Genomic DNA, 42,390 nt, shown 5'->3' on the forward strand with positions numbered 1-42,390 from the left:
CTTTGGGGCCGGGCACCGGCGTCTTCGACTGCAGTGTGTCCGGCAGCTGGGTGGTCGTTCTCAGGGGCACGCTGGATTCCGGCGTCCGCGAGAACACCGAGGCGTTGTCGGCCGGCGTGGTGATCGCGGGCGGGCGAATGGTGATGGCGCGGCTGGCGGCCATGGGCGGCGTGGGTGGCGGGCTGACCGGCTGCACGTACTGCGTAACGACATAGCGCACGGCCTGCTGCAGCGGCGAATACTGCAGCAGCAACCACAGCAAAGCCACGTGCACGGCGGTGGCCGTGACGAGCGCGCCGGGCGACATGGGTTGCCGTGGCAACGCAGTGGAGGTGGGCCGGTAGAGCATGAGGTCAAACCTTCGCTGAGATAATCGCACAAATGAATCACAAGCCCCGCGTCGTCGTCGGCCTGAGCGGGGGCGTGGACTCCGCGGTCAGCGCGTACCTGTTGAAACAGCAGGGCTACGACGTCGTCGGCATCTTCATGAAAAATTGGGAAGACGACGACGACAGCGAATACTGCTCGTCCAACGAAGACTTCGTCGATGCCGCCAGCGTGGCCGACGTGATCGGCATCGAGATCGAGCATGTCAATTTCGCATCGGAATACAAGGACCGCGTCTTCGCCGAGTTCCTGCGCGAATACCAGGCCGGCCGCACACCCAACCCCGACGTGCTGTGCAACGCCGAAATCAAGTTCAAGGCCTTCCTCGATCACGCGATGCGCCTGGGGGCGGAAAAAATCGCAACAGGGCATTACGCTCGTGTACGTCAACGCGAAGGGCGATTCCAGTTGCTCAAGGGCCTCGACGACACCAAGGACCAGAGCTACTTCCTGCATCGCCTGAATCAGGCGCAGTTGTCGAAGACGCTGTTCCCGGTCGGCGAGCTGCGCAAGACCGAAGTGCGGCGCGTGGCCGAAGAGATCCGGCTGCCCAACGCAAAGAAGAAGGACTCCACCGGCATCTGCTTCATTGGCGAGCGGCCGTTCCGCGATTTCCTCAATCGCTACATCAGCAAGGAGCCGGGGCCGATCAAGGACGAGCGTGGCCGCGTGATCGGCCAGCACCAGGGCCTGAGCTTCTACACGCTGGGCCAGCGCCAGGGCCTGGGCATCGGTGGCGTGAAAGAGCGCGGTGCACAGCGGGGCGGCGGCGAGCACGCGCCGTGGTTCGTCGCGCGCAAGGACATGGAGAAAAACACGTTGTGGGTGGTGCAAGGCCACGACCATCCGTGGCTGAAATCGCTTGCGCTGGATGCGAATGATGCGAGCTGGGTCGCGGGCCAGCCGCCACAGGAGGGCGAGTACGGGTCGAAGGCGCGCTATCGCCAGTCCGATTCGCCCTGCGTGCTGGCGCCCGCCGCCAACGGCGCCTTTCACCTCGCCTTCAGCGAGCCGCAGTGGGCCGTCACGCCCGGCCAGTCGGCTGTGCTCTACGACGGCGAAGTGTGTTTGGGCGGTGGTGTGATTAACGCCAAGGCGTAGCCATGCCAAAGTCGCACGACACCGTGGCCGCTGCCCTGAGGAAGTTCGGCCTCGCCTTTCCCGGGGCGCATTCCAAAAGTCCCTGGCCCGAGCACGACGACCTGGCCGTCAAGGACAAGACCTTCGCCTTCATGAGCGTGCCGGGGGTGCGGCTCAGCGTCACGGTCAAGCTGACGGTGAGCCATGCCGAAGCCCTGCAGCATCCGTGCGCCAAGCCCACGGGCTACGGCCTGGGCAAGAGCGGATGGGTGACGTTGAACTTTCCGGCAGAAGAGAAGCCGCCGGTGGACCTGCTCAAGCGGTGGATCCTGGAGAGCTATCGCGCCGTGGCGCCCAAACGCCTGCTGGCCGAACTCGAGGCGCAGCAGCCCTGGACGCGCATGGGCGTGGTCAAGTAACGCTCAAGCCGCGGCGCACTTCGTAACGGTCTCCCACGTCCGCGTGGTCACTTCCTTGCCAAAGGTTTTCTCGATCAGCGTCATGAACGCGGGGTTGTTCGCCTGCGGCACATAGGCCGAGAAGATCTCGCGGCCTTTCAGGGCAAGGATGCGCGCCCCTTCGAACTCGACCGGCAGCTTCAACGTGACGGTGGGTTGTTCGCGCAGGAAGGTGATCACACGCTTGTCGTTGGCGGCGAGCTTGAACTTCGCGTATGGGTCGGCATCGAGCATCTTCTGCAGTTCGTCCACCCGCCGGGCAATCGTGTAGAACGTGCGGGCCAGGTGCTCCTGCATCGCCGCTTCAGCCTTGCGCTCTACGGCGCTGTCGGATGTGGCGCGGGTGTCGAACACCACGTTGCCGCTCGAGAGCAGCGTCTTGACGTTGGTGAACCCCGCCGCCTCGAATGCCGCTTTCAACTGCGGCATCTTGGCGTTCATCGGGCTCACGCCGCGCAGGAAGGCTACGTAACGGGGCATGTCAGTCTTTTGCTCCGCGCGACGAACGCGAACGCTGACTCACGTCGGCAAGGTCGGCGGTAAACCCGATCGGCCGTTTGGCCGTTGGCGGCCGCGCCATCAATGCGCGGATTGCCTCAATGATTTCCGCGAGCGAATTGTCATGGCGTGACACTCGGCGCTCGAGCTGATCCAGCTTTTGGGCCAAAGCCTTATGGCTGGAAAGCAGATCCCGAAGCTGGACGAACGCGCGCACGACGTAAACGCTCATCTCGATCGCACGGTCCGAATTCAGAATCGCAGCAGCCATGATCGCGCCATGTTCGGTGAAGACGAGGGGCGGATAACGTCTGCCGCCCCAACTTGAGGTCGCAAACTGCGACCTCAAGTTGGCGAACTCCTCAGTCGTCAACCGAAACATGAAATCAGCGGGGAACCTCTTGGTGTTCCGCTTGACTTGCTCGTTGAAGCGCTTTGTCTCGACCTCGTACAGCTCGGCCAAGTCCGATCCAGCATCACCCGCTGTCCGCGGATGACCAATATTCGCCCCGCCAACGCCTGGGGCGTCAACGCGGCCTTCACGGTGGCCACGTGTCAGCCAATCAGAACGGAATATCGTCGTCCATATCGTCGAAGCCCGTCGAAGGCTTCGAAGCCGGGCGGCTGGCCGCCGGTGCCGGTGCGGGACGCGCGGCGGGTGCCGGCCGGCGCTGCTGGCCGCCGCCTTCATCGTCGCCACCGCCGGACGGGCCGCCCATGCCTTCACGGCCGCCGAGCAACTGCATTTCGGTCGCGACGATGTCGGTCGCGCTCTTCTCGATGCCGTCTTTGTCGGTGTACTTCCGGTAGACCAGGCGGCCTTCGACGTAGATCGGCCGGCCCTTCTTGACATATTCGCCGACGATCTCGGCCAACCGGTCGAAGAAGGTGACGCGATGCCACTGGGTTTCCTCGATCGACTCGCCGCTGGTCTTGTCTTTGCGCTTGCTGGTCGTGGCGATACTCACGTTGGCCACGGCCGAGCCGGACGGCAGGTAGCGCACTTCGGGGTCACGGCCGCAGTTGCCGATCAGGATGACTTTGTTGACGGATGCCATGGGGAAGGTTCCTCCAGTAATTGGGTAATTATCTCTGCTCTGTTATGTCGCCTGCGCCTCGTCGGCCAGAACCTGCTCGGCCGAACTCCGCGCCCCGGGCGCCCTCATGGGCCAAGCCACCACCAGCCACAGCAACATCAGCCCGGCGCAGGCGGCAAACAACCCTTGGCTTCCAACGTTCTTGGCCAGCCAGCCGCCGACCGCGCCGCCGGCAAAAAATCCCAAGGATTGGAGTGTGTTGTACACACCCAGGGCCGCGCCGCGGGCGTGCGGTGGGGCGATCCGCGATGCCATGCTGGGCTGGCTGGCCTCCAGCACGTTGAAGCCGCAAAAGAAGATGAACAGCAATGCGGCCAGCGCCAGCACGCCGGGCTGGCCCGCCACCAGGACCAGGCCCACCTGCACCAGGGCGATGAGCCCCACCGAAGCCAGGAACACGGCGCGCAGGTAGCCGCGCCGCTCCAGCGGAAACAGCGTGAAGCCCATCACCAGAAATGACCCCAGCACCGCCGGCAGGTAGACGTACCAATGGTCGGCCTTGTCCAGGCCCGCCTGCACCAGCAGAGCCGGAATCGCGACCCACATCGCCAGCTGCACCGCATGCAGCACGAATACGCCGACGTCCAGCCGCAGCAGGCCCGGATGGCTCAGCACTTCCGACAACTTGCCGCGCGGTGCGTTCTTGTGCAGCACCGGCTCGGGCGGCGTCCACCACACCACCACCGCGATGCACGCCAGCGCCAACCCGCCCGTCACAGCAAACAAGCCGGCCAGGCCGATCCGCGCTGCCAACAAGGGCGCTGCCACCAGCGACAGCGCAAACATCAGCCCGATGCTCGCGCCGACCATGGCCATGGCCTTGGTGCGTACCTCGTCGCGGGTCTGGTCCGCGAGCAGCGCCGTCACCGCCGCCGACACCGCGCCCGCGCCCTGCAGCGAGCGACCCACGATCAGCCACAGCAGGCTTCCCGCGGCCGCCGCGACCAGGCTGCCCGCCGCGAACACCAGCAGGCCGATGATGATCACGCGCTTGCGCCCGAACCGGTCCGACGCCAGGCCGAACGGGATCTGCAGCAGACCCTGTGTCAGCCCATAGATGCCCATCGCCAGGCCGACCAGGGCCGGGTCGTCGCCACCCGGATAGCGGGCGGCTTCCAGCGCGAACACCGGCAGCACCAGGAACAGGCCCAGCATGCGGCCGGCAAAGATCGTTGCAAGCGAGCCGCTGGCGCGGCGTTCGACGGCCGTCATGCGGCCGGGGTCGAGGGATGTGGAAGGCGGGTTCACGGACAGGAGGAAAGGCAAGAACCGGGCCCCGAGGGAAGGCGCGCGGCAAACCTCGCATTGTCCGGTATTCGAGCCCGGCCGCCCCGGGGGCGCATCCGCCGGCCGCCAACCGCCCACAATCGCGGCGGCACAGCTACGCGATCTGTTCTTCCGGATCGTGCCGCCGCGCCACGGGACCGGCTGCTTTCGGCAGTCTTGAGAAAGCCGCTTCGATCAGCACCGTGTCGCCGAACTCGTGGGTGAGATAGCCCGCTCGTTCCATCTCCTGGGCCGCGTGGCGCAGCACGCCATCGCCGGCGAACGCGCGCAGCAATTCGTAGTGGCTGGTGCCGGGCTCATGCGTTCCGCTGATGATCGCGTCGACCACGTTCAGCTGGGTGCCGGGGCCCAGGCGCTGGTCGGCCACGCCGGAGCCCGCGCGCAGCGGACCGTTGGAGCCGGCGTGCTCCAGCGCTCTCGTCACCGTGGTGCCCAGCGCGACCACGCGGCCGCCCCGCTCGCTCGCGCTCTCGATGGCCCGGACCGTGGCTTGAGGCACGTCATAGGGTTCGTCCAGCGGCAACCGCGCATCCAGCTCGTCGTCGCCAGTCGAGGAGATCCCGGCGGCGTGCGTCAGCGTTTCGAACACCACGCCCCGCGCTTTCAGCGCCGAGAGCAGCGACCAGTCCAGCACGAAGCCTGCGGAGGGCGGCTCGAACGCCACGGGCAAGGCGGCGACGCGCGTCCACACGTCCCACAGCGCGAGCGGCGGCTGCACGTGCGCATATTGGATCGGCCTGCCATGCCGCGCGATGCCGGCCCAGATGGCGTCGACATCGCCTTCGAAGCGCAGCGACACGAGGCGCGGGTGGCCCTGCAGGCGCAGCACGATGGCGCGCAATGGGCCTAGCACCAGCACATCGCCGGCTTGCAATGCCGGTGGCGACGGCCGGTCTTCGGTGCGCGTGCGGTAGTCGCCCGCCCCGAAGACCACGGCGGTGAAGTCGCGCACGTCGTCCACGGCCAGCGAGCGCCGCCCGGCCAGCCGCACTTCGATGGCGCGGCCGGTGCGCGAATGCACGCCGGACAGGCTGGCCGGCAAGGTGGCCGCGTCGTTGGCCACCAGCACGTCGCCCGGGTTCAGGAAGTCGGCGAGGCGCGAGCGCGACGTGTGGCGCAACCCGCCGGCCGAGTCCACGACGAGGAGCCTGGCGCCCGGCGCGCGCTGCGAAGGAAGATGGGCGGCTTTCATGCGGCGGCCTCCTCTCGCACCAGCATCGTCGCGATGCGATCCAGCAACTCGGCCGCCGAGGTGGACGGCGCCTTGAGCTCGGCCGGGTCGGCGTCGGGCAGCGCCTGGGCATGCATCGGCGTGTCCATGTCGCCGGGGTCGTGGCCGATCACGCGCACGCCATGCTCCTTCAGCTCCTCGTCCCAGGTGCGGCTCATGTGCGCCAACGCGGCCTTGCTGGCGCCGTACGCGCCCCAGGTGGGATAGGCGTTGACACCGGCGTCGCTCGTGATGTTCACGACCAACGCGGGGCGGCCCTGGCGCGCGGACGAAGCGAGGGCGCCGAGCAGCGCCTTGGTCAGGCGGAACGGGCCCATCAGGTTCGCGGCCAGCGCCGCTTCGAAGTCCTCGCATTCGGTATCGGCCAGCGGCACCAGCGCTGCCGGCCCCAGGGTAGAAGCGTTGTTGACCAGCACGTCGAGGCCGCCCAGGGCCGAGGTGATCTGCAGTGCCAGGGGATGCGTGGCCTCCTTGGACGCGACGTCGGCCACGATGCCGTGCGCGCCGGGAAACTTGGCCGCGACAGCGGCTACGCGCGCGGCGTCTCTCGCGACGAACGCGACCTTGGCGCCCCGGCGGTGCAATTGCGCCACCAGCGCCAGGCCCAGGCCGGACGTGCCGCCGGTGACCGCGACCCGCAGGCCGGCGAGTGAGTTGTTCGATGCATTCATGGTGCGCTCCGTGGGTTCTTGTGAAAGTGCCTCCACGATAGGAGCGGCGGGCGGGTGCGGCCAGCGCGATGTCCACCAGATTGGCGGATGGTTGGCGGGCTGGGCGTGGCAATGCCCGCGCCAGCGTAAGTTCACCTCGTTTGTCGTCAGAATCACGCCATGACCGACCCGATCGATCCCGCCGGCGCCACTACCGCGTCGCACCTTGCCCGCAACCTGGTGAGCCTGCGCCACACACGGGCCCTCACGCAGGACGGCCTGGCCAAGGGCGCGGGCGTGCCGCGCTCGACCATCGCCAATCTCGAGTCGGGCGAGGGCAACCCGTCGCTGTCGGTGCTGGTCAAAGTGGCCGGTGCGTTGGGCGTGCCGATCGACGAACTGCTGTCGTCGCCGCGCGCGCGGGTGCGCCGCTGGAACGCCGACGAGGTCGCGCAAAAGACCAAGGGCCGCGGCGTCACCATCCGCCCGCTGGTGCCCGAGCCGGTTCCGGATTCCATGATGGAAGTGATGGACTTCGCGCCCGGTGCCGTCATGGGCGGCACGCCGCACCTGCCCGGCACGCGGGAATTTTTCACCTGCCTGGAGGGCGGCGTGCGCCTCCTCGTGGCCGGCGAGGTGTACGCGCTGGGCGCGGGCGACGTGCTGGCTTTCCCCGGCAATTTGCCGCATTCGTATCAAAACGCAGACGGCGTGGCGCCGGCGCGCGGGGTGTCGGTGGTGATTCTGGCGAAGGCAGGGACGTAGCGGGCCGTCATGGATTGCGGCGGATCCGGAGGATCCCCTCCGGGCTCGGCCTGCAATGACAGAAACATCCCCAGCGGGCTATCATGTCGGGTTCCCCTTCGCGCACCCACCTTGAACGATTCCACCGACGGCAAATACCTGGGCCAACTGGCCGCCGCCCAGCGGATCAGCATCCGCGGGGCACGCACGCACAACCTCAAGAACATCGACCTGGACATCCCGCGCAACCAGCTGGTGGTGATCACCGGGCTGTCGGGGTCGGGCAAGTCGTCGCTCGCGTTCGACACGCTGTATGCGGAGGGGCAGCGGCGCTACGTCGAAAGCTTGTCCGCTTACGCCCGCCAGTTCCTGCAGCTGATGGACAAGCCCGACGTGGACGTGATCGAGGGCCTGTCGCCCGCGATCTCCATCGAGCAGAAGGCCACTTCGCACAACCCGCGCTCTACCGTCGGCACGGTGACCGAGATCCACGACTACCTGCGCCTGCTGTTTGCGCGTGCCGGCACGCCGTACTGCCCCACGCACAACATCCCGCTGCAATCGCAGACCGTGTCGCAGATGGTCGACGCGGTGCTCGCCCTGCCGGAAGAGACGCGGTTGATGATCCTGGCGCCGGTGGCACGTGACCGCAAGGGCGAGTTTGAGAACGTGTTCGCCGAGATGCAGGCGCAAGGCTATGTGCGCTTTCGTGTCGGCGGAACGATGTACGAATTCGACGACCTGCCCAAGCTCAAGAAGACGGAGAAGCACGACATCGACGTGGTGATCGACCGGTTGAAGGTGCGCCCCGACATCAAGCAGCGGTTGGCCGAGAGCTTCGAGGCCGCGCTGCGCCTGGCCGACGGCCGCGCGATCGCCGTGGAAATGGAGACTGACACCGAGCATCTCTACAACGCCAAGTTCGCCTGCCCCGTCTGCAACTACTCCATCAGCGAGCTGGAGCCGCGCCTCTTCTCGTTCAATTCGCCGGTCGGCGCCTGCCCGTCTTGCGACGGCCTGGGCCACAGGGAATTTTTCGATCCGACGCGCGTGGTCGCCTTCCCCACGCTGTCGCTGGCCAGCGGCGCGATCAAGGGCTGGGACCGGCGCAACGGCTATTACTTCGCGCTGCTGGAAAGCCTGGGCAAACACTACAAGTTCAGCCTTGATGTGCCTTTCGAGGAACTGGCGCTGCCGATCCAGTCGGCCGTCCTCAACGGCTCGGGCGAAGAAGAAATCCGCTTCAGCTACACGCTGGATTCCGGCGCATCGGCCGGGCGCAAGATCACCAAGAAGCATCCGTTCGAAGGCATCATCCCGAACATGGAGCGGCGCTACCGCGAGACCGATTCGGTCGCGGTGCGCGAAGAGCTCGCGCGCTACCGCAGCATGCAGCCCTGCCCCGAGTGCAGCGGCACGCGCCTGCGCAGTGAGGCGCGGCACGTCAAGGTCGGCGAAGGTGACCAGGCCCGCGCGATCTTCGAGATTGGCCATGCCACGCTGCGAGAGAGCTTCGAATACTTCGACACGCTGAAGCTGCACGGCGCCAAAGCAGAGATCGCCGACAAGGTCGTGCGCGAGATCGGCCTGCGCCTGAAGTTTCTGAACGATGTGGGCCTGAACTACCTCAGCCTCGACCGCAGCGCCGAGACGCTGTCGGGCGGAGAGGCGCAGCGCATCCGGCTCGCGTCGCAGATCGGATCGGGCCTTACGGGCGTGATGTACGTGCTCGACGAGCCCAGCATCGGCTTGCATCAGCGCGACAACGATCGGCTGATCGGCACGCTGCGCCACCTGCGCGACATCGGCAACAGCGTGATCGTCGTGGAGCACGACGAGGACATGATCCGCGCCGCCGACCACGTGATCGACATGGGGCCCGGCGCCGGCATCCACGGCGGCCGCATCATGGCGCAGGGCACTTTCGAGGACGTGAAGAACACTGAAGGCTCGCTGACGGGCCAGTACCTGTCGGGCCAGAAGGCCATCCCCGTTCCGGCCAGGCGCACGCCCTGGCTGCCCGTGCTGGACCTGGTGCCCGCCGAACGAAAAGTCTCGCGATTCCCGCCCAGCGACGCGGCAAAACGCCGCGCCGCGCGCGAAGCCGAACACCTCGCCACGCGTGGCGCCGTGCAAGAGATCCGCGTGCTGGGCGCCACGGGCAACAACCTCAAGGATGTGAGCGTCGCGTTTCCCGTGGGCCTGCTCACCTGCGTGACCGGCGTTTCGGGCTCGGGCAAGTCCACGCTGGTCAACGACACGCTCTACGCCGCCGTGGCGCGCACGCTGTACCGCGCGCATGAAGAGCCGGCCGCGCACGAGGCGGTGGAAGGCATCGAGCATTTCGACAAGGTGATCAACGTCGACCAGTCGCCGATCGGCCGCACGCCGCGCAGCAACCCGGCCACTTACACGGGCCTGTTCACGCCGATCCGCGAGCTGATGGCCGAAGTGCCGATGGCCAAGGAGCGCGGCTACGGCCCGGGCCGCTTCTCGTTCAACGTCGCGGGTGGCCGCTGCGAGGCATGCCAGGGCGACGGCGTGGTGAAGGTGGAGATGCACTTCCTGCCCGATGTGTACGTGGCTTGCGACGTGTGCAAGGGCCAGCGCTACAACCGCGAGACACTCGAAGTGCAGTGGAAGGGCCGCAACATCGCGCAGATCCTGGACATGACGGTAGAGGATGCCCTGCTGTTCCTGAAAGCGGTGCCCACCATTTCGCGCAAGCTGCAGACGTTGCTCGACGTGGGCCTGTCGTACATCAAGCTGGGCCAGGCCGCGACGACGCTGTCCGGCGGTGAGGCACAGCGCGTGAAGCTGGCGCTGGAACTGTCGAAGCGCGACACCGGCCGCACGCTCTACATCCTGGACGAGCCGACCACCGGCCTGCACTTCGCGGACATCGACCTCCTGCTGCGCGTCCTGCACCAGTTGCGCGACGCCGGCAACACCATCGTCGTGATCGAGCACAACCTCGACGTCATCAAGACCGCGGATTGGCTGATCGACATGGGCCCCGAAGGTGGCGCTGGCGGCGGCCAGGTGGTGGGCGTGGGCACGCCGGAAGACATCGCGGCGAACCCGGCCAGTCACACCGGGCGTTACCTCCAGCGCCTGCTCTAGAACCCGTCATGCCGGACTTGATCCGACATCCACGTCTCGGTATGCCAGGGCGGGATCGGGGCGGCGGGGCACTCTGCGCTGCGAATGTCCCCCGTCGCGGCAAGCCGCTCCCTCCTCCTTTATTTCGCTGCGCAGAGCGCCCCACCACCCCGATCCGGGAAGCGTTGTTGGTGTTCGACCGTTGCGCGCCAACTGGGTCCCCCATGGAAGCCGAAGACGGCCTGAGCAAAGGCCGACACCCCGAAGGATAATGGGGGCATGTCCTCCATCGTCCTTCGTTTCCTCGCCGAGCCCAGCACCGTCAACTTCGGCGGCAAAGTCCACGGCGGCACCGTCATGAAATGGATCGACGAGGCCGGCTACGCCTGCGCCACCAGTTGGGCCAAACGGTATTGCGTCACGGTGTTCGTCGGCGGCATCCGCTTTCATCACCCGGTGAAGATCGGCGAGCTGGTGGAAGTGGAGGCGCGGCTGGCCTACACCGGCACCACCAGCATGAACATCTCGGTGGAAGTGCGCAGCGGCGACATCAAGAGCGGCCACCTGAAGACGACGACCGAATGCCTGATCGTCTTCGTTTCGGTCGACGACGACGGCCGACCCATGCCCATCGACGAGTGGCAGCCGGAAACCCCGGGAGAGATGGCGCTGGCGCAGCGAGCCCGTGCCCAGCTCGACGCCGCCCGCGCAGCCAGCCGGTGACGGCTGCCTCTTCGCCGGGCCGCCTGTCGGGGCGCGATCTTGCGGCGGCGCTTGCCGTCGTCTTCATCTGGGGCATGAACTTCGTGGCGATGAAGTACGCGCTGCGCGATTTCACGCCCTTCCAGCTGGGCGCCGCGCGCTACGTGCTGGCGGTTCTGCCGCTGCTGTTCTTCATCAAGCGCCCGCAACTGCACTGGAAGTGGGTGGTGCTGTACGGCCTGTTCCAGGGCGTGGGGCAGTTCGGCTTCCTCTTCAGCGCCATCAAGGTGGGCATGACCGCGTCGCTGGCTTCGGTGCTGATGCAGACGCAGGTGTTCTTCACCGCCATCTTCGGCTATGCGCTGCTGCACGAGCGCGCCAGCCGGCCGCTGCAAGTCGGCCTGCTGCTGGCCGCGCTGGGCCTTAGCTGCTTCGCGATGAACTACGCCACGCCGCAGGCGGGCAACGCCACCACCGCCTGGGGATTCGTGCTCAATCTCTGCGCCGCGGCCATGTGGGCCGCCTCGAACATCGTCGTGCGCAAGGCGCAGCAGGCGAGCGCGGGTTACGACCCGCTGGCGTTCGTCGTCTGGTCCAGCCTGGTGCCCATCGTCCCGTTCGTGTTGATGACATGGGCTTTTGACGATCCCTCCACGCGTTGGGCCTGGACGGGCGCCGCGGTGAGCAGCTGGGCCGGCGTCGTCTACCTCGGATGGCTGGCCACCATCGCCGCTTACGCGATGTGGACGGGGCTGCTCAAGCGGCACCCCGCGAACCGCGTCGCGCCCTTCAGCCTCGGCGTGCCGGTGGTGGGGCTGGCGGCCGGGATGTTGCTGCTGGGCGAGTACATCACGGGCTGGCAGTGGACAGGTATTGCGCTGGTGGTGGCGGCACTCGGCTGCGTGATGTTCGGCGGCCGTTGGCTATCGAAGAGCGCGCGGAAATAGCGTTGACAGGCCTTAAGCAAACGCCCTAGGGTGGATGGGTTGAATGCCTAGGGTTCCGGCCCTCGCGCCGCCCACACTGGAACCCATGGAAGCTCGAATCGCTTCCGCCCTTCCAGGAGCAACGATCATGTTCGAATCCACTTCCAGTGACTTCCAGCTGTGCTTCCGCTCCCTGTTCCAAAGCGGCCGCGGCTTCTCCTTCCCCTGCGACCCGCAGGGCCACGTCGACCTCGACCAGCTGAGCGACAAGGTGCGCAACAACTATCTTTTCGCCCGCGCCATGGTCGGCCGCGACCTGGCCGTCCCCGCTGTCGAGCAAGCCGTCCTGCACTGACCCTTCGGCCGGTCGCCGGCAAGGCGATACTGTGGACTTAGCCCATTCCGGAGTCCACATGCTTCCCGATACGCCCCTGCTCCTCGCTTTCGTCGGTGCCAGCCTGGTGCTGGCCCTCACCCCCGGCCCCGCCGTCGTCTACATCGTGGCCCGCACCCTGTCGCAGGGCCGCGGCTGCGGCCTGGCTTCGGTGATGGGCGTAGCGCTGGGCAACTTCGGCAACGCCGTGGGTGCCGCGCTCGGTTTGGCCGCCTTGTTCGCGGTTTCATCGGCCGCGTTCACCGTCGTGAAGTGGGCGGGCGCGGCTTACCTGGTTTATTTGGGCGTGCGCATGTGGCTGGCCCGCCCCCCGAGCATGGATGCCGCGCCGCAAGCCTCGGCACAGCCTTTGCGCCGGGTCTTTCGCGACGGTTTCATCGTCGCCCTGCTCAACCCCAAGACCACGTTGTTCTTTGCGGCCTTCCTGCCGCAGTTCATGGACGCGCACGGCAGCCCCTTGATGCAAACGCTGGCGCTCGGCGGCGTCTTCATCGCCATCGCGGGCTGCACCGATCTCATCTATGTGTTGACGGCCAGCCTGGTCGCCCCGCGGCTGGGCAAGGCAGCACGGCACGCGGTCTGGGGCAATCGTCTTGCGGGAACCTCGTTCATCGGCCTGGGCGTGCTCACCGCGATGGGTTCGCGGCCGACCCGCTGAGCGCAAGGCTCTTTCGATGGACCCGATCGACCTGCACCAGATCGCCCTCGAGGCGATGCGCTCGCGCGGACTGCTGCCAGCCTTCATGCCGCAAGCTCTGCAGGAGGCCGAGGCCGCCCGCCGCACAGGACCCGAGCGGCGCGGCGACATCCGCGACCTGCGCCGGCTCACCTGGTTTTCCATCGACAACGACGACACGCGCGACCTCGACCAGCTGAGCGTGGCGCAGGCCCTGCCCGGCGGTGCGGCGCGCCTGCTCGTGGCGGTGGCCGACGTCGATTGCATGGTACGGCCGGGCGGCGCTGTGGATGAGCATGCGGCGGCGAACACCACGTCGGTGTACACCGCGGCCGGCGTGTTCCCCATGCTGCCGGAAGTGCTGTCGACCGATCTCACTTCGCTGCACGAGGGCCAGGAGCGTTTGGCGGTGGTGGTGGACATGCACGTGGAGGCGGACGGTACGGTGTCGTCATCTGAGCTCTACCGCGCGGTCGTGCTCAACCAGGCCAAGCTCACGTATGACGGCGTGTCGGCATGGCTGGATGGCGCAGGGAAGCTGCCGCAGCTGCGCAGCGTCAACGGCCTGGAGGAGCAGCTTCGCCTGCACGATGCGCTGGCCGGACGGCTGCGGGAATGGCGCCAGTCGCGTGGCGCGCTCAACGTGAAGACCACGGCGGCGCGGCCCGTGTTCGAGAACGGACAGCTGGTCGACTTGCGACCCGACGAGAAGAACCGCGCCAAGGACCTGATCGCCGACCTGATGATCGCCACCAACGGAGCGGCGGCAAGATTCCTCGCGGACCAGGGCTTCCCCTCGCTGCGCCGCCTGCTGGAGGTGCCCCGGCGCTGGGATCGCATCGTGGCGCTCGCAGCCGACGCGGGCGTGCAACTGCCCGCCACGGCCGACCCGGTGGCACTCGACCACTTTTTGCAGTCGCGCCGCCGCGCGGACCCTGAAGGCTTTGCCGACCTGTCGCTCAAGATCGTGAAGATGCTGGGTTCCGGCGAGTACGCGGCCGCGCCGCCGGGCTCGCGCGGACTGGGCCACTTCGGGCTGGCGGTGATCGACTACGCACACTCGACGGCGCCGAACCGGCGCTTCCCCGACCTGGTGACGCAGCGACTGATCAAGGCCGCCCTGGCTGGCGACGCGCCGCCCTATTCGGCCGACGCGCTGGCGGAGATCGCGAAGCACTGCACACTGCAGGAAGACAATGCCAGCAAGGTCGAGCGCACCGTGCTCAAGGCGGCGGGCGCGTGGCTGATGCAGGACCGCATCGGCGAGACGTTCGACGCCATCGTCACAGGCGCCGCGCCCAAGGGAACGTTCGTTCGCATCGGCCGCCCGCAACTGGAGGGCCGCGTGGTGCGCGGCTTCGAGGGCCTGGATGTGGGCGACAACCTGCGCGTGCGCCTGGTGTCGGTCGATGCCGCGCGGAGCTTCATCGACTTCGAAGCGGTGAGTCGGTAGTCAAGCTCAGCAGGCCATGACCACGACGAATCGCTTCATCGAAGACATCCTCACCAACCCGCACAACCGCGCCATCTTCGCGCGCTGGGATGCGCTGGCACTGCCCGATGGCTGGCTGGTGGCCGGTTGCCTGTTCCAGACCGTGTGGAACCTGCGCAGCGGCGCGGCGCCCGAAGCACAGATCAAGGACTACGACTTGTTCTACTTCGATGCGCAGGACCTCACGGAAGAGGCCGAGCAGCACGTGCAGGCGCGGGTTGAAGCGGCGCTGGGCGACCTCGGCGTCGTCGTCGTCGTCGAAGCAAAGAACCAGGGGACTTGTTCAAGGCCAAGGCCCGGTCGTACCAAGCGCGTTGGCCGGCCTGCACTGTCATTGCGGACTAGATCTTGCATCTGTGCCTCACCGGTCGGGATCGTGGCGGCGGGGCACTCTGCGCTGCGAATGTCCCCCGTCGCGGCAAGCCGCTCCCTCCTCCTTTATTTCGCTGCGCAGAGCGCCCCACCACCCCGATCCGGGAAGGTTGTTGGTATTCGGCCGTCGCGCGCCAACTCGGTCTCCCATGGATGCCGGGTGGCCGATGCGGCGAAATCAAGGAGGAGGGAGGCCGTAGGCCGACGGGGGACATTCGCTGCATCGGCCACCCGGCGTCCATGGCTCCGCACACAGCGCTGTGCAACGCTTCGATAAAACCAGATTTCGGGCAGCAGTGGGTCGAGCCCACACGACACGGGTCAGCGCTTTGCTGCTTCCAGCAAATCTCTCGTCTTGCGCGCCTCGCGTCGTGCCGCTTGCGCAAACCCGAGACCGTCCGACGCATACAGGATGGACCGCGACGAGCTCACGACGATGGGCGCATCGGCGCGCCAGCCGGCCTTGACCGTTGCCACCGCATCGCCCCCCTGCGCGCCGATGCCGGGGATCAGCAGCGGCACGTGCGGCGCGACCTTGCGCACCGCTTCGATCTCCGCTGGATATGTGGCGCCGACGACCAGGCCCAGCTGGCCGTTGACGTTCCACGGGCCTTGCGCCATGCGCGCGATGTGCTCGTACATGCGCGGCTGCCCTTCCACCGAGGCCAGCCGCTGGTTCTGCAGGTCGTCGCCGCCGGGGTTGGACGTGCGGCACAACAGGAACGCGCCCTTGCCTTCGAACTGAAGGTAGGGCTGAATGGAATCGAAGCCCATGAAGGGCGACAGCGTCACCGCGTCGGCGCCGTAGCGCTCGAACGCTTCCTTGGCATATTGCTCGGCCGTGGAGCCGATGTCGCCGCGCTTGGCGTCCAGGATGACGGGCACGTTGGGCGCGTTGGCGCGGATGTGCGCCATCAGTTTTTCGAGCTGGCCTTCGGCGCGGTGCGCGGCGAAGTAAGCGATCTGCGGCTTGAACGCGATCGCCAGGTCGGCGGTGGCGTCGACGATGGCGGCGCAGAAGTCGAAGATCTTCTCCGGGTCGCCCTTCATGCCCTCGGGAAAGCGCGCGGGCTCCGGGTCCAGGCCCACGCACAGCATGGAGTCGTTGCGCCGCTGGGCGTCCTGCAGCATCTCGATGAAGGTCATCTCAGCCTCCGCAGAGCCGCCTCAAGGCGGGCTGAAGCCCCCTCGGGGGGCAGCGACAGAACGAAGTGACGAGCGTGGGGGTCCATACCTCGATTGTAATGAGCAGGGTTTCACGAGCGCGGTTTCGGTGAAGCGGCCACAATCGGCGGCGATGCAGCGTCTCACCCGCCACCAACTGGTCACCCTCGTCGTCCTCACATTGGTCTGGGGCGTCAACTGGCCGGTGATGAAGCTGGGCGTCACCGACTTTCCGCCCCTCACGTTCCGCGCGCTTTCGATCCTGCTGGGTGTGCCGGTGCTGGCGATCGCGCTCGTCGTGCTCAAGGTGCCCTTCCGTTTGCCGCAGCGGCATTGGCCCGAGCTGGCCAAGCTCACGGTCACCAACATGTTGATCTGGCACGTCTGCATCATCCTGGCCGTTCGTGCGCTTTCGAGCGGACGTGCGGCGATCCTCGGCTACACCATGCCGATCTTTTCGGCGGTGATCGGCGCGATGCTGTTCTCCGCGGTGCTGACGCGGCGCGCGTGGCTGGGCGTCGGCGCGGCGGCGATCGGCGTGGGGCTGCTGCTCTGGCACGAGTTCACCGGGCTCGCAGGCCGTCCGCTCGGCGTGGCGCTGGCCCTGTTCGCAGCCGCCGTGTGGGCGCTGGGCACACAACTGCTGCGGCGTAGCAAGATCGACGTCCCCACGCTCACGCTCTCTTTCTGGATGACGGCGATCACCGGCATCGTGATGGCCGTGTTGGCGACCATCTTCGAACGCGGCCAGTGGTATGTGCCGCCGGCTGCCGTGATGTGGACCATCGCGTACAACGCCGTGCTGATCTTCGGCTATGCGCATGCAGCGTGGTTCTACCTTGCTCGCACCTTGCCGCCGATCGCATCGACGCTCAGCGTGATGTTCATTCCAGTCCTGGGCGTGCTCACCGGCGCGCTCTGGCTGGGCGAAGTCCTGCACTGGCAGGACTGGGCCGCCGTCGTGCTGATGATGGTGGCCATCGGATCGGTACTTCTCCCAGCGAGAACACCCCGCGTTTCAGAGGCGTCGTAGCGCCTTCCGGCGGGCCTGCAACGGGCCCGCGTACATGAAACTCCGCGCCCCGGCGTACATGAATCTACCCATGCGCCGGCGCGGCGCGTAGTGGCTATTCCCCCTGCCATCTAGGCAAGCCCCCTAACCCCCAGCGCAAACGGCTTAGGGGCGATGCGACATATCACCTAAGGCCGCGCGGCCCCCAAAGCTTCTCATCAACCCATGCCTCAACGCATGGTGTTTTGAGGCGCAAGTGGAGCCGAAAATGCAGCTGTTTACCCACCTCGATTCGCACGTCGCAACGGTCAATGCCGTCGATACAGCGCAAGGCTCGGCTCCGGTTTTCGCGTGCAACTGCCTGGCCTGCGGTGCCGGCGGCAACACGGTTCTCGATGCCGGCCAAGGCGGCTTCACTCCGGGTGCAACGGCTTACCCGGTCAGCAGCACGGGCAACGCCGCGGGTGCCGATGCGGCAGCTCTTTTGTCGGGCATGCAGTGGACGGGCCGCGATGCAAGCGGCAAGACCGTCATCACCTACTCTTTCTCCACCGCCGCATCGAGCTTCGATGGTGACTCCGCTCAGTTCTCGTCTTCGCTGCTCGCGTTCTCCGCCGCGGACCAGGCCACCACGCGCGCCATGCTCGGCACCATCTCCGCCGTGTGCAACGTGACCTTCGTCGAAGTCGCCGACAACGGCGCGCAGGCCGGCCAGATCCGCTATGCCTACTCGCAGGGCCCGAACGACATGGGCTTTGCCGGCTACGCGTTCTTCCCGTCCACCGACGCCATCGGCGGCGACGTGTGGATCGGCAAGAACCAGGCGTCGTCGCAGTGGGACTACTACCGCGCCGACCTGATCCTGCACGAGACCCTGCACGCGATCGGCCTGAAGCACCCCTTCGACGGCGGCGTCACCCTCGGCGCCCAGAACGACATCATCGCCAACACCGTCATGAGCTATTCACCGGTGGCCGGCACCAAGAGCGGTTCGCTCTCCGCGTACCCGACCGAGCCGATGGCCCTGGACGTGCAGGCTCTGCAAAACCTGTATGGCGCCGCATCGAACAATGCCGGCGACACGGCCTACAACCTCGCCGACGCGAGCTTCCGCAGCAGCTTCCGCGCGCTGTGGGACTCGGCCGGCATCGATACGCTGGACGCGAGCCGTGTGGGCAGCTCGGTGCTGCTGGACCTGCACGCCGGAGCGCGCAGCGACATCGGCGCCCAGGTCAAGTCCTATGCCTACGCCGGCAACAACACGTGGGACACCAGCGTCTACACCTCGACCCTGGCGCTCACCAACGGCACGCAGATCGAGAACGCCGTGGGCACCGCCTACGCCGACACGCTGCTGGGCAATTCGCTGGACAACATGCTGATCGGCGCCGGTGGCGACGACTGGCTCGACGGCGGCGCGGGCACCGACACCGCCGGCTACAACGGCAGCATCGCCAACTTCAAGATCGAGAAGGTCGGCAACAACATCCAGGTGACGGACCGCCAGAGCGGCCAGGGCACCGACGTGCTGAGCAATGTCGAAAAGGTGCGCTTCCAGGACTTGAGCGTGGACCTGACGGTGCAGGACGCCGCTGCAGCGGTGAGCGGCGCACGCCTGAAGGCGGTCGTCGAGCTGTATGTGGGTTTCTTCAACCGCGTGCCGGACGCCGAAGGCCTGAACTACTGGCTGGGCCAGATGAACCAGGGCATGACCACCGCCAAGGTGGCAGATGCCTTCTACCAGGCCGCGCTGCAGTTTTCCAACCTCACGGGCTATTCGTCCAACATGACGAACGAGGACTTCGTGAAGGTGATCTACAAGAACGTGCTCGGCCGCACCGACCCGGACGCCGAGGGCCTGGCCTACTGGAGCAAATCGCTGGCCGATGGTTCGGAGTCGCGCGGCTCGCTGCTCGAGTCCATCCTCAATTCGGCCCACAGCTTCGAAGGCAACGCCACCTACGGCTGGGTCGCCGACCTGTTGGATAACAAGTACGAAGTGGGCAAGGTGTTCGCCGTGGACATGGGCCTGACCTATAACACCTCGGAACAGTCGATCACCAAAGGCATGCAGATCGCCGCCGCCGTGACGGCCACCGACACCCACGCCGCGCTCGAACTGATCGGCGTCGCCACGCACGACCTGTCGATCGGCTTCTAAAACATCGAAACGCTGCACAGCGACCGTGGGCGGAGCCATGGACGCCGGGTGGCCGATGCTGCGAATGTCCCCCGTCGGCCTCCGGCCTCCCTCCTCCTTGATTTCGCCGCATCGGCTACCCGGCATCCATGGCAGGACCAAGTGCGCGTGCGACCGTTGAACACCAACTACGGCTCCCGGATCGGGGTGGTGGGGCGCTCTGCGCAGCGAAATAAAGGAGGAGGGAGCGGCTTGCCGCGACGGGGGACATTCGCAGCGCAGAGTGCCCCGCCGCCCCGATCCCGCACCGCCATGTCGGTATGGATCTCCCGACGACTCCCGGATTTGCCCGCAGGTTCAGCGTTTGGCCAGCGTCCGCTCGTACAGCGGCATCACCCGCGGCAGGTTCCGCTCGATCTCGGCGATGCGGCTCGTCCCTGACGGGTGCGTCGACAGCCACTCCGGTGGCGCGCCCTTCGCGGCCTGCGCCATCTTCTTCCACAAGGTGACGGCCGCGCGCGGATCGTAGCCGGCGCGCGCCGCGATTTCCATGCCGATGAGATCGGCTTCCGACTCGTCGTTGCGGCCGAATTTCAGCGTCAAGAGGTTGGCGCCGCCGCGCGCCAGCAGATCGGTGACGTTGGGATCGACGCCGAAGATGCTGGCCAGCACCGCGCCGCCGATGCGCGCGCCGACCTGCGTCGCGGTGTTCTTGGCCATGCGCTCGCGGGCGTGCTCCCGCAGTGCATGCGCCATCTCGTGGCCCACGACCATCGCCACCTCGTCGTCGGTCAACTGCAGCTTGTCGAGGATGCCGGTGAACACCGCGATCTTGCCGCCCGGCATGCAGAACGCATTGATCGCGCTCGCGCCGATCACGTTCACTTCCCACTTCCAGTTTTTCGCGCGCGGGTTCCACACGACCGCCGAGGGGATCAGGCGCTGGCTGATGGCGCGCACGCGCTTGAGCTGCGGATGGTCCGGCCCGGCCAGCATCCTCTTGGCGGCGGCCTGCTGCAGAAGCTGGCGGTACTGCTGCTGGGCCGCGCCCTCCACTTTCTCGGCCGGCACCAACCCCGCCATGCGCGATTGCTCGCCCACATCGACGCCTTCGCGCGCCGGCTCTTCCTTCTTGCTCCACTGCGCGCCCGCCATCGGCGCGATGCCGACGGCGACGCCGATCACCAAAACGCGCGCGGCCCTGCGCAGCACTTGTGCACCAGGCAGCGAGTCAATGCATCTGGGAAAGAACACGGTGCGCGAATCCATCGGTGAAACCTCGTGGGTGGGCGTGGGCCAGCGCTTATTATTCCCGCATGAGCCAAAAGCCTTCTGTCAGCCAGGAACTCCTGCCGCCGTGGGGGGCCACCTTGAGGGTCTACCTCGAGCCCGCCACGCTGCGCATGCTGTTCCTGGGCTTCTCCGCCGGCCTGCCGCTGCCGCTCGTGCCCTTGGCCGTTCCCAGGGCCGGATTCACGCGGAGGCATCATGTCTGACGCGGTGGATGAAGGCCAAAGGGGCGGGCTGCGCGATTTCCTGCAGCGGCGCGTGCTGATCATGCTCGCGCTGGGCTTCTCCGCCGGGCTGCCGAACCTCCTCATCTTCGACACGCTCTCGGCCTGGCTGCGCGACGGCGGCGTCTCGCTCGCGGTCATCGGTTTTTTCAGCCTTGCCACGCTGGCCTACTCGGCGAAGTTTCTCTGGGCGCCGCTGGTCGACCGCACGCGCATTCCGGTCTTGACGAGTTGGCTCGGCCACCGCCGCTCCTGGATGCTCGTGGCGCAGCTCGTGGTCATGCTCGGCCTGTGGCTCATTTCGGGCCAGGACCCCGCGAAGAGTCTCGGCACCATGGCGGCCGTTGCCGTGTTCGTCGGCTTTGCCGGCGCGACCCAGGACATCGTCATCGACGCCTGGCGCATCGAGGCCGCCGAAGCGCGCCAGCAGGGGATCATGGCGGCCGCGTATCAATGGGGCTACCGCATCGCGATGATTGTCGCCGGCGCGGTGCCGCTAGCACTGGCCGAGATCTACAACTGGAGCCTTTCCTACGCCGTCATGGCAACGCTGATGGCGGTTGGCATCGCCGCCGCGCTGTTCGCGCCGCGCGAAAGCGCGCACACCGTCCGGCCGATCCATGCGGAAGGCGTCCCGGCACGCCCGGCGGTCGAAGCGGTGGAGTGGACCGTGCGCGCCGCGCTGCTGGTTTTTGGCGGCCTGGTCGCGGGCGCGGGGCTGGCGGGCGATCCGTCACCGCTCGCGCTGGTGTTCGGTCGCGACGTGCTCGGCCTCGCGCCGTTCTGGAAGGGCACACCCTGGAGCATCTTCCTGCAGGTCGGTGCGGTCGCGCTCGGCTTGTCGGTCATCGCGCTGGCGTGCTCGCCGGTCCCCGGTTTACGCACGCGGCCGGGGCTCTACCTGGGCGCCAGCTTCGGCGCGCCGCTGAAGGACTTCTTCCAGCGTTATGCCGGCACCGCCGCCCTCATCCTCGCATTGATCTGCATGTACCGGGTTTCGGACTTCGTGCTGAACATCATGAATCCGTTCTACCTGGATCTGGGCTTCACGAAGGTGGAGATTGCCGAGGTGCGCAAGGTGTTCGGGGTCGCTGCATCGATGCTGGGAGTCTTCCTGGGCGGCTGGGCGGTCGTGAAACTCGGCCTGATGCGCGCGCTGGTCATCGGCGCCTTCGCGGGTGCGATCTCCAATCTCATCTACATCGCGCTCGCGATGGTCGGCCACTCCATGCCGGCATTGTTCATGGCCATCGGCATCGACAACGTCGCGGGCGGCTTCGCCGGCACCTGCCTCATCGCCTACATGTCGAGCCTCACCTCGAGCGGCTTCACTGCGACCCAGTACGCGCTGTTTTCCTCGCTCTACGCGTTGCCCGGAAAACTGATCGCATCGCAGTCCGGCCGCATCATCGAGGGCGCGGCGAGGTCGGCAAGCGACGGTGGCGCCTTTGCCGCGCTCAACATCCTGATCGGCAGCGTCACGCCGGAGTCCTACGTCACTGGCGCGAAGACGGCGCAGGTGGCGCCTGCCGCGCTCGGCGCGGGCTATGTCGTCTTCTTCATCTATTCGGCTCTGATCGGCGTCGCGGCGATCGTGCTGACCTTCATCGTCGCGGCGCGAACGCCCACGCCTCCTCGTACCTGAGCGGATTTTCTAGCGGAACCGATCCTCCAGCGCTCCGCGCTGGATCTTCCCCAGCGCCGTCTTCGGCAGAAGGTCCATGAAGAACCAGCGGCGCGGCAGCTTGAACCGCGCGAGGCGTCCCGCGAGGTGGGCCTTCAACTCCCGTTCGGTGGCGGCGAGCCCCGGTTGGCACACCACGGCCACAGCTACCACCTCCCCCCATTCCGCATCGGGCAGCCCGAACGCGGCGCATTCGGCCACGGTGGGATGCTCGGCCAAAATCGCCTCGATCTCGGCTGGATGGATGTTCTCGCCGCCCGAGATGATCAGGTCCTTGGCGCGGCCGACCACGGTATAGCTGCCATCGGCGGCTTGTGTGGCCAGGTCGCCGGTGTGGAACCAGCCTTGCGCGTCGCAGGCCGGCTGGTCGGGCCAGTAGCGCGCAACCACATTGGGCCCGCGGATCAGGAGCTCGCCGGTGCCGTCCTTCACTTCATGCAGCCGCACTTCCACGCCGGGCGCGGGCCAGCCGCTGGAGCCCACATGATCCATCGCGTGCGCCAGCGGCAACGCGATGGAAAACGGACCGGTCTCGGTCGCGCCATACACATTGCACACGGGCAGGCCACGCGCGTGAAAAGCCTGGACGAGCGGCTGCGGGATCAGGCTCGACCCGGCCCACACGGCACGCAGGCTGGCAAGATCGGCCTGCGCCCAGCGTGGGTGCTCGAGCAAAGCCTTCATCGTGGCGGGCACCTGCAGCGTGAGCGTAGCCCGCTCCTGCTCGAAGCAATCGAATGCCGCATCAGCGTTGAAACGCGGATGCAGGATGACCTGCGCGCCCGCGTACAGCGCCGGCAGCGTCTGGATGCACAGCCCGCCGACGTGAAACAGCGGCAGCATGGTCGCCACGAGATCTTGCGGCGTGATCAGCTGCACGCCGCAAGCGATCTGCATGTTGGCCAGCAAGTTGGCCTGGGTGTGCACCGCTGCTTTGGGCCGGCTGGTGGTTCCCGAGGTGTAGACGAGCAGCACGGGCGACGACGCATCGCCGCCGGCGGGCGCCTGCGCGAAATCGCCCTCTTGCCCCAGCGTGTCCACCGCATGGACAGCCACGCCCGCGCGTGCACCGAGCTGCCGCGCCGCGTCGCCCCAGCCCTCGTCGTGCACCAGGTGCGCGGGCCCGCATTCGGCCAACTGCACGTCCCATTCGGCCGGCGCGAGCCGGAAGTTGAGCGGCAGCAGCAGCGCACCGATGCGCGCCAGTGCAAAAAGCAGCTCGATCTGCCCCGGATGATTGGCCCCCAGCCAGGCGACGCGGTCGCCGGCGCGCACACCCCAGCCGTGCCACAGCTGCGCCGCAAGGCGCTCGCTGCGAGCCGTGATTTCGCCGTAAGTCACGGCTGTACCTTCGTAGGACAGGGCCACAGCCCCGGGCCGCGAGAGCGCGTGCGCGTCGAGCGCAGCCGCCAGTGGGGAAGGCAATGAAGGCACAGCCATTTACCTAACTTTACCGCCCCTTCAACCGCGCGCGTTGGCCGGCGCCCAAGATCGCATGCTCTCTGGAGAACAGCATGACGAATCCTGCCGACCAACCTGACAATCGCCCCGCCGAAGATTCCGCCCCGCTGGCCAAGAGCAGCCGCCGCCGCTGGTTCGCGGGCCTGGCCGCCGTGGGCGGTGCCGGCGCGCTCGGCTTGCTCGGTGCCAACGCGCAGGCGCATGGCTGGGGACGCGACGGCCGCGGGGACCCGGAGGCGATGAAGCGTCGCATGGAGCGGCGCATCTCGCGCCTGGTGGAATACGTGGGCGGCACGGCGCAGCAAAAGGAGCGCATCGTGGCGATTGCCACTGCCGCGCTGGCCGAGCTGCAACCGCTGCGCGAGCAGACCCGTGCGGCCCGGCGGCGTGGAATGGAACTGCTGGCCGCGCCTGTCATCGACCGCCGGGCTCTGGAACAGGTGCGCGTGGCGCAGATGCAGGCGGCGGACGCCCGAAGCCGACGATTGGTCCAGGCCATGGCCGACGCTGCCGAGGTGCTCACGCCCGAGCAGCGTGCCAAGGCCGCCGAACGCCTGAAGCAGCGCATGGAACGCGGGCGCCGTGGCTGACGCCGGAACACCCCACCGACAGCACTGAAAGTCTTACCATCTGCCCATGCAACAACTGTTGATGATCGAGGACGATGCCCGGCTGGCGCAGATGGTCGGCGAATACCTGGAGCGTTCGGGCTTTGGCGTAACGCACGCCATCGACGCCAAAGCCGGCCTTGCGCTGCTGCAGGACCCGCCCGCCGGCGCCGCGCCCGAGCTGGTGATCCTGGACCTGATGCTGCCCGACATGGATGGCCTGGAAGTGTGCCGGCGCGTGCGGGCATTGCCCGGCGAGGCGGGCCACGTGCCGGTGCTGATGCTCACCGCCAAAGGCGACCCGATGGACCGCATCGTCGGGCTGGAGCTGGGCGCCGACGACTACCTGCCCAAGCCTTTCGAGCCGCGCGAGCTGCTGGCGCGCATCCGCGCCATCTTGCGGCGGCGCAGCGAAGGCGGTGCGCAGCCGGCCGCCAAGCTGCTTCGCTTCGGCACGCTGGAAATCGACCGCGACGCCCGCACCGTGAATGTCGGCGGCAAGCCCGCCGAGCTCACCTCTTACCAGTTCGACCTGCTGATCACGCTGGCCGAACGCGCTGGCCGCGTGCTCACGCGCGACCAGATCATGGAAGCCGTGCGCGGCCGCGAGCTGGAGGCCTTCGACCGTTCGATCGACGTGCACATGGGCCGCATCCGCGCCACGATCGAGGCCGACCCGAAGAACCCCAAACGCATTCTCACCGTGCGCGGCGTGGGTTACGTCTTCGCCAAACAGCAAGACTGAACTTCCTCACTGACATCCGCAGATGACACCCTGGCGGGCGGGCTTCCGTTTTCCTCTTTACTTGCGCATCTGGCTCGCAGTGGTCGTCGCCGTGGCCGTGCTGACTTTTGCCTTCGGCTGGCTCTGGCGCGTGTCGAACGAGCAGGTGCCCGAGCGCGAGGTGATCATTCGCAACGAAGCCGGCGATGTGCTGGGTCAGGACAAGACACGCCCCGTGCGCGACCCGACGCGCGGCCTGGAGTTCCAGGTGGAAATGAAGGACGGCAGCACGCTGGTCGTGCAACTGCCTCCGCGCCGACGGTCGCCGGGCGAACCGCCTTCGGGCCGCAGCTGGACGCGCGGGCCTGGCGGGCTGCTCTGGATGCTGGCCATCGTCGCGCTGGCCGTGGCCATCGGCAGCTACCCGATCATCCGGCGGCTCACGCAGCGGCTGGACGATCTGCGCGTGGGCGTGGAGCGCTGGGGCGAGGGCGACCTGTCCGTTCGCATCAAGGAGTCGGGCTCGGACGAGCTCGCTTTCCTGGCGCAGCGCTTCAACCATTCGGCCGAGCGCGTCGAGACTTTGCTCAAGTCGCACAAGTCGCTGCTGGCCAACGCCTCGCACGAATTGCGTTCGCCACTCGCGCGCATCCGCATGGGCGTCGAGCTGATGGAGCCGCAGACGTCGCCGGCGTTCCAGAACGAGATCCGGCGCAACATCGCCGAGCTGGATCAACTGATCGACGAGATCCTGCTGGCCAGCCGCCTGGATGCGAAGGAATCCGACATCGGCACGATGGAGTCGGTCGACCTCACCGGTCTGGCAGCCGAAGAATGCGCGCGGGCCGGCGCCGAGCTGGTGCCCAGCACCGACGAGCGCCCGCTCGTCGTGCCGGGGGTGGTGAAACTGCTGAGGCGCGCGATGCGCAACCTGTTGGAAAACGCACGGCGCTACAGCGACGGGCCGGTGACGGTGGAACTGACACGCGAAGGCCGCAATGCCGTCGTGCGCGTGCGCGACCGTGGCCCCGGCGTGCCGCCTTCAGAACGCGAGCGGATCTTCGAGCCGTTCTACCGGCTCGCCGGCGCCAGCGAACGGTTCGGCGGCGTGGGCCTGGGGCTCGCCCTGGTGCGCTCGATCACGCAGCGCCATCACGGGTCGGTGCATTGCGAAGACCAGGCCGGTGGCGGGGCGTGCTTCGTGCTGCGCGTTCCATGTGACTAGATGTTATGCGAGGTAACAGAGTCCGCGAATGGCCTCTGACTGTGAGAAATGTCACTGTGTTTGGCCCTTGAAGGGGCCGTTTTCACGGTCTTCTCCCCTAATTGGGGGATGTCATTTAGCGCGGCTGCACTTAAAGTCGTGTCAACGCTGTCACGCAACTCCACGAAGAACCCACGGAACAGTTATCAGTCTCCCAACGACGTCCTTTCAAGGACTTTATACGGCCACCGCAAGGTGGCCGTTTTTTTGCCTGTGCACGACAGCGCGTCAGAGCGGAAAGGCTTGCAGGGGCGCGCCTTGCGCAGTGGCTTGCGCCGGCGTATGGGCCACGTTCATCAGCCACGACACCATGACGAAGTAGCCCACCAGCGTCGCCAGCTCGACCACGCCCTGTTCGCCGAAGGCGCCGAGCGCCGCGTTGTAGGTCGGCTCGCTGGTGCCGTGCGTGTGGAGCAGCTCGGTCGCGAAGTCCAGCGCGGCTTCCTCATCGGCCGCCAGACCCTTCGGCCGCGCGCCGGCCCGCAACGCCTCGATGGCCGATTCCGGCACGCCGGCCTTCACGGCCAGCGGCGCGTGCATCAGCCATTCGAACTGGTTGGTCACATGGCGCGCGGCGACGCAGGTGGCGAATTCACGGATGCGCGCATCGAGCACGCTTTCGAAGCGAAGGTACTCGCCGACTTTCGCGACCCGGTCCAGCAACTGCGGGCTGCGGAGCAGCGGAAGGAAAGGACCATAGACGCCTTTGCGCGGCCCGGCGATCAAAGCGTCGGCGGCTTCTCGCTGCGCCGGGTTCATGTCGCTCGGCGCGGGCATCGGAAGGCGCTCGCGCCATGGTTCGGTAGAGCCTTGGCGGGCGCCTTGGAGAGTGTCATGGGGCATGGGGAACCTCCTGGAGTCGTTGGGATGTATGGGCTTCGCGCCACAGCCAGGCGGCGCTCACGAGCAATGATGCGCCGCCGGCTTGCAGCGCCAGGTTGAGGCCGTTTGCGCTGCCGTCGGGCAGATGGAGAAGCAGTGACGAGGCGACGGGCCCGGCGATCTGGCCGAGTGCGAACGCCGCCGTCATGCGGCCGACGAGCGCCGTCGGGTCGCCCACGGCCCGCGCCCGGATCTCCTGCACGCCCGCCATGGTGATGACCATGAAAGTGCCGCCCACCAGCAGCGCGGACAGCGCGATGGTCCACCCATTGGGCCAAAGGCTGGGCAGCAGCACGCCCGCACCCATGAGCACATGCGCGATGGCCCATACCTGCAGCCGCGACGCATGGCGCATGCACCACGCGGCCATGAAGGTGGAGAGTGCGGCCATCAGGCCGAACACCGGCCACGCGAGGCCGAAGAGGCGCGGGTCCTCCACCACCGAACGGGCCAGCACCGGCAGGAAGGTGGCCGGCAGGATGTAGCCGAAGCCCAGCACGCCGTAGCAGATGACCAGGCCGGTGGTGCGGGGTGGCACGGCGGCCGCGCGGACCACGCTGGCAGCAGCGGGCTGCGACAGGTTGTTCAACTTGCCAAGCACCCACAAGACGGGCGCCATGAGGACCAGTGCCAGCAGCCCCAACTGCAGCCACAGCGACATCGGGGATGCGTTCGCGCTGCCGCCGGCCAGGCAGTACAACCCGGCGATGGCGATCCCCGCGCCGACGCCGGCGTAGACTCCGCCGCTCCACGAGGGCCGCTGCGCCCGGGCCAGCGCGCCAAGGCACCACACGCTGGTGGCGACAAACGCCCACGCGCTGCAGATGCCCGCCGCCAGCCGCAGCGCGGCCCACAGCCACGGCGAAACCGGCAGCGCCATGGCGGCGGTGAGCGCGGCCGTGAGCACCAACGCCGCAGCGCCGAGCCGGCCGGGGCTGAGTGGAACACGCGAGGCCGTCAGCGCGCCCAGCAGGTAGCCCGCGTAGTTGGCCGATGCGAGCCAGCCGCCCGATGCGACGTCGAGCTGACCCGCACCGATCATCAGCGGCAGCATGGGCGTGAAGGCGAAACGGCCGATGCCCATCGCCACCGCCAGCGAGAGCGCGCCTGCGAGCGCCACCACCAAGGGTGCCACGCCTGTACGAGTTTCCGCATTTGCCATGGCTTTGGATTAGACCGAGAATCGTCACAGCCCACAAATGAATTATTCTGAGCAATCATTCTGTTTATGAGAATCATCGACCTGGACTCGCTGGAGATCTTCCGCACCGTGGTGCAGGAAGGCGGCATCATCCGCGCCGCCAATAAGCTCAACCGCGTGCAGTCCAACGTCACCACGCGCATCAAGCAGTTGGAGGAGCGCCTCGGCCTCTCGCTGTTCCGCCGGCAGGGGCGTTCGCTGGTGCTGTCGCCCGAAGGCGAGCTGCTGCTCTCATACGCGCAGCGGCTGTTCCGCCTGGCCGACGAAGCCGAGAACGAGCTGCGCAGCGGCAAGCCGATGGGCGTCTTTCGCATCGGCTCGCTGGAGAGCACGGCCGGCAGCCGGCTTGCGCCCATCCTCTCGCGCTTCCACAAGCTTTACCCGGGCGTGGTGGTGGAACTGGTCACCGGCACCACCGGCGCGCTGATCCAGCGGGTTACCCATTTCGAGATCGAAGCCGCGTTCGTGTCAGAGCCTTTCACTGCGCCGGGGCTCGAGAAACTGAAGGTGTTCGAGGAAGAGCTGGTGCTCATCACGTCCAAGGAATGGGACGCCGTGACGAAGCCCTCGCAGCTCTCGGGCGCCACGCTGATCGCGTTCTTCAACGGCTGCTCATACAGGAAGCGCGCCGAAGAGTGGCTGGGCGGTTCGGGCGTGATGCCGGCGCGCACGCTGGAGTTCGCTTCCTACCAGGCCATGATTGCCTGCGTGGCGGCAGGCACGGGCTTCGCGCTGGTGCCGCGCTCGCTGCTGGTGGCGCTGAAGGCAGCGAGCGACGTGAAGCAGCACGAAATGCCCGCGAAGATCCGGCGCAACCACACGCACCTGATCTGGAACGGCACGCCTTCGACGGCGCTGGCGCGCTTGACGGCCCTGGTGGCCGGCTAGGCGTCTGGGCCGCCCAGATTCCTAGTTCAGCCGCCGGTTCGGGCCCAGCGTCCTGCCCTCGAACGTCAGCAGCACGGTCTTGATGGACGTCAGGTCCAGCCACTCGTTGCCCTTCAGGTCGAAGTCGATGCGCCACTGGGTGAAGGGGCTGAGGCCGATGTAGCCCTGGTCGCCTTCGCCGAGGTTGCCGCCGGCGGTGTTCTCGCGGTCCTTGTAGTCGATCTTGTAGAGGCGGATACGCGGCCGGTGGCTGAAGACGTGAAGGGCGCCGGGCTTGTCACGGTCGATGTCGCTGTTCAACACCGCCTGGCCGCTGTGGATCAGGTTGAGGAACAGCACGTTCTTGCCGCCAGCGATCTCGGGGAACTCCAGCTTGAACGAGCGCGCGATGATGTAGCGCATGTTCTCGAAGCCGGGCTCGGTGCGGATGTCCAGCGAGAACGCGAGCGAGCCCGACTGCAGCATCGCCGCGAATTCGTTGGGGTAGCGCGCGGCGGTGATCTCCAGCTTCTGGCGGAAGGGCGAGAACGCCTCGTTGTTCTCGCGGAAGTTGTCGATGTCGGCGACCAGGCGCTCGTGCTTCGCGGCCTGCGTGGCGATGTTCAGGTCGTTCGCCTCCAGTTGCCTGTCCTGGAGCGCCCAGTACTGGAAGGCGCGGTTCTCCTGGTAGATGTTGCGCAGCAGGCTGCGCTGCACGTCTTCGTAGGCGTCCTTCAGGTACGCGGTGTAGACCGGCAGCACGTTGTCCTGGTGCACGGCGATCTCGGCGTTGATGTGCTGGATGCTGTGGTACAGCTGGTCGTGCTGCATCTGCACGCTGAGCATCTGCGCCACCAGCGTGGTGTAGTTGTACGCGGCCATGTTGCGCGCCTGCGAAAGCTCGAGGTAGTAATCCATCGCCTTACGCAGCTCGCCGGCGGCATCGAACTTGCCCAGGTACTTCTTGATCAGGTCGTTGAACTCATCGGAGTCGACCAGGATCTTGGCGGCGTTCGGGTTGCCGTCGGTGATGAAGTCCTTGACCGTGGAATAGGCCTTGCCGATGCTGTCGAGCGTGGCCTTGGCCTTCTTGAAGATCTCGACGACGCCCTTGACCTGTTTGCTGAATTCCTCGGCCTTCTTGACGGCGTCGATCGCGGTCTTGATGCCGCCGGCACCGCCCACCACGCCGCCGACGCAGCCGATCACGGTGCCCAGCATGTCGAGGAATTCCTTGAAGCCGATGTCGGCTTCTTCGCGCAGGTGCTTGATCAGCTCGTCCTTGAACTTCAGCTGCCCCTCCAGCAGCACCGTGAGCTGGCGCCGCAGGTCCTCCGAATAGTCTTCGACTTCGGTGCGGAAGTTCTCGATCTGCGGCTTGAGCTTCTCGATCTCGGAGAGGAAGTCGCCGAGCTTGCGGTCGATCTCCTGCTTGGCCTGGCGGAAGGCCACCATGCGTTGCTTGTCGGTGGCGCCCTTGTCGAGGTAGCGGTTGTACTGGTCCTCCACCACCTTGCCGAGGCTGATGATTTCGCCCGTCCGGGCGACCAGGCTGTTCAGCGTGAGGATCGGCGTCCAGTTGTAGCTGTGGCCGTAGTAGTCCAGCCCCTGCTGCAGCCGCATCAGCGACACGATCGCGCTGTTGTGGATGCCGCCGCGCACCTTCTGCTCGAGCGGCGACACACGCGCGGCGTCGATCTCCGTCTTGGAATCGGTGAACGGCCGGTTGATGTCGATCAGCCATTCATAGCCCAACGCCACCGCGTTCAGGTCGGCCTCGTTCTTCGCATTGAGGAAGTCCAGGTCGGTGGCGTTCTGCGTGATCAACAGCTGGCTGAGGCTCAGGGCCTGGGCCAGCGCGGTGAACGAGAACGCGGGCGCGTTGCCGGCGGCGAAGGGCTTGCCGTTGAACTGCAGCGCCGGGCCGGCCGCGCCAGTTTCGCCCTTGCTGCCCTTGCCCGTGGCGACGGGACCCGCGGGCCCGTCGGGGCCATTGGGCGCGCGCATGTCGTCCAGCGGCCGGCCGTTGCTCGCGTCGTACATGTTGCACACGGCGCCCGCACCGCCTTGGCCGCCCGGCCCGCGCTCGCCGGGGCTGGCCTGCGCGCCGCCGTCACCGCCGCCGGTGCCGTACACCACCGAGAGCGACAGCGGCTCCATGATGTTCAGCACCACCTGCCCACCCTTGCCGCCGTTGGCGGACAGGCCCGGCGATCCGGCGCGCCCGCCTTCGAAGCCGCTGGAGCCGTAGGCGTCTTCAGGAAACCCGTAGGCGCCGTTGATCAGGGCGCCCGACTTCGACGACTTGGCGCCGTCCGCGCCCGATTTGCCGCGATTGCCCGGATGCCCGTCCTGCCCGCGCCCGCCGCGCCCGCCACCGGCGACCAGCGTCAAGGTGGCTGCGCGAAGCTTGGTGCCGAACGCCGCCAGCAAGGGTTCAATGGCGCTGGCGCGAAGATGCCCGGCGATCTGCTCGCCCAGCATCTTCAGCACGTCGGCGCCCAGGGTTCCGTCGGAGATGGCGATGGGCAGCTTGAGCGGTGCGTCGGTGACCAATGACAGGTCCGTCTGCAGCGCGCTGATCTTGCCCGCGCCGTCCACCGTCGCGACCGCATCGATCTTGCAGCCGAAGGGCTTGGTGGACGGGTTGCCCCATTGCGACTTGCCGGCGACGACGAGCGCTGGCACGTCGAACCGCATGGCGACCAGGCTGGCGGTGCTGTCGAAGCGCGCCGACTCCAGCGACAGTTTGGCGAGGCCTTCGATGCGGCCGTCCTCGAGCGTGATCGCGACCTCGTTGTCGCTGAACATTTTGGTCCGTGCAAACTCGAACGACGCGAGCTTGCGGACGTTGTCGACCTTGGGCGGATGTTCGGTGAAAACCTGCTGGCCGATCGCCGCGAAGTCGGTCACCGCCAGCGCGCGGCCGTCCTTCGTCCTGTTCACGACACTTCGCGCGTTGATGACGATGTTGCCGCCGTTTCCGCCCACGGTGGCGTCGTCGCCGTTGGTGCCCGCGGCGCCAAGGCTGGCGTCCTTCTGCACGGGCAACGCGCCGGGCGCGAAATCCTTGTCGGCATACGCACCTGCGGCATCGAGCGTCGCGGGCTTCTCGATCACGATCTCGCGCGCGTTCAGCTCGATGTTGCGGCCGGGGTTTTGCAGCACGCCCGCCAGGATGATCTGGTCGGCGTACACCGCGAAATGCTTTTCCGACGCCAGCCGCTTGCCTGGCACCGGCTGGTACGGCAGGTGCGCCTGCGTCAGGCGGATCTGGTGGGTGTGGATGGCAAGCCGGTCATCGCGGTCGTCGATGATTTCCCGGTTCAGTGCCGAAGCGGCGGCGGGCGCAGGGTTCTTCATTTCGTCCTCCCGAACGCGAATGTCGATCTCAGGGTCGGTGCGTTTCGGCGAAATTATGCACGCGGGGCCACTTGCCCGCCAGCCCCGCGGGATCGTGCGAAAGATCAGCGAGCGATCAGGTTTTCAGCGCCGCGACGACAGCCTGCGGCGTGATGTCGACCAGGCAACGCGTGTGCCCCAGCGGGCACTCCCGCTCGAAGCACGGGGCGCAGTCCAGCGGCGGCTGGTAGGCAGGGTCGTCCTTCAGCCACAGCACCCGCGCGTTGTCATTCAGCGGCGGCGTGTGCAGCGGGCTCGACGAGCCGAACACCGCGACCTGCGGCACGCCGAAGGCCGCGGCCACGTGCATCAAGCCGGAGTCGTTGCTGACGACGGCCTTGGCCTGCGCGATCAGCGCGAAGGCGTCCATCAGCGATGTCTTGCCGGCGAGGTTGAGGCATTTGCCCTCGCCTGCAGCGCCGGCGATCTCGTCGCACAACGGCGCTTCCTTGCCCGACCCGAGCAACAGCGCGGGCGCGTCGAGCGAGCGCGCCAATTCGGCAAAGTGGCCGGCGGGCCAGCGCTTGGCCGGGCCGTATTCGGCGCCGGGGGCGAAGACGTAGTAGCCGCGAGCCTGCAGCCCCAATCTCGCCAGCGCGCCATCGGCCGTCGCCGCGTCCAGCTGCAGGCGCGGCCGGTCCTGGTCCAGCGCTTCCCGCTCACCGCTCAGCGCGGAATAGAAGGCCACCATGGGCGGCTTGTTCTTCGGGTTCTTCAGGCGGTGCGTGAGCAGGCCGACCCGCGCTTCCCCCAGGTAGCCGACCCGCTTGGGAATCCCGGCGAGGAAGGGGAGCAGCGAGCTCTTGAGGGAATTGGGCAGCACGTAGGCGGCGTCGAAGCGGCCTTCAACCTGCTTGGCGATGGCGCGCCGCGCCTTGAACTGCAGGCCGCCGTGCTGGAAGGGAAACTCGATGACCTCGTCCACCTGCGGCATGGCGCGGTAGACGGGCGCCACCCAGGGCAACGCGCCGACCGCCAGCTTTTCACCGCGTGCGCGCAGCCGCCGCAGCAACGGCTCGGTCATCACCGCGTCGCCGATCCATTGGGGGGCGATGATGAGGGATCGGGTCACGTTCTCGGGCCTCGGCCGCAGGCCGCTTCGGGGGTGGGCTCAGTGACCACCGCTGAAATGCTCGCCCTCTTTCAGCTTGTACACCGTCCCGCAATACGCGCACTTGGCCTCGCCCGTGCCGGCCACGTCCAGGTAGATGCGCGGGTGGGTGTTCCACAGCTTCATGCCGGCCACGGGGCTGGGGCAGAACACGCCGCCATTGGCGTTGAGGTCACGCGCCGTCAATTCGACGACGGACTGCTTCTTTTCGATGGTGGTCAAGTCAGCCTCCGACGAGCCGCCTCTAGGAGGCTGAAGCCCCCTCGGGGGGCAGGGAACAAAGTGAGCGTGGGGGCCATATTTTTAGACCTTGGTGAGCCAATGCGCGTACTTGGGGTTGCGGCCGTTCACGATGTCGAAGAACGCGCTCTGCACCTTCTCCGTGATCGGGCCGCGCGAGCCGGCGCCGATCTCGATGCGGTCGAGTTCGCGGATGGGCGTCACTTCGGCGGCGGTGCCGGTGAAGAACGCTTCGTCGGCGATGTAGACCTCGTCGCGGGTGATGCGCTTTTGCACGATCTCCAGGCCCAGGTCCTTGGCGATGTGAAAGACGGTGTTGCGGGTGATGCCGTTGAGCGCGCCGGCCGACAGGTCGGGCGTGTAAATGACGCCGCCTTTGATGACGAAGATGTTCTCGCCCGCGCCTTCACTGACGAAGCCGGAGGCGTCGAGCAGCAGCGCTTCGTCGTAACCATCATCCAGCGCTTCCATGTTGGCGAGGATCGAGTTGGTGTAGTTCGAGACGGCCTTGGCCTGCGTCATCGTGATGTTGACGTGATGGCGGGTGTAGCTGGAGGTCTTGACGCGGATGCCGCGGCGCATGCCTTCCTCGCCCAGGTAGGCACCCCAGGCCCAGGCCGCGACCATCAGGTGGATCTGGTTGCCCTTGGGCGAAACACCCAGTTTTTGCGAGCCGATCCAGGTGAGCGGGCGAAGGTAGCAGCTTTCGAGCTTGTTGGCGCGGACCACGTCGCGCTGCGCTTCGTTGACCTGTTCCTTGCTGAACGGAATGGCCATGCGCAGGATCTTGGCGCTGTTGAAGAGGCGGTCGGTGTGCTCTTGCAGGCGGAAGATCGCGGGGCCGTTGACCGTGTTGTAGGCCCGCACCCCTTCGAAGGCGCCGCAGCCGTAGTGCAGGGTATGGGACAGCACGTGGATCTTGGCGTCGCGCCACTCCACCATCTCGCCGTCCATCCAGATCTTGCCGTCGCGGTCGGCCATTGAAGGTACTACGCTCATGTCTTGTCCTTTGGGTTCGGATTCGCCCGAACCCCTGATTTTAGCGACCTGGGCTTTCAGGACGCGGCGGGGGGCGAGGCCTCGTCCGGCACGGGCGGCCGGTACAGCGTCCACTTCTCCAGCTTGCCGTGCTTGAATTCGCAGGTGACTTGCGATTCGCTCCCGTCGGTCCAGCGGAACACCTCGGGCTGCTCGCCTTCAGTCGACACCAGCTCGCCGATCGAGCCCGTCAGGGCCATCACATGCAGCAGGTTGACCCCCGGCTTGAGCTTGGCGTTGAGCATCACCGCGCTGCCCACGTAGCCCTTGGGGCGGTCCGCCGCCTTGCGCAGCACATGCATCATCCGATTGAAGTGAAGCAGCAGGTACATCACCAAGGCGCCGCCGGCCAGTGCCGCGCCCGCCCAGCCATAGGCCTGCCAGGCCATGACGACCATGGCGCCGCCGACGATGGGCAGGAAAATTTTCTGGAGGTTCATACCGCTATTTTCGGGCCAAGTGCCGGCCGGCCGGCTGCGGCGACTGCGTAGCGCCGCCCGCCCAGATTCCTAGGGCCCCGCAACTTGCGGCGGCGTGGCGCGCCAGACACCGAACGGATTGATCGGCGTGCCGCGCCACCACTGGCGTTCCGGGCCCAGCCGGAAGATCGCGAAATGCAGGTGCGGGCCGTCGGCCGAGGCATTGCCCGTGCTGCCCACATAGCCGATCAACTGGCCCTTGCGCAGGGACATTCCCTCGGCAATGCCAGGCGCATAGCCCTCCAGATGCGCGTAGTAGTAGGCGAACTGGCCCGACGGATCGAACTGGTACAGCGTGATGCCGCCGGGCTTGCTCAGGAACAACTTGGCGACGCGCCCATCCTCCACCGCGAGCACCGGCGTGCCGCGGGGCGCCATGATGTCCAGCGCCTCGTGCGCGCGCTCACCGCCGCCCCGCTCCTGGAGATAGGTGTCTGCCAGTTGCGCGGCGGTGACGGACTGCACCGGGATCGTGAGCTGCCGGGCCCGAAGCAGCGCCAGGTCGTCCGGCTTGCTCTCAGCGCAGGCCAGCAGCGGCGCCAAAAGCCCCGCCGCCAGGGCAAGGGCGAAGAGATGCCTTCGCGGGTTCACGGCCGCACGTCGACCTTAAACCCGGCCTTGGCAAGGGTCGAAACCCGCTCGGCGTCCCAGTTGGTCAAATGGATGCAGCCGTTGGTCTCGGAATGGCCCACGTTCGACGGGTTCGCCGTGCCGTGGATGCCCCAGTGCTTCTTGGACAGACCGAGCCAGATGTTGCCGATCGGGTTGTTGGGCCCGGGCGCCAACTCCATCTTCTGGGCGTCCTTGGGCTGGTTCTTCAGCAGCACCGGGTCGTAGGTAAAGCTCGGGTTCTTCACCTCGTTCTTGATCGACATCACGCCGATGGGCAGCGGGTCGCTCTTCTCGTTGCCGATGCTGATGGGAAATGCGGCGAGCGGGCGCTTCCGCGCGTCCAGCAGGTACAGCACGCGCGCGGCCTTGTCGATCTCGATCGACGCCGCGTTGGCGGGCGGTTTGCCGCCGTTGACGTTGGGCACCACGATCTCGCTGCCTGCCGCCAACTTGGCGCCGGCATTGAGCTGCTTGAGGTACGCGGTGCTGGTGTGGAACCGCTCGGCCAGTGCTTCTTCCAGCGATTCGTACGGCATCGCCTTGAGCTGGCCACGGTCGTTGTTGTTGGCCGGGATTTTCTCGAACGGCCCCACGGCGTCCTTGTCGGTCACGGTGTACCGCACCAGCGCCGGGGCGCCCTCTTCACGCAGTGCCTGCCAGGTTTGCGGCGTCACCGTGCCAGTCGCCTTCAAGCCGTGCGCCAACTGGTATGCCTTGACGATGCGCTGCATGTTGGCGGCGAAGCGTCCGTCGATCTCGCCGCTGGAGTACCACGCGCGGTCCAGCAGGATCTGGGCGCGCGCCACGGCGGGGCCGCGGCTGCCGGGCCTGAGCAAGGGCGTGTCGGTTGCGTTGTTGAAGGCGTCGATGTCGATGGGCGCGGCGTTCTGCTTCTGGGCGGCGCGCGACGGCTTTGCCAGTGCATCGGTGCCGGCCCATCCAAGACCGGCGCAACACATCACTGCGGCAAGCAGCCGCCATCGAACAAGGGATTGCTGCAAGGCCATGGCGTGCTTCCTGGGGTTGAGCAGGAAGTGTCACGGGCGCCCGGCTCAACGGGTGTAGGAAGCCGGCCTGAGGTGGCGTCAGGCGTTCATTGCAGCGAGCGCACCACTTCCATCGCTTCCTCGATGCGGTCCACGGCATGGATGGTGAGCCCCTCGATCTCGCGGCTGCCCTTCTTCGGCGCGTTGGCCTTGGGCACCACGGCTACCGAAAAGCCGAGCTTCGCCGCCTCGCGCAGCCGCTCCTGCCCGCGCGGCGCCGGCCGCACTTCGCCGGCCAGGCCCACCTCGCCGAATGCGATGAATCCCTTGGGCAAGGGCTTGCCGCGCAGGCTGGACGTGATCGCAAGCATCACGGCCAGGTCGGCTGCGGGCTCGCTGATGCGCACACCGCCCACCGCGTTGACGAACACATCCTGGTCCATGCAGGCAACACCGGCGTGGCGGTGCAGCACCGCGAGCAACATCGCCAGCCGGTCGCGGTCGAGGCCGACCGACAAGCGGCGCGGGCTCGGGCCGCCGCTGTCGACCAACGCCTGGATCTCCACCAGCATCGGCCGCGTGCCTTCAAGCGTCACCAGCACGCAGCTGCCCGGCACCGGCTCGCTGTGCTGCGACAGGAAGATCGCACTCGGGTTGGCGACGCCCTTCAGGCCCTTCTCGGTCATGGCGAAGACGCCGATCTCGTTGACGGCGCCAAAGCGGTTCTTCACAGCGCGCACCAGCCGGAAGCTGGAGTGCGTGTCGCCCTCGAAATACAGCACGGTGTCCACCATGTGCTCCAGCACACGCGGGCCGGCCAGCGCGCCTTCCTTGGTCACGTGACCGACCAATACGATGCTGGTGCCGCCGGCTTTGGCAGCGCGCGTGAGGTGCGCCGCGCATTCGCGCACCTGGGCCACCGAGCCCGGCGCCGATGTGAGCTGATCCGAGTACACCGTCTGGATCGAGTCGATCACCGCGACGGCCGGCTGCGTCGACGCGATGGTTGCCAGGATCTTTTCCAGCTGGATCTCGGCCAGCACCTTGACCTGCGAGTTGTCCAGGCCCAGGCGGCGCGAACGCAGCGCGACTTGGGCACCGCTCTCTTCGCCGGTGACGTACAAAGTCGGCACGTCGGCGCGCTGCAGCGCGTCCAGCGCCTGCAGCAGCAACGTCGACTTGCCGATGCCCGGGTCGCCGCCGATGAGCACGACACCGCCTTCGACGATGCCCCCGCCCAGCACACGGTCGAGCTCGCCGATGCCGGTGGGTTGGCGCTCGATCTCGCTCGCCTCGATGTCGGCCAACGCCGTGACGGCGGCGGTCTTGGCGAGCGACGCGAACCGGTTGTTGCGGCCGGACGCACCCGACTCGACCACGGTCTCGATGAGCGTGTTCCACGCTTCGCAGTGCGGGCATTTGCCCAGCCAGCGCGGGCTGGTGCCGCCGCATTCGGTACAGGTGTAGCTGGTTTTTTCCTTGGCCATGTGCGGCTGACTATAGCCGTCCGCCAGATGGCACTTGCGGCGCGCAAGCCAATCATTTAATATATTAACTAATCGCACCATGGTCACCACATTCGTCCACCGCAACCTCCCGCGCCTGCTGCTGCAAGCGCGCGAATCCGTCATGGCCCACACGCGGCCGAACCTTCGCACTCATGGCCTGTCGGACCAGCAATGGCGCGTGCTGCGGGTGCTGGGCGAGCACGGCACCGTGGAGACCGGGCGCGTCGCGCGCGAGGCGTACATCCTGGGGCCCAGCCTCACCGGCGTCCTCACGCGCATGGAACGCGACGGCCTCATCCGCCGCGAGCGCGATCCGGCCGACCAGCGCCGCACCGTGGTCGAAGCCACGGCCAAGGGGCTGAAGCTGGTGGAGAAGCTGTCGCACACCATCGAGGCGCACTACGCATGGATGGAAAAGACCTTGGGCAAAGACAAGCTTTCGCAGCTCTACGTGCTGCTCGATGAAATCATCGAACTGGAGCAGCCATGAACTTCTTTCCGACTGGCACCGTGTACGGCACGCTGCTGAATTTCCGCGGCGAGCTGGAAGCGCTGGGCGACCAGGTCAACCGGCCGCCCTACAAAGCCGCGCCCAAGGCGCCCGTGCTCTACGTCAAGCCGGCCAACACGTGGAGTGCGCACGAGGCGGAGATTCCGGTCCCGCCGCGCGTGAGCGAGGTCGAGGTCGGCGCGACCATTGCGATGGTGATGAAAGCGCCTCGCGAAGTGGCGGGCTACGTCTTGATGAACGACCTGTCGATCCCGCACGCGAGCTTGTTCCGCCCTCCCGTCAAGTTCAAGTGCCTGGACGGATTCCTTGGCGTCGGCGGCACGTTGTTGCCTCTTGATCCTGCAAGTGATCCTTCGACGTTCGTGCTCGAAGTCCGCATCAATGGCGAGCTGAAGCAGACGGTGAAATTCGACCAGCTGCTGCGCAGCCCCGAACAACTGCTGGCCGACGTCGACGAGTTCATGACGCTCGGCGCGGGCGATGTGCTGATGCTCGGCTGCGATGTTTTGAATGAAGGAGGCCGGCCGCTCGCGAAGGTTGGCGATCGTGTCGAACTCAGCGCGCCCGGCATGGGCACGCTGGCGAATACGCTCGTAGCGGAGGCTGCATGAAACACGCACGGGTGATCCACGAAGGCGCGGTGCGAAACGCCACCGAGCGCGACGGCCAGTTGTTGTTGGAAGGCGGCCAAGTCGTGCCGTTCGATGCCGTCACCTGGCTGCCGCCGCTGGCCGATACGCCGCTGCCCCGCACCATCCTCGCGCTGGGCCTGAACTACGCGGACCACGCGAAGGAGCTGGAGTTCAAGGCACCGGAAGAGCCGCTCGTCTTCTTGAAAGGCACCAGCGCGCTGACCGGGCACCGGCAAACCACGCGGCGGCCGGCGGGTGTCGAGTTCATGCACTACGAGTGCGAGCTCACTGTCGTCATCGGCAGGCAGGCGCGGCGTGTGAAGCGCGACGACGCGTATGACTTCGTCGCGGGCTACACGGTGGCGAACGACTACGCGATCCGCGATTACCTGGAGAACTGGTACCGCCCCAATCTGCGCGTCAAGAACCGCGACGCCGCCACTCCACTCGGGCCGTGGCGGGTGGATGCGGGCGACATCGCCAATCCGATGGCGCTGGCCTTGCAGACCACCGTGAACGGCAAGGTCACGCAATCGGGCAACACGAAGGACATGATCTTCGACGTGCCCTTCCTCATCGAATATTTCTCCAGCTTCATGACGCTGCGGCCGGGCGACCTGATCCTGACCGGTACGCCCGACGGCGTCGTCGACTGCAGGCCGGGCGACGTCGTCGTCACCGAAATCGAAGGCTTGGGCGCCCTGGAGAACCGGATCGTTTGATCCGGGAAATTGGAATCTGACCCCCATTATGAAGATCGATCACCTCATCAACGGCAAAGCGGTCGCGGGCCGTGACTATTTCGAGACCGTCAATCCCGCCACGCAGGAAGTGCTCGCCGAAGTCGCTGCGGGTGGCGAGGCGGAAGTCGAGCAAGCCGTGGCTGCGGCGAAGGATGCCTTCCCGAAATGGGCGGCGATGCCGGCTCCGCAACGCGCGAAACTGATCCGCAAGCTCGGGGACCTGATCGCGGCGAACGTGCCGGAAATCGCGCAGATGGAAACCAACGATGCGGGGCAGGTGATCGCCCAGACGGGCAAGCAATTGATCCCCCGCGCCGCCGACAACTTCTACTATTTCGCGGAGATGTGCACGCGCGTCGACGGCCACACCTACCCGACCGAAACGCACCTGAACTACACGCTGTTTCATCCGGTCGGCGTGTGCGCGCTGATCTCGCCATGGAACGTGCCGTTCATGACGGCGACGTGGAAGGTCGCGCCCTGCCTTGCGTTCGGCAACACCGCCGTGCTGAAGATGAGTGAACTGTCGCCGCTGACCGCTGCGCGGCTCGGCGAGCTCGCGCTCGAGGCGGGCATTCCGCCCGGCGTGTTGAACCTGGTGCACGGCATGGGCAAGGAGGCGGGCGAGCCGCTGGTGCGGCATCGCGATGTGCGCGCGATCTCGTTCACGGGCTCCACGGCTACGGGCAATCGCATCGTCAAGGAAGCGGGCCTGAAGAAGTTCAGCATGGAGCTGGGCGGCAAGTCGCCGTTCGTGGTGTTCGACGACGCGAACCTGGACCGCGCGCTTGACGCCGCGGTCTTCATGATCTTCTCCAACAACGGAGAGCGCTGCACTGCGGGCAGCCGCATCCTGGTTCAGCAGTCGATCTACGCGGACTTCGCGCAGAAGTTTGCCGAGCGGGCGAAACGTCTGACCGTGGGCGACCCGCTCGATGAGAAGACCATCATCGGCCCGATGATTTCGCAAGGGCACCTGGCCAAGGTGCGCAGCTACATCGAGCTCGGCCCGAAGGAAGGCGCGACGCTGTTGTGCGGTGGGCTTGACGCGCCGGCCCTGCCGGGCCGCGTGAAGAACGGCAACTACGTGATGCCCACGGTGTTCGCCGACGTCGACAACCGCATGAGGATCGCGCAGGAAGAGATCTTCGGGCCGGTCGCCTGCCTGATCCCGTTCAAGGACGAGGCGGATGCGATCGCCAAGGCCAACGATATTCAGTACGGGCTGTCGAGCTATGTGTTCACCGAGAACATCGGCCGCGCGCACCGCGTTGCCGCCGCGATCGAAGCTGGCATGTGCTTCGTGAACAGCCAGAACGTGCGCGACCTGCGCCAGCCGTTCGGCGGCACCAAAGCATCGGGCACCGGACGCGAAGGCGGCACCTGGAGCTACGAGGTGTTTCTGGAACCGAAGAACATCGCGGTGTCTTTGGGCAGCCACCACATCCCGCATTGGGGGTCGGCGTGAGCCGCCCCCCAAATGGGCGTACTGACGCTCCCCCCACCCCGAC

42 protein-coding genes are annotated in these 42,390 nt (G+C 66.9%); 22 read left to right on the forward strand and 20 right to left on the reverse strand.

Annotation, left to right across the window (positions count from 1 at the left end):
* On the reverse strand, positions 1-349 hold a 349-nt coding region (locus EEB15_RS30320), incomplete at its 3' end, for a hypothetical protein (RefSeq protein WP_199236671.1).
* Positions 350-381: 32 nt separating this feature from the next.
* Between EEB15_RS30320 and mnmA the strand changes: the two genes are divergently transcribed.
* A complete protein-coding gene (gene mnmA / locus EEB15_RS30325) occupies positions 382-1,488 on the forward strand; it encodes a tRNA 2-thiouridine(34) synthase MnmA (RefSeq protein ID WP_141513719.1) in 1,107 nt (368 codons plus the stop codon).
* A gap of 2 nt (positions 1,489-1,490) precedes the next feature.
* Positions 1,491-1,886: an MmcQ/YjbR family DNA-binding protein gene (locus tag EEB15_RS30330; protein ID WP_141513720.1), complete on the forward strand. Its 396-nt coding sequence runs from the start codon at positions 1,491-1,493 to the stop codon at positions 1,884-1,886.
* 3 nt (positions 1,887-1,889) lie between these two features.
* Here EEB15_RS30330 and EEB15_RS30335 read toward each other — a convergent pair whose 3' ends face one another.
* The 6 genes from EEB15_RS30335 to EEB15_RS30360 form a co-directional block, all read right to left on the reverse strand.
* Positions 1,890-2,405, reverse strand: coding sequence for a DUF1697 domain-containing protein (locus EEB15_RS30335; protein WP_141513721.1), 516 nt, complete (start codon positions 2,403-2,405; stop codon positions 1,890-1,892).
* A 1-nt stretch (position 2,406) separates the two neighbouring features.
* A complete protein-coding gene (locus EEB15_RS30340; RefSeq protein WP_233259688.1) occupies positions 2,407-2,886 on the reverse strand; it encodes an ORF6N domain-containing protein in 480 nt (159 codons plus the stop codon).
* Positions 2,887-2,986: 100 nt separating this feature from the next.
* The gene (gene ssb, locus EEB15_RS30345) at positions 2,987-3,481 is read right to left on the reverse strand and encodes a single-stranded DNA-binding protein (RefSeq protein ID WP_141513722.1); all 495 of its coding nucleotides are present in this window, start codon (positions 3,479-3,481) and stop codon (positions 2,987-2,989) included.
* Between the two features lie 42 nt (positions 3,482-3,523).
* Positions 3,524-4,732 (reverse strand): MFS transporter, encoded by a 1,209-nt coding sequence (locus EEB15_RS30350; RefSeq protein WP_141513757.1) that lies wholly within the window; start codon positions 4,730-4,732, stop codon positions 3,524-3,526.
* Positions 4,733-4,901: 169 nt separating this feature from the next.
* Complete coding sequence (locus EEB15_RS30355) at positions 4,902-5,999, reverse strand: S-adenosylmethionine:tRNA ribosyltransferase-isomerase (RefSeq protein ID WP_141513723.1); 1,098 nt, start codon at positions 5,997-5,999, stop codon at positions 4,902-4,904.
* Complete coding sequence (locus EEB15_RS30360; RefSeq protein WP_141513724.1) at positions 5,996-6,709, reverse strand: SDR family oxidoreductase; 714 nt, start codon at positions 6,707-6,709, stop codon at positions 5,996-5,998. The genes EEB15_RS30355 and EEB15_RS30360 overlap by 4 nt, the downstream gene beginning before the upstream one ends.
* 159 nt (positions 6,710-6,868) lie before the next feature.
* Between EEB15_RS30360 and EEB15_RS30365 the strand changes: the two genes are divergently transcribed.
* The 8 genes from EEB15_RS30365 (at position 6,869) to EEB15_RS30400 (ending at position 15,373) form a co-directional block, all read left to right on the forward strand.
* Positions 6,869-7,453, forward strand: coding sequence for a helix-turn-helix domain-containing protein (locus EEB15_RS30365; RefSeq protein ID WP_141513725.1), 585 nt, complete (start codon positions 6,869-6,871; stop codon positions 7,451-7,453).
* A 111-nt stretch (positions 7,454-7,564) separates the two neighbouring features.
* Complete coding sequence (gene uvrA / locus EEB15_RS30370; RefSeq protein WP_233259689.1) at positions 7,565-10,555, forward strand: excinuclease ABC subunit UvrA; 2,991 nt, start codon at positions 7,565-7,567, stop codon at positions 10,553-10,555.
* Between the two features lie 258 nt (positions 10,556-10,813).
* Complete coding sequence (locus EEB15_RS30375) at positions 10,814-11,257, forward strand: acyl-CoA thioesterase (RefSeq protein ID WP_141513727.1); 444 nt, start codon at positions 10,814-10,816, stop codon at positions 11,255-11,257.
* Positions 11,254-12,183: an EamA family transporter gene (locus tag EEB15_RS30380; RefSeq protein ID WP_141513728.1), complete on the forward strand. Its 930-nt coding sequence runs from the start codon at positions 11,254-11,256 to the stop codon at positions 12,181-12,183. Before EEB15_RS30375 ends, EEB15_RS30380 begins: the two co-directional genes overlap by 4 nt.
* 127 nt (positions 12,184-12,310) lie before the next feature.
* Positions 12,311-12,517: a hypothetical protein gene (locus tag EEB15_RS30385; protein WP_141513729.1), complete on the forward strand. Its 207-nt coding sequence runs from the start codon at positions 12,311-12,313 to the stop codon at positions 12,515-12,517.
* A 58-nt stretch (positions 12,518-12,575) separates the two neighbouring features.
* Complete coding sequence (locus tag EEB15_RS30390; protein ID WP_141513730.1) at positions 12,576-13,214, forward strand: LysE family translocator; 639 nt, start codon at positions 12,576-12,578, stop codon at positions 13,212-13,214.
* A gap of 16 nt (positions 13,215-13,230) precedes the next feature.
* Positions 13,231-14,685 (forward strand): RNB domain-containing ribonuclease, encoded by a 1,455-nt coding sequence (locus EEB15_RS30395; protein WP_141513731.1) that lies wholly within the window; start codon positions 13,231-13,233, stop codon positions 14,683-14,685.
* A 16-nt stretch (positions 14,686-14,701) separates the two neighbouring features.
* Entirely contained in the window at positions 14,702-15,373 is a 672-nt protein-coding gene (locus tag EEB15_RS30400) for a nucleotidyltransferase family protein (RefSeq protein WP_141513732.1), read from the forward strand.
* 44 nt (positions 15,374-15,417) lie between these two features.
* Here EEB15_RS30400 and pyrF read toward each other — a convergent pair whose 3' ends face one another.
* Positions 15,418-16,242 (reverse strand): orotidine-5'-phosphate decarboxylase, encoded by an 825-nt coding sequence (gene pyrF, locus EEB15_RS30405; RefSeq protein WP_141513733.1) that lies wholly within the window; start codon positions 16,240-16,242, stop codon positions 15,418-15,420.
* A 151-nt stretch (positions 16,243-16,393) separates the two neighbouring features.
* Here pyrF and EEB15_RS30410 point away from each other — a divergent pair, with 151 nt between their 5' ends.
* On the forward strand, positions 16,394-17,293 hold the full coding sequence (locus EEB15_RS30410) for a DMT family transporter (protein ID WP_141513734.1): 900 nt from the start codon (positions 16,394-16,396) through the stop codon (positions 17,291-17,293).
* A gap of 247 nt (positions 17,294-17,540) precedes the next feature.
* On the forward strand, positions 17,541-19,433 hold the full coding sequence (locus tag EEB15_RS30415; protein ID WP_141513735.1) for a DUF4214 domain-containing protein: 1,893 nt from the start codon (positions 17,541-17,543) through the stop codon (positions 19,431-19,433).
* A 336-nt stretch (positions 19,434-19,769) separates the two neighbouring features.
* On the opposite strand, the gene EEB15_RS30420 is transcribed toward EEB15_RS30415, so the two are convergent.
* Positions 19,770-20,567: a M48 family metallopeptidase gene (locus EEB15_RS30420; RefSeq protein ID WP_233259691.1), complete on the reverse strand. Its 798-nt coding sequence runs from the start codon at positions 20,565-20,567 to the stop codon at positions 19,770-19,772.
* Positions 20,568-20,728: 161 nt separating this feature from the next.
* Between EEB15_RS30420 and EEB15_RS30425 the strand changes: the two genes are divergently transcribed.
* Together EEB15_RS30425 and EEB15_RS30430 are read left to right on the forward strand one after the other, a co-directional pair.
* Complete coding sequence (locus tag EEB15_RS30425; protein ID WP_141513737.1) at positions 20,729-20,908, forward strand: hypothetical protein; 180 nt, start codon at positions 20,729-20,731, stop codon at positions 20,906-20,908.
* A 61-nt stretch (positions 20,909-20,969) separates the two neighbouring features.
* On the forward strand, positions 20,970-22,571 hold the full coding sequence (locus EEB15_RS30430) for an MFS transporter (protein WP_199236672.1): 1,602 nt from the start codon (positions 20,970-20,972) through the stop codon (positions 22,569-22,571).
* A 9-nt stretch (positions 22,572-22,580) separates the two neighbouring features.
* Here the strand turns inward: EEB15_RS30430 and EEB15_RS30435 are convergent, their stop codons facing one another.
* Complete coding sequence (locus EEB15_RS30435; protein WP_141513739.1) at positions 22,581-24,050, reverse strand: class I adenylate-forming enzyme family protein; 1,470 nt, start codon at positions 24,048-24,050, stop codon at positions 22,581-22,583.
* Positions 24,051-24,124: 74 nt separating this feature from the next.
* Between EEB15_RS30435 and EEB15_RS30440 the strand changes: the two genes are divergently transcribed.
* The 3 genes from EEB15_RS30440 to EEB15_RS30450 are packed head-to-tail and all read left to right on the forward strand — an operon-like array spanning position 24,125 to position 26,628.
* Positions 24,125-24,661, forward strand: a complete 537-nt coding sequence (locus EEB15_RS30440) for a Spy/CpxP family protein refolding chaperone (protein WP_141513740.1) — start codon at positions 24,125-24,127, stop codon at positions 24,659-24,661.
* A 46-nt stretch (positions 24,662-24,707) separates the two neighbouring features.
* Entirely contained in the window at positions 24,708-25,424 is a 717-nt protein-coding gene (locus EEB15_RS30445; RefSeq protein WP_141513741.1) for a response regulator transcription factor, read from the forward strand.
* A 22-nt stretch (positions 25,425-25,446) separates the two neighbouring features.
* The gene (locus tag EEB15_RS30450; protein WP_141513742.1) at positions 25,447-26,628 is read left to right on the forward strand and encodes a HAMP domain-containing sensor histidine kinase; all 1,182 of its coding nucleotides are present in this window, start codon (positions 25,447-25,449) and stop codon (positions 26,626-26,628) included.
* A gap of 267 nt (positions 26,629-26,895) precedes the next feature.
* On the opposite strand, the gene EEB15_RS30455 is transcribed toward EEB15_RS30450, so the two are convergent.
* Both EEB15_RS30455 and EEB15_RS30460 read right to left on the reverse strand, forming a co-directional pair.
* On the reverse strand, positions 26,896-27,510 hold the full coding sequence (locus EEB15_RS30455) for a carboxymuconolactone decarboxylase family protein (RefSeq protein ID WP_141513743.1): 615 nt from the start codon (positions 27,508-27,510) through the stop codon (positions 26,896-26,898).
* Positions 27,500-28,711 (reverse strand): YbfB/YjiJ family MFS transporter, encoded by a 1,212-nt coding sequence (locus tag EEB15_RS30460; RefSeq protein ID WP_141513744.1) that lies wholly within the window; start codon positions 28,709-28,711, stop codon positions 27,500-27,502. Before EEB15_RS30460 ends, EEB15_RS30455 begins: the two co-directional genes overlap by 11 nt.
* A gap of 66 nt (positions 28,712-28,777) precedes the next feature.
* Between EEB15_RS30460 and EEB15_RS30465 the strand changes: the two genes are divergently transcribed.
* On the forward strand, positions 28,778-29,638 hold the full coding sequence (locus tag EEB15_RS30465; protein ID WP_141513745.1) for a LysR family transcriptional regulator: 861 nt from the start codon (positions 28,778-28,780) through the stop codon (positions 29,636-29,638).
* 21 nt (positions 29,639-29,659) lie between these two features.
* Here EEB15_RS30465 and EEB15_RS30470 read toward each other — a convergent pair whose 3' ends face one another.
* The 8 genes from EEB15_RS30470 to radA form a co-directional block, all read right to left on the reverse strand.
* Complete coding sequence (locus tag EEB15_RS30470) at positions 29,660-32,980, reverse strand: hypothetical protein (RefSeq protein WP_141513746.1); 3,321 nt, start codon at positions 32,978-32,980, stop codon at positions 29,660-29,662.
* A 115-nt stretch (positions 32,981-33,095) separates the two neighbouring features.
* The gene (waaF, locus tag EEB15_RS30475; RefSeq protein WP_141513747.1) at positions 33,096-34,091 is read right to left on the reverse strand and encodes a lipopolysaccharide heptosyltransferase II; all 996 of its coding nucleotides are present in this window, start codon (positions 34,089-34,091) and stop codon (positions 33,096-33,098) included.
* Between the two features lie 39 nt (positions 34,092-34,130).
* Positions 34,131-34,352: a zinc-finger domain-containing protein gene (locus EEB15_RS30480; protein ID WP_199236673.1), complete on the reverse strand. Its 222-nt coding sequence runs from the start codon at positions 34,350-34,352 to the stop codon at positions 34,131-34,133.
* Positions 34,353-34,433: 81 nt separating this feature from the next.
* The gene (locus tag EEB15_RS30485) at positions 34,434-35,369 is read right to left on the reverse strand and encodes a branched-chain amino acid transaminase (protein WP_141513748.1); all 936 of its coding nucleotides are present in this window, start codon (positions 35,367-35,369) and stop codon (positions 34,434-34,436) included.
* Positions 35,370-35,425: 56 nt separating this feature from the next.
* Positions 35,426-35,848, reverse strand: a complete 423-nt coding sequence (locus tag EEB15_RS30490; RefSeq protein WP_141513749.1) for a glycerate kinase — start codon at positions 35,846-35,848, stop codon at positions 35,426-35,428.
* 69 nt (positions 35,849-35,917) lie between these two features.
* Entirely contained in the window at positions 35,918-36,478 is a 561-nt protein-coding gene (locus EEB15_RS30495) for a M23 family metallopeptidase (protein WP_141513750.1), read from the reverse strand.
* Entirely contained in the window at positions 36,475-37,506 is a 1,032-nt protein-coding gene (locus EEB15_RS30500; RefSeq protein WP_141513751.1) for a L,D-transpeptidase family protein, read from the reverse strand. The genes EEB15_RS30495 and EEB15_RS30500 overlap by 4 nt, the downstream gene beginning before the upstream one ends.
* A gap of 86 nt (positions 37,507-37,592) precedes the next feature.
* Positions 37,593-38,972, reverse strand: a complete 1,380-nt coding sequence (radA, locus tag EEB15_RS30505) for a DNA repair protein RadA (protein WP_141513752.1) — start codon at positions 38,970-38,972, stop codon at positions 37,593-37,595.
* Between the two features lie 79 nt (positions 38,973-39,051).
* Here radA and hpaR point away from each other — a divergent pair, with 79 nt between their 5' ends.
* From hpaR to hpaE, 4 genes are read left to right on the forward strand one after another with little or no spacing between them, the layout of a single operon-like run.
* Positions 39,052-39,483: a homoprotocatechuate degradation operon regulator HpaR gene (gene hpaR, locus EEB15_RS30510; protein ID WP_141513753.1), complete on the forward strand. Its 432-nt coding sequence runs from the start codon at positions 39,052-39,054 to the stop codon at positions 39,481-39,483.
* Positions 39,480-40,115: a fumarylacetoacetate hydrolase family protein gene (locus EEB15_RS30515; RefSeq protein ID WP_141513754.1), complete on the forward strand. Its 636-nt coding sequence runs from the start codon at positions 39,480-39,482 to the stop codon at positions 40,113-40,115. The genes hpaR and EEB15_RS30515 overlap by 4 nt, the downstream gene beginning before the upstream one ends.
* Positions 40,112-40,858 (forward strand): fumarylacetoacetate hydrolase family protein, encoded by a 747-nt coding sequence (locus EEB15_RS30520; protein ID WP_141513755.1) that lies wholly within the window; start codon positions 40,112-40,114, stop codon positions 40,856-40,858. Before EEB15_RS30515 ends, EEB15_RS30520 begins: the two co-directional genes overlap by 4 nt.
* A 28-nt stretch (positions 40,859-40,886) precedes the next feature.
* Entirely contained in the window at positions 40,887-42,347 is a 1,461-nt protein-coding gene (hpaE, locus tag EEB15_RS30525; RefSeq protein ID WP_141513756.1) for a 5-carboxymethyl-2-hydroxymuconate semialdehyde dehydrogenase, read from the forward strand.
* Positions 42,348-42,390 lie beyond the last annotated feature (43 nt).

It is taken from the genome of Ramlibacter sp. WS9, from assembly GCF_003797765.1.
Lineage (GTDB): Bacteria > Pseudomonadota > Gammaproteobacteria > Burkholderiales > Burkholderiaceae_C > Ramlibacter.

Excerpts from the sequence above, each read along its gene's own strand:
- EEB15_RS30430 (WP_199236672.1), top strand. The coding sequence starts at position 20,970 with ATGCTCGCGCTGGGCTTCTCCGCCGGGCTGCCGAACCTCCTCATCTTC.
- EEB15_RS30360 (WP_141513724.1), bottom strand. The coding sequence starts at position 6,709 with ATGAATGCATCGAACAACTCACTCGCCGGCCTGCGGGTCGCGGTCACC.
- EEB15_RS30440 (WP_141513740.1), top strand. The coding sequence starts at position 24,125 with ATGACGAATCCTGCCGACCAACCTGACAATCGCCCCGCCGAAGATTCC.
- EEB15_RS30465 (WP_141513745.1), top strand. The coding sequence starts at position 28,778 with ATGAGAATCATCGACCTGGACTCGCTGGAGATCTTCCGCACCGTGGTG.
- EEB15_RS30415 (WP_141513735.1), top strand. The coding sequence starts at position 17,541 with ATGCAGCTGTTTACCCACCTCGATTCGCACGTCGCAACGGTCAATGCC.
- EEB15_RS30355 (WP_141513723.1), bottom strand. The coding sequence starts at position 5,999 with ATGAAAGCCGCCCATCTTCCTTCGCAGCGCGCGCCGGGCGCCAGGCTC.
- EEB15_RS30350 (WP_141513757.1), bottom strand. The coding sequence starts at position 4,732 with ATGACGGCCGTCGAACGCCGCGCCAGCGGCTCGCTTGCAACGATCTTT.
- EEB15_RS30335 (WP_141513721.1), bottom strand. The coding sequence starts at position 2,405 with ATGCCCCGTTACGTAGCCTTCCTGCGCGGCGTGAGCCCGATGAACGCC.
- EEB15_RS30375 (WP_141513727.1), top strand. The coding sequence starts at position 10,814 with ATGTCCTCCATCGTCCTTCGTTTCCTCGCCGAGCCCAGCACCGTCAAC.
- EEB15_RS30520 (WP_141513755.1), top strand. The coding sequence starts at position 40,112 with ATGAAACACGCACGGGTGATCCACGAAGGCGCGGTGCGAAACGCCACC.
- EEB15_RS30515 (WP_141513754.1), top strand. The coding sequence starts at position 39,480 with ATGAACTTCTTTCCGACTGGCACCGTGTACGGCACGCTGCTGAATTTC.
- EEB15_RS30445 (WP_141513741.1), top strand. The coding sequence starts at position 24,708 with ATGCAACAACTGTTGATGATCGAGGACGATGCCCGGCTGGCGCAGATG.
- EEB15_RS30410 (WP_141513734.1), top strand. The coding sequence starts at position 16,394 with ATGCAGCGTCTCACCCGCCACCAACTGGTCACCCTCGTCGTCCTCACA.
- EEB15_RS30450 (WP_141513742.1), top strand. The coding sequence starts at position 25,447 with ATGACACCCTGGCGGGCGGGCTTCCGTTTTCCTCTTTACTTGCGCATC.
- EEB15_RS30460 (WP_141513744.1), bottom strand. The coding sequence starts at position 28,711 with ATGGCAAATGCGGAAACTCGTACAGGCGTGGCACCCTTGGTGGTGGCG.
- EEB15_RS30330 (WP_141513720.1), top strand. The coding sequence starts at position 1,491 with ATGCCAAAGTCGCACGACACCGTGGCCGCTGCCCTGAGGAAGTTCGGC.
- hpaE (WP_141513756.1), top strand. The coding sequence starts at position 40,887 with ATGAAGATCGATCACCTCATCAACGGCAAAGCGGTCGCGGGCCGTGAC.
- EEB15_RS30455 (WP_141513743.1), bottom strand. The coding sequence starts at position 27,510 with ATGCCCCATGACACTCTCCAAGGCGCCCGCCAAGGCTCTACCGAACCA.
- EEB15_RS30490 (WP_141513749.1), bottom strand. The coding sequence starts at position 35,848 with ATGAACCTCCAGAAAATTTTCCTGCCCATCGTCGGCGGCGCCATGGTC.
- EEB15_RS30425 (WP_141513737.1), top strand. The coding sequence starts at position 20,729 with ATGAGCCAAAAGCCTTCTGTCAGCCAGGAACTCCTGCCGCCGTGGGGG.
- mnmA (WP_141513719.1), top strand. The coding sequence starts at position 382 with ATGAATCACAAGCCCCGCGTCGTCGTCGGCCTGAGCGGGGGCGTGGAC.
- EEB15_RS30400 (WP_141513732.1), top strand. The coding sequence starts at position 14,702 with ATGACCACGACGAATCGCTTCATCGAAGACATCCTCACCAACCCGCAC.
- EEB15_RS30395 (WP_141513731.1), top strand. The coding sequence starts at position 13,231 with ATGGACCCGATCGACCTGCACCAGATCGCCCTCGAGGCGATGCGCTCG.
- hpaR (WP_141513753.1), top strand. The coding sequence starts at position 39,052 with ATGGTCACCACATTCGTCCACCGCAACCTCCCGCGCCTGCTGCTGCAA.
- EEB15_RS30420 (WP_233259691.1), bottom strand. The coding sequence starts at position 20,567 with ATGGCGGGCGCGCAGTGGAGCAAGAAGGAAGAGCCGGCGCGCGAAGGC.
- EEB15_RS30365 (WP_141513725.1), top strand. The coding sequence starts at position 6,869 with ATGACCGACCCGATCGATCCCGCCGGCGCCACTACCGCGTCGCACCTT.
- EEB15_RS30390 (WP_141513730.1), top strand. The coding sequence starts at position 12,576 with ATGCTTCCCGATACGCCCCTGCTCCTCGCTTTCGTCGGTGCCAGCCTG.
- EEB15_RS30385 (WP_141513729.1), top strand. The coding sequence starts at position 12,311 with ATGTTCGAATCCACTTCCAGTGACTTCCAGCTGTGCTTCCGCTCCCTG.
- ssb (WP_141513722.1), bottom strand. The coding sequence starts at position 3,481 with ATGGCATCCGTCAACAAAGTCATCCTGATCGGCAACTGCGGCCGTGAC.
- EEB15_RS30500 (WP_141513751.1), bottom strand. The coding sequence starts at position 37,506 with ATGGCCTTGCAGCAATCCCTTGTTCGATGGCGGCTGCTTGCCGCAGTG.
- pyrF (WP_141513733.1), bottom strand. The coding sequence starts at position 16,242 with ATGACCTTCATCGAGATGCTGCAGGACGCCCAGCGGCGCAACGACTCC.
- EEB15_RS30435 (WP_141513739.1), bottom strand. The coding sequence starts at position 24,050 with ATGGCTGTGCCTTCATTGCCTTCCCCACTGGCGGCTGCGCTCGACGCG.
- EEB15_RS30485 (WP_141513748.1), bottom strand. The coding sequence starts at position 35,369 with ATGAGCGTAGTACCTTCAATGGCCGACCGCGACGGCAAGATCTGGATG.
- EEB15_RS30470 (WP_141513746.1), bottom strand. The coding sequence starts at position 32,980 with ATGAAGAACCCTGCGCCCGCCGCCGCTTCGGCACTGAACCGGGAAATC.
- radA (WP_141513752.1), bottom strand. The coding sequence starts at position 38,972 with ATGGCCAAGGAAAAAACCAGCTACACCTGTACCGAATGCGGCGGCACC.